This is a genomic window from Curtobacterium sp. NPDC092190, assembly GCF_044755625.1.
Lineage (GTDB): Bacteria > Actinomycetota > Actinomycetes > Actinomycetales > Microbacteriaceae > Curtobacterium.
This window is the reverse complement of the sequence record NZ_JBIVRJ010000005.1, coordinates 1-55,720: the sequence shown is the minus strand read 5'-3', so window position 1 is coordinate 55,720 and position 55,720 is coordinate 1. Positions and strand designations below refer to the sequence as shown.

Genomic DNA, 55,720 nt, shown 5'->3' with positions numbered 1-55,720 from the left:
ACGCCGGCGTCTCGCGCGAACCGCACCGACCGACGCGGGCTCGGGGTCAGAGGCGCGCGAACCGGGCGCGGAAGAAGCTGTAGACGCCGTACGCCAGGAACCCGATGCCGACCGCGACGAGCACCACCGATCCGGCGGGCAGGTCGCGCAGCGCGTCGAACGCCCCGTCGAGCCCCGTCGCCTGGTCCGGGTCGCTCCGGACGCCGGCGACGACGATCAGCACCCCGACGACCGCGACGGCGATCCCCTTGCCGACGTACCCGACGGTCCCGAGCACGGTCACGGCACGGTCGAGGGGCTGCCGCGGCCGGACGAGCTGCTCCCAGAAGGAGCGACGGCACCCCTGCACGACCAGGGCCGCACCGATCGCGATCGCCACGGCACCGACGGCGATCAGCAGGAACACCCCGCCGGGCGTCGCGAGGGTCTGTGCCGCCGCGCTCCGGGTCGACCCACTGGAGCTCGTGCCGGCCCCGAGCGCGAACGACCCGGCCGAGTACGAGACGACGCCGTAGACGACCGCCTTGCCGAGGTCCTTCGCCCGTGCCGCCCACCCGCGGGCGCTGTCGGACCGGCCGCCGACGACCGCCTCGAGCAGGAGCCGCAGGGCCAGCGCCGCGGTGCCGACGGCGACGATCCAGAGCAGGGCCACGCCTCCGGGAACCTCGGCGAGCTGCTGCAGCGCTCCGGACTGGTCCGTCTCGCTGCCCCCGGACGCGTTCCCGAACCCGAGGAGCACGACGAGGTACCCGATCAGCAGGTGGACCACACCGCTGCCGACGTACCCGGCCCGCGCCGTCAGCTCGAACCACCTGCTGTCGGCGACACGCTTCGCCTGTCGTCCGGTCTCGCGTGCTGCTCGTTCCGCCTGGTCGCTCATCCCTTCGAGCGTGCCCGACGCACGGACCGCTGTCCGCAGCGGAGCGCACCGCGTGTCGGGACGAACGCCGGACGGGAGGCGCGTGGCGGACGGCCACGCGCCTCCCGTCCGGTGTCAGTCGCCCTTGACGTTGACGACCTGCCGCAGCGTGTGCCGGACCGTCACCAGGTCGACGGCATCCGCCATGACCTGGTCGATGGGCTTGTAGGCCGCGGGGATCTCGTCGAGGAACGCGTCCGTGTCGCGGTACTCGATCCCCGCCATCGCCTCGCGCAGCTGCTCGTGGGTGAAGGTCCGCCGGGCAGCGGACCGCGAGAACAGCCGACCGGCGCCGTGCGGCGAGGACTCGAGCGACGGCTTGTCACCGAGCCCCTCGACGACGTAGGAAGCGGTCCCCATCGATCCCGGGATGAGACCGGGCTGCCCCGCCTTCGCCTGGATGGCACCCTTCCGGGACACCCACACGCTCTTGCCCCAGTGCGTCTCACGCTGGGTGAAGTTGTGGTGGCAGTTGATCCGCTCCTGCTCGTCCACCGGCTGACCGAGCACCTCGGACAGCTGCCGGACGACCCGGTCCATCATCTCCTCGCGGTTGAGGAGCGCGAAGTGCTGCGCCCACCGGAGCTCGGCGATGTAGCGGTCGAACTCCGGGGTGCCCTCGACGAGGTAGGCCAGGTCGGGGTCCGGCAGCTCGATCCACCAGCGCTGCATCATCCGCTTGGCGACGGTGATGTGCCGCTGGGCGATCTTGTTGCCGACGCCGCGCGACCCGGAGTGCAGGAAGAGCCAGACCCGGTCCTGCTCGTCGAGCGAGACCTCGATGAAGTGGTTGCCCGAGCCGAGCGTGCCGAGCTGGTTCCGCCAGCCGCCGTGTGCTCCGGCCGGGTCGAACCCGGCGGCCTCAGCCATCGCCTCGAGCTCGGCGATCCGCGGCTCGGCGGTGGCGACGACCTTCCGGTTCGACGCTCCGGCGGACAGCGGGACCGCGCGCTCGATCTGCTCGCGGAGGGGCTGCAGGTCGGCGGGCAGGTCCGCGGCAGCGAACTGCGTGCGCACCGCGATCATGCCGCAGCCGATGTCGACGCCGACGGCCGCCGGCATGACGGCGCCGAGGGTCGGGATCACGGAGCCGACGGTGGCGCCGAGACCGAGGTGCGCGTCGGGCATCAGCGCGAGGTGCGGGAACACGAACGGCATCCGGGCCGTCGTGCGGGCCTGCTGCTCGGTGTTCTCCTCGAGCATCGAGGCCCAGCTGAGCAATCGGTCGTTGATCTTCTCCACGGTGTTCGTCCTTCGTCGTGACGGTCATCGACGGCCGGGTGGCCGTCGTGGTGACGGCCGGGCGGCCGTCGTGGTGACGGCCGGGCGGCCGTCGTGGTGACGGTCCGGGGCGGACGGATCCTGCGCCTCCGGCTCGGTGCAGTGCACCTGTGGAGGAACGACGGGAGGGACGCCCCGGGCCGGGTGGGCACGGGACGTCGGGGGACGGCGCGTGCCTACGCGGGTTCGCGGAGGGACGGGTTCGCGTACTGCACCGCGGGCAGCACGACGAGCGCATCGAGCTGGCGCTCGAGGCGGCTGCTGTGCTGCTGGGCGTGCATCGCGGTCCCTCCGTGGGTGCCCGGGGCGGGCGGTCCTGCCCGACGGGCAGGAGGACCGACAGTAGTGCGACACGCCCGGGCCGCACAACTCACCCGGGCGTGTCGCGGTTCTCTCGGCCGTTGCTGCACGGTCGGGAGGCACACCACGACCGTCCACAGCGGGGTACGCCCGGCTGATGGTCGCCCCGCTGGGCCGGGCAGGCTGGTGGTATGACCGAACGGACCCGCGACACCCCCGACGCGAACGACAACGAGGAGCGCACCGACGGCTACGTGCCGCTCCGCTCCTACGGAGCCATCGGTGACGGCCGCACGGTCGCGCTCGTCGCACGCGACGGCCGGATCGACTGGCTGCCGATCCCCTCGATGGACTCCCCACCGGTCTTCGCGAGCATCCTCGACGCCGAGCACGGGGGACACATCGCACTCCGTCCCACCGGCGACGCCAGCGTCGAGCGCGAGTACCTGCCGGGCACGAACGTGCTCGTCACGACGTGGACGACCGACAGCGGGTCCTGCACGGTCACGGACGCGATGGTCACCGGCGTCGCCGGTCGGCTGCCGTGGGCCGAGATCGGCCGCTGCGTGCAGGGGGTCTCCGGCACCGTCGAGATGGAGTGGGCGGTCGTCCCCGGCACCCTGCTGAACACGGCGGAGCCGCGACGCATCGACACGGCCAACGGCACGGTGATCGGCATCGACGGCGTGACCATCGGCATCGTGCAGCACGGCTTCGAGCCCGTGCACGACGACGGGCCTCGGTTCTCCGGACGCTTCACCACGAACGAGGGGTCGAAGTCGATCCTGACGATCGTCGGCACCGAGGACGAGCCGATCTTCATGCCCGAGCCGGAGCGCACGCTCGACGCGGTCGACCGGACGATCGAGAACTGGTCGACCTGGTCGGAGACCTTCTCGTACGACGGCCCGTGGGCAGATGCCGTGCAGCGCAGTGCGCTCGCGCTGAAGCTGCTCATCTACTCGCCCACGGGTGCGATCGCGGCGGCGCCGACGACGAGCCTGCCCGAGGACCGCACGGGCGGCAAGAACTGGGACTACCGGTTCGCCTGGGTCCGCGACCTGTCGTACACCGTGCACGCCCTCACCCGCTTCGGGCTCCGCGAGGAGACGCACGCGGCGGTGTCCTGGGTGATGCGGACCATCGCCGAGCACGACGAGACCATGCCGATCTTCTACGACCTGAACGGCGAGAAGACCGACGGCGTCGAGGAGCGCGACGTCCCCGGGTGGAACGGCATCGGTCCGGTGACGATCGGCAACCGTGCGGGCGACCAGCTGCAGCTCGGTGTCTGGGGTGACGTGTTCGAGATCCTCCGTCAGTACGTCAAGGCGGGCAACGTGCTCGACCGCCAGACCGCGAGCGTGCTCGAGCGGCTCGCGGACGACGCCTGCCACCGGTGGCCCGAGCAGGACTCCGGTATGTGGGAGCTCCAGGAGGCGCAGCACTACGTGTCGAGCAAGGTGGGGTGCTGGCAGGCGCTCGACGCCGCGGTGGAGCTCCACGACGCCGGCATGATCGACGGACCGCGCGAGAAGTGGATCGAGAACCGCGAGCTCATCGAGCAGTGGGTCGCCGAACACGGGTGGGACGAGGAGCGCGGGTACTACGTGATGTACCCGGGGTCCGACGCGATCGACACCTCGATCCTGCTGCACGCGATGTCGTCGTTCGACCGCGGCCCGCGCATGGCGTCGACCATCCGTGCGATCGAGGAACAGCTGCAGCACGGCCCCCTGGTCTACCGGTACTCCGGCATGGACCAGGAGGAGTCGCCGTTCGTCGCGTGCTCGTTCTGGCTCGCGGCCGCCATGGCGTGCACCGGTCGGGTGGACGATGCCCGTTCCCTGATGGACGACATGGTGGCGCAGGCGAACGACGTCGGCCTGTTCAGCGAGATGCTCAGCGCCGAGGACGGGGCGTTCATGGGCAACATCCCGCAGGGGCTGTCCCACCTCGCGCTCATCCAGGCGGCGCTGACGATCGAGGAGGTCGCCGCCGAGTCGTGAACCGGGCGCGGACCCGGTCGGGCGGGTCGGTGGTGCCCGCCCGACCGCGACGGTCGTGCGCTGCTCAGCCGAGGGTGATCGCCACGAGGCCGGCGACCCCGACCAGGTAGAGCACGACCACGACGAACGAGTCGACGCCCATGCCGATGATCCGCCGCCCCGGCCGGAACACCAGGCCGACCGCGTAGACCAGCGTCAGCAGCGCGGCGAGGGCCGTCAGGTACACGTCACTCGCGTTCGCCTGCGGCAGCACCGCCTTGCCGGACAGCACCGTGGCGACCAGGAACAGCACCGGCAGGAACGCGTTGCCACCGAAGATGTCCGACATCGCGAGGTTGTCGTCGCCCTGCCGGACGGCCTGGATGCCGGTGGAGATCTCCGGCAGGCTCGTGGCGAGGGCCAGCACCGTGGCGCCGAAGAGCACCCCGGACAACCCGATCTGCTCCGACGCCGCATCACCCGCACGTTCGAGGACGACACCGGCGACCAGTGTCGCGAGGGCCGACACCGTGAAGACGACCGCCGCCTTCCGTGTGCTCATCCGAGGTAGGTCCTGCTTCCGTGTCCGGTGTCCCGACGCGTGCGGTGACGCGTCGGGCGCCCGGCCGTCCTGGTGCCACGGCAACCCCTTGCCGGCGCGCTGCACGAGCAGGAGCCCGACGACCCAGATGGCTGCGATGAGCACCACGTCAGGTGTGAGTCGTGCGACCACGAGGTCGGGCGGGAGCTGACTGCCGGCGACGACGACGGCGAGCACCGCGACGACGACGATCGCCTCGAGCACGAGGGTCAGCGACGCAGCACGGTAGGTGAGCGGCCGCACCCCCTTGCCCCGTCGGCCGAAGGCGTCGAGGATCGCGATCACGACGGTCTGCAGGGCGATGCCACCGAGGATGTTGCCGGCAGCGACCTCGATGTTGCCTGACAGGCCCGCGCTGACCGTGATCGCGATCTCGGGCAGGTTCGTCGCGACGGCCAGGACGATGAGCCCGCCGAGCGCGCTCCCGAGGTGCAGTCGGTCGTCGAGGACGTCGGTGGTCTTCGAGAGCTGGATGCCTGCGACCCAGATCACCGCGGCACCGGCCACGAAGATCACGACGAGCATCCAGAGCGGCAGGGATCCCATGCCCTCACCGTGGCCCCCGACGGCCGCGACCGCTCCGAGGTGTGCGCCGAACGGCTCGACGGCGACCAACCGGACGTGGACGGCCGCTGAGCACACCGTCGGCGGTGCGGCGCATGATGGACGGGCGATGAACGACGTCGATGCACGGATGGACCGGCTGCGGCGAGCCGCCCGGTACCGGTACCAGCAGCTCGTGGACAGCGAGATCGAACGCGGCTCCCTCGATCCGGACGAGGTCCGCGAGGAACGACGCCTGCTCCGGCTGCAGGACGTCGAACGGCACGCTCGTGCCCGCATCGAGGAGGCCGAGCGCCGCGGGGTCTTCGAGGGGAACCCGTACCACGGCAAGCCGCTGCCGGGGAACGACGGACGGCACGACCCCGACTGGTGGATCAAGGCGAAGATCGAGCGTGAGGACATCCGCGGCATCGCCCCGCCGGCGCTGGCGCTGCGGACCGAGGACGCCGAGCTCGACGACCACCTCGACGCGCTCACGACCGAGGACGACGTCCGCGCGGTCCTCGTCGACTTCAACGCCCGCGTGAAGGAGGCCCGACGGCAGCTGCTCGGCGGACCGCCGGTCGTCACGCCGATGCGCGACGTCGACGTCGAGGTGGAGCGGTGGCGCGAGCGGCGGGACGCCCGTCGCGCCGCGGACGAGCGGGCGGCCGCCGACCGTGCGGCTGCGGAGCAGGCGGCACGGCCGCGTCGGTGGTGGCGTCGGGCGTGACCTGGGCTGCACGAGGCGCGCACCGTGTCCTCGTCCGCCGTGCCGGACCGCGGCCGGTGTCGCGGCGCTGGGCCGTGCCTCCAGGCCGACCCACACGACCGCACCCGCCTGCGCTTCGGGCCCGGACGTGCGGAAGGCGCCGCTCCCCGTGGTGGGGAGCGGCGCCTTCTCGTGGTGGTGCGGGTGCGGTGGTGTGCCGCGGGGTGTTACTTGATCTGCGCGGTGATGGTCGCGGTGCCGACGAGCAGCCCGCCCTTGACAGCGTCGGTCTTGAAGGTGCTGTTGAGCAGCTTCGCGGCGTCGTCCGAGACGTGGACGGTGGTGCCGGTCAGGATGGCGTTGTCACCCTCGAGCTGCAGCGGCTTGAGCGTGCCACCGTGCAGCGAGAACAGGTAGGCGTTCGACGCGGCGACCTCGCCGTTGACGAGGACGTCACCGTAGAGCTTCGACGAGCCCGGGTTCACGACGAAGTTCTCGAGCGTGACCGTGGTGTCGCCGGCCTTGAGGGTCAGGCCCGAACCGTTGTGGTTCAGCAGGCCCTGCACGTAGGGGCGGTAGTCGCCGTCCGGGCTCCAGTAGGTGACCGAGCCGGCGGTGATCGGGAACGACACGGCGCCGTCCTCGAGCTTCGCGTCGCCCGAGACGCCCGGGGTCAGGCCGAGGGAGGTGAGGGCGTCGGTGAAGCCCTTGTCGAGTGCGACGGCGGTGTTGCCACCCTTGACCTCGGGGACCGATGCGACCGGGGCCGGGATCTTCGAGGCCTCGGACGAGGACGAGATCGTCTGCACGTTCGGGGTCGCAGCGTTCGCCGTGCTGATGCCGAAGGCGGCACCACCGAGGACGAGGGCGCCGGTGGTGGCGAGGGTGATCGAGGTCTTCATGGACTTGCGCATGAGTGGGTTCCTTCCGTTGTCGCGCTCGGCGCGATTCCCTGTGTGCGCGCCGAACACACCCCGAAGAGGGGTGGAGAACCAGCTACTTGCGGCTGGTGAGCGCTCCGGGTGTTTCCCGGCTGATGCAAGGGATTCGGGGCCCTCGCCCGATCGGATTGGACGAAGTTCCTGGGGAACTCCGGCCCCCTGCTCCGTAGCGTGGAGACATGGCCCCCGTACACATCCCGAGCACCGACCGGATCCGGGCGATCGACGCCTGGTGGCGCGCCGCGAACTACCTCACCGTCGGGCAGATCTACCTCCTCGACAACCCGCTGCTCACCCGTCCCATCGACCCGGACGACGTCAAGCCGCGCCTGCTCGGGCACTGGGGGACCTCCCCCGCACTGAACCTCGTCTACGCGCACTGCAACGCGCTCATCGCCGAGACCGACCGCGACCTCCTCTACGTGTGCGGGCCCGGGCACGGTGGCCCCGCGATGAATGCGAACGCCTGGCTCGAGGGGACCTGGGGCGAGCTGTACCCGGACATCACGCCGGACCCCGAGGGGCTCCGGAAGTTCTTCAAGCAGTTCTCGTTCCCGGGCGGCATCCCGTCCCACGCCGCCCCGGAGACGCCCGGATCCATCCACGAGGGCGGCGAGCTCGGCTACTCGCTCGCGCACGCGTACGGCGCGGCGCTCGACAACCCGGACCTCGTCGTGGCGTGCGTCGTCGGTGACGGTGAGGCCGAGACCGGTCCCCTGTCCGGCTCCTGGCAGGCGCACACCTTCCTCGACCCGGTGTCCGACGGAGCCGTGCTGCCGATCCTCAACCTCAACGGCTGGAAGATCGCGAACCCGACCGTCCTCGCGCGCATCCCCGACGAGGACCTCACCGCGTACTTCCGTGGCCTCGGGTACGAGCCGATCGTCGTCGACTCCGCACGCGTGGACCACGACCCGTTCGCGGTGCACGCGCTGTTCGACGGTGCCCTCCGCCGCGCGCTCGCGAGCATCGACGACATCCAGGCCGCCGCTCGGGCCCAGGCCGAACGGGCCGCAGCCGGACAGCCGGCAGGCGCAGCCGACCTGCGTCCACGCTGGCCGATGATCGTGCTCCGTACCCCGAAGGGCTGGACCGGCCCGCAGGAGGTCGACGGCGAGCGCGTCGAGGGCACCTTCCGCGCCCACCAGGTCCCGCTGCCGGCCGTGCGCGAGGACGCCGGACACCGCGAGCAGCTCGAGGAGTGGATGCGGAGCTACCGCCCGGACGAGCTGTTCGACGCCGACGGTCAGCCGACCGGGATCCTCACGACCATCCGGCCGCAGGGCGACCTCCGCATGAGCGCCACCCCGCACGCCAACGGGGGGCGCATCCGCACCGCGCTCGACCGTCCCCCGCTCGAGCCGTACGCGGTCCCCGTCGGCGAGGACGCCAGCTCGACCGCGACCCTCGGGCCGTGGCTCGCGGAGCTGACCTCGCGGAACGGGTCGTCCTTCCGCCTGTTCGGTCCCGACGAGACGGTGTCGAACAAGCTCGATGCCGTGTTCGACGTGACCTCCCGGGTGTGGCGTGCCCGTCGCGCGGCCGGTGACGAGCACCTCGGTGCCCGTGGCCGGGTCATCGAGGTCCTGTCGGAGCACCTGCTCGAGGGGATGCTCGAGGGCTACGTGCTCACCGGTCGCCACGGACTGCTCAACACCTACGAGGCGTTCGCGCACATCATCGACTCGATGGTCGGCCAGTACGCGAAGTGGCTCGAGTCGTCGACCGACATCGACTGGCGCGCGCCCGTGTCGAACCTGTCGATCCTGCTGTCGTCGCACGTGTGGCGCCAGGACCACAACGGCTTCTCCCACCAGGACCCGGGCTTCCTCGACGTCGTCGCCTCGAAGCAGCAGGACCTCGTGCGCATCAAGCTCCCGGCGGACGCGAACACCCTGCTCGCCGTGGCAGCGCACGCGTTCGAGACCACGGACCGCATCGAGGTGATCGTCGCCGGGAAGCACCCCGAGCCGGTCTTCCTGTCCCTCGAGGACGCCGTCGCGCACGCGGCAGCCGGACTCGGCGTCTGGGACTGGGCCGGCACCGAGCAGACGGTCGGACGCGCCGACGTGCTCCTCGCGAGCGCCGGTGACGTGCCGACGGTCGAGGCCGTCGCCGCCGCGGACATCATCCGGAAGCACGCGCCCGAGGTCGGAGTCCGCTTCGTGAACGTCGTGGACCTGCTGTCCCTCGGCGACCCGCGGAAGCACGAGCACCCGGTCAGCGACGAGCGCTACGACGCGGTCTTCCTGCCCGGCACGCCGACGGTGTTCGCCTTCCACGGCTACCCGTCGCTCGTGCACCAGCTGACGTACCGCCGGAACGGCCACGACGACCTGCACGTGCACGGCTTCCTCGAGCAGGGCACCACCACGTCGCCGTTCGACATGCTCATGCTGAACGAGATGGACCGCTTCTCGCTGGCGCACGACGCACTGTCGCGGGTCGACGCCGACGCGCACGCTGACCTGCTCGCGAAGCTCACCGAGGCGCGGGACGCCGCGCGGACCTTCGCCTACTCGAAGGGCGAGGACCACCCGTCGCTGTCGGGCTGGGAGTTCCGAGGGTGGCCGCAGGACGAGCCGACCGACGGCGGGACCGGGGGCGACCCGGGCGCCGGCGAGACGGAGGGCGCTGCCCCCGGCAACTGACGTCCCGCCTCCGTCGGCTCCTCCCGGCCGCTCTTCCTGCACGCGCTCGCTGCGCGCTCTTGCTGCGCGCTCTTCCTGCACAGCCTGGAGGCGCTGCGAACCGTCCACAGGACCGGTCACGCCCGTCGCGTGGCCGGTCCTGTGCCGTGAGGCTCGGGGCACGGACGTCGGATGGGTGAGCGCGGTGGTCGCGCTGGTCCGAGCAGAACGAGGCCGAGCTGATCGAGGACCTCCGCCAGGAGTGGCGGGAGCGCCAGGAACGGGCCCGCCACCGAGCGTCAGAGCACGAGACCGCCGACACCGCGGGTTGACGTGCCAGGCTGGGCACGTGCAGGACCTCGTCATCCCCGCTCCGGACCAGCCCACGCTGCCGACGACGTCCGGCGGTCGGTTCCCCGTCCGTCGGGTGTACTGCGTCGGCCGCAACTACGCAGCCCACGCCCGCGAGATGGGCCACGACCCTGACCGCGAGCCGCCGTTCTTCTTCACGAAGCCGGCCAGTGCCCTGGTCACCGACGGCGCCGACACCCCCTACCCGCCGGGTACCGACCGCCTCGAGCACGAGGTCGAACTCGTCGTCGCGCTCGGTCGTGGCGGGTCGGACGTCGCCGTGGCGGACGCCCTCGACCTGGTGTGGGGCTACGGCGTGGGGATCGACCTGACACGTCGCGACGTGCAGGCCGAGGCCAAGCGGCTCGGTCGGCCGTGGGACCTGGCGAAGGGCTTCGACGCCTCGGCCCCGGTCGGGACGCTCGTCCCGGCCGCCGGGGTCGACCCGACCACCGGCGCGATCGGCCTCCGCGTGGACGACGCACTGCGACAGTCGGGTGACCTGGCCGACCAGGTCTGGTCGGTCGCCGAGACGATCGCCGAGCTCTCGCGGTGGGTGGCCCTCGCCCCGGGTGACCTGCTGTTCACCGGGACCCCGGACGGCGTCGGGCCGCTGCAACGCGGCCAGGTCGTCACCGGCTTCGTCGCCGAGGTCGGAACGGTGACGACCCGCATCGTCTGACCTCCGGGCGCGGCCGGACGGTGCGCGACCACGCACCGCTGGGAACGTCCGCAGCCCCGGGGCGTACACCGGTCGGTGACGCCGGGGGACCATCGGCGCCAGACCACGGGACACCGCGAGCGTGCTCGACGCCGAGCGCGCCGGGGGCGGGTGCGTGTCCCGACCGAGGAGGTGCGCCGTGCAGGAACACGACCTGCTCGCGACGTCCTGGACCTGGGCGGGCGACGAGCCGATCGCCGACCGGGTCCGAGCCGTCGGGGATGCCGGGTTCTCCGGCCTGTCACTGTCACTCGACGACCTCCACGAGGTGCGGGCGACGACCGGGTTCGCGGCACTGCGACGTGTCCTCGACCGAGTCGGGATCGTCTGGGTGCAGCTCGGCCCACTCGACCGCTGGTGGAGCCACGGCGGACGCTCGACGGACGACGAGGCCGACCGTGGGGTCGTGCTCGAAGCGGCAGCGACCCTCGGCGCCTGGCAGGTCGTCGTCCGTGCCGACACCGGTGCCCACCCGGTCACGCCAGCGGCGATGACCGCGGACTTCGTCGACCTCGCCGCGCAGGCCGAGAAGGTCGGTGCCCGCCTGGTCCTCGAACCGGAGCCCTGGTCGAACCTGCCCACCGTCGAGCGGGCATCGCGCTTCGTCGCCGCGGCCGGCCACCCGAACGCCGGGCTGCTCCTCGACGCCATGCACACGCTCCGCGGCGGCTCCACACTCGCCTCGATCGCCCAGGGCGTCGCGCCGGAGGTGCTCGCCGCGGTGGAGCTCAGCGACGGCCTGCTGCACACCCCGTCCGGACTCACCCTCGCCGAGGAGTCCCGCAGTGCCCGGCACCTGCCGGGATCGGGCGCATGGGACCTGCCCGGGCTCGTCCGCGTGCTCCGGGGGCTCGGACACGAGGAGCCCTGGGGTGTCGAGGTCCGGACGGCCGCGCACCGGGCGATGCCCCTGGCCGACGCGCTCCGGACCGCAGTGGCCGCGACCCGGGCCGTGCTCGACGCCGCGGACGCCGCGGACGAGCCCGCTGCCCCGGCGATGCCGACCACGCCTGCCCCGACCTCCGCCGTCGACTTCGACGTCGCCGCACCTCCGCTCGATCGACCGGCACCCCGGACCGACGCGGGTACAGGCGCACCCGCGTAGCGTCGGGCGCATGACGGATCACGCAGCAGACGACGACCTCCTCCGGCGCTCGCAGGAGTCCATCGACGAGGCCAAGGCGGCAGCCGCCGAGGTCGACCTGCCCGAGCAGGAGGACCTGATCGACGAGGACCTGCCCGCCGCGGACACCGCGAAGCCCGCCGACGGTCCCGCGCCGGCGGCCTGAACGGGCCCGCCGAGGACCACGGAGACCGTCCGGGAGCCGAGCTCCCGGACGGTCTCCTCGTGTCCTCAGCGGCTCTGCAGGAAGAGATCCGACGAACGGCGTGACGAACCCCGGAGTCGACCCGTCACACCAGTGGACCCCGGAACCGTGGGGGTTCCGGACGCCCGGGCCCTGGGGGTCCCGGGCCGCGGACGCGCCGTGGTCGGCCACCCCTGATCGCCGACCGCGGTGCACCGGCGGCGGTCCGTGCGTCCCCTGATCCGGCGCACGGACCGCCTCTGCCCGGGATCGCCGAGGCCGACCAGGTCAGGACTCGCGGACGACGTCCTCGGGCCCCTTGTCCGGCCGCCACCCGCGCCACGACGGCTGTCGGAGCCGACCGTCAGCCGTCCACTCGGCGAACTCGACCTCACCGACCCGACGCGGTGTGACCCAGTGGGCGTCGCGAGCATCCGGGCGAGGGACGTCGACGAACGGCGAGGTCTTCCGCTCCGTCTTCCCGAGGGCCTCCCCGATCTCGTCCAGGTCGCGGTCGCTGAACCCCGTCCCGACCCTGCCGACGTACTCGAGTCCGTCCGGGCCGGGTACGCCCAACAGCAGCGATCCGACGCCACCGGCCCGGCGCCCCCTGCCGGGCCGCCACCCACCGACGACGACCTCCTGCGTGACGTGGTGCTTGATCTTCACCCAGGCCTCGGAGCGGCGGCCCTCGGCGTACCGCGACGACCGTTTCTTCGCGACGACGCCCTCGAGCCCCCGCTCACGCGACGCCGCCACGGCATGGTCCAGGTCACCGTCGACCGCCCGGGGCACGTCGATCACCCCACCCCGCTCGACGACGGTCAGGAGCGCCTCGCGCCGGGCGTCGTAGCCGAGCCGCGTCAGGTCGTGTCCGTCGGCCTCGAGCACGTCGAAGAGCAGCAGGCGCACGGGTGTCCGGCGCCGAGCAGCCTCGACGTCACGAGCCCCGGTCAGTCCCATGCGGTCCTGCAGCAGACCGAACGACGGACGCCCGCGCTCGTCCAGCGCCACGACCTCGCCGTCGAAGACCCCGTCGACCCCGGCCCGCTCACCCAGCTCCTGCAGCTCCGGGTACTGCGCGGTCAGGTCGTTGTCGTTGCGGCTGCGCAGGGTGACCCGTCCGTCGCGCACGGTCGCCAGGGCACGGACGCCGTCCCACTTCATCTCGAACGCCCAGGCCGCCGGGTCGAGACGAGGCTCCCCCTGCACGGGGCTCGCGAGCATGGCCCGACGCTCGGCGGGCGACGTCGTCGCGGGCGCGGCACGTCCGATCCGCTGCCGCTCCGCAGCGCTCGGCGACGGTGTCCGGGAGGCTCGACCCGCATCCGCCTCGCCACCCCCGTCGGCGAGACGGTCCGGTTGGTCCTTCGTGCGGTGGATGAGCCAGTTCTGCTCGTCGCCGTCCTTCCCGCGGCCCCGCCCTCGGGTGTGCAGGAGCGCCAGCCGACGGACGCCGTTCGTGCGGCCGTGCAGCGTGACGATCACCTCTTCGCCGTCGCGCCACTTCTCGAGCTCGTAGGTGCCGTCGTCCCAGATCGTGACGGTCCCCCCGCCGTACTCGGCCTGCGGGATCGTCCCCTCGAACGAGCCGTACTCGAGCGGGTGGTCCTCGGTCTGCACCGCCAGGTGGTTCTTCCCGGGGTCGGTCGGCTCGCCCTTCGGCAGCGCCCAGCTCACGAGCACACCCTCGTGCTCGAGCCGGAAGTCGTAGTGGTCCCTGGTCGCGTGGTGCTCCTGGATGACGAACGTCGGCGTGCCGTCCTTCCGCACGGTCGGTGCGCCCTCGGGCACCGGCTCCGGCGTCCGCGACGCATCGCGCTTCGCGCGGTAGGCCGCGAGGCGGTCGCGAGCCGGTTGCTCTGCCTCGTTCGCACGCTGGGTCCGGTCGCCGTCCCAGTGGCCGTGGTCGGTCCTGCCCACCGCCAGCGAGGCGGAGGCGACCGGGTGCAGGAGGTCGCCGTGGGCCTCCAGGCGGTCGAGGACCTCCTCGAACTCCAGCTGGGCGAACCCGCGCTCCTCGAGCTCCCGCCAGGTCCGCGGCGCGGCGACGGTCGGCCGGTCACGGCCGCGCAGGGAGTACGGCGCGATCGTCGTCTTGTTGCCGTTGTTCTGCGACCAGTCGACGAAGACCTTGCCCCGTCGCTCGGCGCGGCTCATCGAGGACAGCACCAGGTCGGGCAGGTCCTGCTCCAACGCCCGGGCGAGCTCGTGCGCGACGTCGGACACCTGTGCGGTCGTGGCGCGCCCGTCGAGCGCCGCGTACAGGTGGATGCCCTTCGAGCCGCTCGTCACCGGGTACGGGTCGAGCCCCATGCCGTGCAGGATCTCGCGTGCGGCGAGCGCCACCTCGACGCACTCCGGCAGCCCGACACCCTCGCCGGGGTCGAGGTCGAGCACGAGCCGGTCCGGACGTTGCTGCGCGCCGCGGGGACCGAACCGCCACTGCGGGACGTGCAGTTCGAGCGCCGCCTGCTGCGCCGTCCAGACGAGCGTCGGCAGGTCGTCGACGATCGGGTACTCGGTGTCGTGCTCCTTGTGCGCGATCGTGTGGTGACGGACCCAGTCGGGCGCCGAGTCGGGCAGGTTCTTCTCGAAGAAGACCCCGCCGTCCACGCCGTTCGCCCAGCGCTTCCGCGTCACGGGGCGGTCCTTGACGTGCGGGATCATCCACGGGGCCACCCGCTCGTAGTACGCGATGACCTGGCCCTTGGTCGTCCCGGTCGCCGGGTAGAGCACCTTGTCGGTGTTCGTCAGGGCGATCCGACGGTCGCCGACCGTGACGGTGGTCTTCCGGGCGACGGGGCTCACAGCGCGACCCCGGTCGCTCCCGCCACGGTCAGGGTGCTGCCGGACGTGTACGAGGACTCCGGGCCGGCGAGGTGGACGTAGGCGCTGCCGAGCTCGACGGGCTGCGCCGGACGGCCGAAGGGGGTGTCCTGACCGTAGGCGGCGATCTCGTCACCGGGGTAGCTGATCGGCTGCAGCGGCGTCCACACCGGCCCCGGCGCGACGCAGTTCGCCCGGATGCCCTTCGCCGCGAGCTGGCGGGCGAGACCGTTCGTGTAGGTGATGATGGCGGACTTCGTGGCGGCGTAGTCGATCATCCGGTCCTGCGGTTGGTACGCCGAGACCGAGCTCGTGGTGACGATCGCGCTGCCGGGCGCCATGTGCGGGACGGCCGCTCGCACCAACCAGAACATCGAGTAGAGGTTGACCTTCATGGTGCGGTCGAAGTCCTCGGTCGACTGCTCGGTCACGTCCTCGTGCACCTGCTGGTGTCCGGCGACGAGCACGAGCGCGTCGAGGCCGCCGAGCTCGCTGACGGCGTCGCGCACGAGGGTGTCGCAGAACGCCTCGTCGGTCAGGTCGCCCGGCAGCAGCACGGCCCTGCGCCCGAGGTCGCCGACGACGTCGCGCACCTGTTCCAGGTCCTCGCGTTCCTCGGGCAGGGCGTTCAGCGCGACGTCGGCTCCTTCCTTCGCCATCGCGATCGCGGCAGCGCGCCCGATGCCGGAGTCGGCCCCGGTCACGAGCACCCGGTACCCGGGCATCCGCCCCGTCCCGAGGTAGGTCGTCTCGCCGTGGTCGGGCGCCGGGTCCATCGCGCTCGCCAGCCCCGACCCCTGCTGGGTCTGCGGCGGGAACGGCGGCCGGGCGTACTGCGAACGCGGGTCCTGCTTGTCGAGCTGGCTCATGGGCCCATGGTGCTCGCCGTGGCGGCACGACGGTTCAGGACCGGGCTGTTCCGTGGACGGGTCGTCCTGACACCGGAGCTGTGCAGGGACCGTCGGCCGTCAGACCGTCGTCCGCACCGGGGCGGCGAGCAGCTGCTCCGCACCGACCCGGTCGCCGCGTCCCTGCACGAGGGTGCCGACCCCCAGTACGGCCCAGACGACCGCGACACCCCAGTCGCCTGCGGTCCCCGACGCCGCGAGGATCGCCCACAGCGCGGCCAGCCCGACGAACACGCACCCGCTGGTGCGTCGCTGCCGTGCGTCCGCCAGCCACCGTTGCACCCGCGGACGCCAGACCGCGTCCGGGACCTCGGCGGGGACGCGTCCCTCGTCCACCCACCGTCGCGTCGCGACGACGGCGGCACGACCGCCCCGTCGCGCCCAGGACCAGACCTGCAGCGCGGGGAGCACGACCGCCAGCGCGAGGCCGAGCACGACGACTGCGACCCAGGGGACCGGTCGCGGTTGCAGCGCGAAGAACACCGCCGGTGCGACCGCCCCGGTGACCGTCAGGGCGACGAGCTGCCACCACCCCGACGCGCCGATCCGGTCGTCGTCCGTCGTCGTCATCGCCGTCGCCGCGCTGGCCGTCGTCGTCTCGTGGTCCCCCGTCATGTGCAGCACGGTACGCCCTCCGGCGCCAGGCGCGGCTGGCGATCCGCCCGGAACTGAGGGCCCGTCGCCGCACTCACGGGCATCATGTGCCCATGAGGTCGATCTGGAAGGGCTCCATCGCGTTCGGGCTCGTCAACGTGCCCATCAAGGTGTACGCGGCGACCGAGACCCACGACGTCTCCCTGCACCAGGTGCACGACGAGGACAAGGGCCGCATCCGGTACAAGCGCGTGTGCGAGTTCGGCCACGAGGTCGAGTACGCCGACATCCAGCGCGCCTACGACGACGGCGACAAGACCGTCGTGCTGACGTCTGACGACTTCAAGCATCTCCCCGAGGAGCAGTCGCACGAGATCGAGGTGCTCGAGTTCGTGCCCGTCGACCAGGTCGACCCGATGATGTTCGAGAAGTCGTACTACCTCGAGCCGGACTCCCGCTCGCCGAAGGCCTACGTGCTGCTCCGCGAGACGCTGTCGAAGACCGACCGGCTCGCGATCGTGCAGTTCACCCTGCGGCAGAAGACCCGGCTCGGCGTGCTGCGGGTGAACGAGGACGTCATCCTGCTGCAGGGGCTGCTCTGGGGCGACGAGGTCCGGGCTGCTGACTTCGCGGCCCTCGACGCGTCGGTGAAGGTCAGCGCGAACGAGCTGAAGATGTCGTCCTCGCTCGTCGAGAGCATGTCCGCCGACTTCGACCCGGACCGCTACACGGACTCCTACCAGGAGGAACTGCAGCAGCTCATCGACGCGAAGCTCGAGGCCGGCGACGACGTCGACACCGCGGAGACGTTCGGTGAGCGCTCCGAGGACGAGGAGGACGGCGACGGCGGGGACGTCATCGACCTGATGGCGGCCCTGCGGGCCTCGGTGGACAAGAAGCGGTCGGGGTCGTCGCGGTCCTCGTCACGGTCATCGTCACGGTCCGGAGGCTCGGGGTCGCGCTCGTCGTCCGGCGCACGGTCGTCGTCCGGTTCCGCTGGTGCGGACGGGGACGCGGAGGCGGAGAAGGCCCCCACCGAGAGGGCACCGGCGAAGAAGACCCCCGCGAAGAAGACCCCCGCGAAGGAGACCCCGGCGAAGGAGCCCGCCGCGAAGAAGGCTCCGGCGAAGAAGGCCCCCGCGAGGAAGCAGGCCAGCTAGCCGTCGCGTCGGGTCCGGCGGAGCGCGAGCGGGATCGAGACCCAGAGCGCACCCGTGCCGAGGAACACGACCACCCCGCCGATGATCCCGCCGACGTCCCCGATCACGACGTCGAACACGAACAGCACGGTGCCCGAGAAGAGCAGCGCGCTCGCCGCGAGTGCCGCGATGAGCAGCGCGTTGCCGGCACGCACCAGATCGTGCTTCTGGCGCTGCCGGAACACCAGACGGTGCGCGGAGACAGCGGACAGCGCGACGACCGTGATCACCACGGCGAGCGCGACGAGCACGAGGTAGACGACCTCCTCGCTGGTGCTGAGCATCGTGAACCGCTGCTGGAACGGCAACGTCAGCAGGAACCCGGCCAGGATCTGCGTCCCGGTCTGCACGATCCGGAGCTCCTGCTGGATGTCCGACCAGTTCCGGTCCCACCGCTCGGTCGGGGTCTCGTGTCGCCCCCCTTCGGTGTCCTGTGCTGCACCGCTGACGTCGCTCATGCGCCGAACCTACTGCGCCGGACCCACGGTGCCGACACGAGCCGGAAACACGACTCCGCGAGACTGTCCGCATGACTCCACAAGAGCCAGGGAGCCTGCAGTCGTCATCCGTGACCGCAGGCCCGCCCGTCACCGTGTCCATCACCCGCCTGGTCGAGCCCGACCGCATCCCCGACGCCACCGCGTGGGTGCAGTCCGGCGTCAACCTCGCGAACCGCTACCCGGGCTTCCTCGGCTCCGGGTGGGTCCGGTCGCACGCCACCAGTCGGGAGTGGCACATGCTCTACCGGTTCGCCGACCACGAGCAGCTCGCCACGTGGGAGAACTCCGACGACCGGCTCCGCTGGCTCGACCAGGGGCGTGACCTCGTGGTGGAGTCCCGGGTGGAGAAGCGCACCGGCATCGAGGGCTGGTTCGACGCCCCGCAGGATGCCCCCGCGTCGAGCGCCCCGCCCCGCTGGAAGCAGGCCGTGAGCATCTGGCTCGGGTTCTTCCCGGTCAACCTCGCCTTCACCTACCTGGTCGGCTGGCTCGTCCCGGCGTTCGGGCACCTGGCCGTGCTGCCCCGCGTGCTCGTCACGACGCTCGTGCTCACGCCGATCATGACGTTCTGGGTGCTGCCCGTCGTCACGGGGCTGATCCGCCCGTGGCTGCTCGCTCCCCCGCGACCCGCCCGGCAGCGCTAGGCCCCGTCCGAGCCCGACCGCCCGGCCGGGTCGGGTCGGGTCGGGTCGGGTCTCAGCCGAGCACGGAGAGCTGGTCGAGCCGCTCGAGGATCACGCCCTCTCGCAGCGCCCACGGGCAGATCTCGAGCGCCGGCAGGTCGAAGATGTCCAGGCAGGCCTCGGCGACGAGCGCTCCCGGGACGACCTGGTGCGCCCGGCTCGGCGAGACGCCCGGCAGGTCGGCCAGCTGGTCGAGCGACATCGTCAGGAGTGACGGCAGCCGCTCGCGGAGCACCGTACCGTCGAGGGACCGCGGCACGAGCGGTCCCGCGGCCGAGGGCGCGGCGCCGCAGATCCGGGCGATCGACCGGAAGGTCTTCGAGGTCGCCACCGCCCGGTCGGGCCGCCCGGCACGCAGCAGCAGTCCGGCGTCGCGGGCGATCGCGACGCGGATCTCGTGGCGGATGCGGCGGACGTCGTCCTCCGAGGGCGTGCCCGCCGCGAAGTACCGGCGCGCGAGTCGGGCAGCGCCGATCGGCATCGACCACGCGACGTCGGGGGCCTCGTCGGCACCGCCGGCGATCTCGAGCGAGCCACCGCCGATGTCGAACACCGCGAGGCGTCCGGCGGACCACCCGAACCAGCGTCGGACGGCCAGGAAGGTCAGGCGCGCCTCGTCCTCGCCGGACAGCACCGCGAGCTCGACGCCGGTCTCCCGCTCGACGTGCGCGAGCACCTGGTCGGAGTTCACGGCGTCGCGGACGGCCGAGGTCGCGAAGCCGAGCATGTCCTCGCAGCCGCGCTCCTCGGCGACGCGGACGGCATCGGCGACGAAGGTCGTCAGCGCGTCGACCCCGACCGCGGTCACCGCACCCGACTCGTCGAGGTGCTCGGCGAGCCGGAGGGCCTGCTTGAACGACGACGCCGGCAGGGGCGCGGCTCCGCCGTGGGCGTCCACCACGAGCAGGTGGCCGGTGTTGGACCCGATGTCGAGGACTCCGACGCGCATGCACCAACGCTAGCGGCCGGTGTCTCCCGCGGGACGCAACGGGACGGGACGGGACGGGACGGGCGGGGGGAGGCCCGGGCTACGGCCGCAGGAACGACTCCAGGTCCGACGAGGTCGGGTAGGAGGCCTGCGCGCCCGGCTTGGTCGCGGCGTACGCGCCGACGCCGACGGCGAAGCGCGCGGCCTCGAGCAGGGGGTCCCCGGCGTCGAGTCGGAGCGCCACCGCCCCCATGAACGCGTCGCCGCAGCCCGTGGTGTCGACGGGCTCGACCCGCACGGCGTCGACGTCGACCGGCGCGGCATCCCCGTCGTGCACGGTGCAGCCAGCGCCGCCCCGGGTCACGATCGAGCGTGCGACGCCGTGGTCCCCGAGCTCGGCGGCCTCGTGCTCGTTCACGAGCAGCACGTCGGTCAGGTCGAGGAGCTCCTGCGGCACGGCGCCGAACGGGGACAGGTTCGTGAGCACCGTCGCTCCGGCGGCCCGACCGGCCCGCGCGGCGGCGAGCACGACGTCGATCGAGACCTCGAGGCAGAGACCGAGCACCCCGGCGCCGTCGAGGGCATCGGCGGGCACGTCGTCCGGGGTCAGCGTGGCGTTCGCGCCGCCCGAGATCACGATGGTGTTCTCCCCCGCGGCGTCGACCGTGATGATGGCCGTCCCGGTGGCGACGCCCTGCCGGACCGCCACGTGCGTGGTGTCCACGCCGGCCGATGCGACGGACTCGCGCAGCAGTGTGCCGTTCCCGTCGTCGCCGACCGCACCGATCATGCGGACGGTGCCCCCGAGCCTCCCGGCTGCCACCGCCTGGTTGGCGGACTTGCCACCGGGCAGGATCGCGAGGTCGGACCCCTGCAGGGTCTCCCCGGGCTTCGGGAAGCGCTCGGTGCGGACCACCAGGTCCGCGTTGAGGCTGCCCACGACGACGATGCCGCTCATGCGGTGGCTCCTGTCTCGGCCGAGGCCGGGCGCGGGATGAGGAAGGACGTGGCGAGTGCCGCGCAGGTGATCGCGGCACCGAGGAGCATGCCACCGGAGTAGCCGGCGGTGCCCGCTGACCCGCCGGTGCCGAGTGCGATCTGCAGCGCCGGGAGGACCGCGAAGCTGATGCCCGCACCGAGGTTGAACGCGCCCGCGTTGAGGCCCGGCAGGAAGCCGGGGTTCGAGTCCGGCGAGAGCACGATGCCGAGCCCGTTCAGCACGATGTTCGCGATGCCCGCGTAGGTGATGCCGATGAGCACGGTGGCGGCGACGAGCACGGGCAGCGAGTGGACGCCGACGAACGCCATGACGAGCGTCGCGACGATGCTGCCGACGAGGCCGACGCGGAGCACGGCGCGGTAGCCGAGCGTCGGTGCGAGGCGGCCGGAGAAGGGTCCGACGACCCAGCCCACCAGCGCGTACGGCACGAGGAACGCGAGCGATGCGACGTCCGCCTCCATGCCGAAGCCGACCTCGTCGTTCTGGGCCAGGCTCGTGACCAGCCCGTTCACGACGGCGAAGACCCCCGTCATGGTGAGCAGCGTCGTCACGAGGAGCGCCCAGGTCCCGCGACGCCGCAGGTACCGGGTCTCGACGAGCGGCTCGCGGACCCGCGACTCGACCGCCCAGAAGACCGTGAACGCGACCAGGGCGACGACGATCCCGCCGACGACGAGCGCCCAGTCGGCCTGGGCGAGCTTGCCGGCCTCGTTGAACGCCGTGAGCAGTGCGCCGACGCTGACGACGAGCGGGAGCACGCCCCACCAGTCCATCCGGGTGCCGGCGGACGGCTTCGACTCGACGCCCCACACCGCCACCATGAGCGCGGCGAGGACCGTGACGACCGCGATCACCCAGAAGATCCCGCGGAAGCCGAAGTGGGTGGCGATCCAGCCGCCGGCCAGCGCGTCGACACCGGCGATGCCACCGTTCACGGCGGTGAGCAGGCCGAGGGCTGCACCGTAGCGCTTGGGGTCGGCGATCTCGTTGCGCAGGATGAGCAGGCCGATCGGGACGACCGGCCCGGTGACGCCCTGGATCATGCGGCCGGCGAAGAGCATCGGCACGTTCACGGCGAGGGCGGCGACCACGCTGCCGACGAGCATCACGAGGAGCATGCCGAGCAGGACCCGCTTGCGGCCGACGATGTCCGACAGCCGGGGCAGGAACAGCGAGAACAGGGCGGCGATCGTGAAGAACAGCGTCTGCGAGAGCCCGATGGTCGCGTCGTCGGTGCGGAGTTCGTCCGCCATCGTCGCGAGCGCCGGGCTGAGCATGCTCGCGTTGAGCTGGAACGCGACGCACGCGGCGAGCAGGGCGGCGGTGAGGGCGCCGATCGACTTCGTCGTCGAGGTGGTGGTCACGGTGCTCAGGCCTCCGGGGTGACGGTCGTGTCGGCGGACTCGACGGCCCGGGCTGCGGCGCGCGGGGACCACCCGGTGTCGGGCGTCTCGCCGATCCGCTCGAGGGCGTCGACCACCAGGTCCCAGAAGCGCCCGTGGTCGAGCTCCATCGCCGCGGACGTGCGGCAGTCCTCGGGCGCGGGACCGCGGAGGTCCGCGACGGTCATGCCGAGCGTGTGGGTGCCCGTCGTCTCGATCGCGATCGGCATCCGTACCGCGCGGACGATCGTCGGGTCGATGACGTACGCGACGGCGCAGGGATCGTGCACGGGCGGGGCGTCGAACCCCTGGGCGTCCTCGTAGGCCTTGCCGAAGAACTCGAGCAGCTCGCCGACGAACGCTGCGGGCCCGGTGCCGACGGCGGCGATGCGCGCGGCCACCTCGGGGGTGGCGAGTGCCTGGTGGGTCAGGTCGAGCCCGACCATGACGACGTCCCACCCGGCGCGGAACACGATGTCCGCTGCCTCGGGGTCGATGACGATGTTGAACTCGGCGACCGGGCTCCAGTTGCCCACGTGCACGCCGCCGCCCATCAGGACGACCTGCTTGACGCGCTCGACGATGCGCGGTTCCTTGCGGACGGCGAGGGCGATGTTCGTCAGGCCGGCGGTCGGGACGATCGTCACGGTGCCGGGCTCGTGCGCCATCACGGTGTCGATGACGAGGTCGACCGCGTGCCGCTCGTCCAGGCCGAACGACGGCTCGGGGAGCATCGGCCCGTCCAGGCCGCTCTCGCCGTGGATCTCCGGGGCGACCTCGATCTCGCGCAGCAGCGGTCGGTCGGCGCCCGCGGCGAACGGCACGCCCGTGATGCCGGCGATGCGCGCCACGGCGAGGGCGTTGCGGGTGACCTTCGGCAGGGTCTGGTTGCCGACGACGGTGGTGACGGCGAGGAGCTCGATCGTCGGGTTGCCGTGTGCCAGCAGGATGGCGACGGCGTCGTCGTGGCCGGGGTCGCAGTCGAGGATGATCTTCTGCGTCGTTGCATCGGGCACCTGGGGCGCTCCACTTCGTCGGGGATCGGCGTCGGCGGGCTGCTCGCAGCCCGTCGTGTCCGGCAGCGCCGGACGGAGGTATGTGCTCGACGCGGTGGGGTCCGCACTGTGGAGGAACCAACTCCAGCGCGGCGCGTCAAGCGTTTGACATTCGAACACGTCAAGCGCTTGACGTCAACTCCGAGCGATCCTCGTCCGACCGCCTGCCCTCGTCGGTCGGTAGGCTCGTCGGGTGCCCTCCCCCGCCGCTCACGGCCGTCGCGTGACCGCGGCGATGGTGGCCGAACGCGCGGGCACGAGCATCGCGACGGTCTCCCTGGTCGTCAACGGCAAGGAGCGCGGGCGGGTGTCCCCGCCGATCGCGGAGCGGGTGCGCGACGCGGTGGAGGCCCTCGGGTACGTCGTCGACCACGCGGCGAGCACGCTCGCCCGCGGCACCGGCGACCTGGTCGTGCTCATCGCACCCGACCTGTCGAACCCGTTCTTCGCCGAGGTGATCCGCGGCGTGCGCGACACGCTCGGCGACCGGTACCAGCTCGTGCTCTCGGTCACCGAGCGCGGCGCACAGCCCACCGCCGCCGACCTCCGGCGCTTCGAGCGGCTGCGGCCGGCGGGGATCCTGGTCGACGCCCCGGCAGCCGGCGAGTCGATGGACGCGAGCGTGCCCGTCGTGCTGCTCGACGCCCCCGACGCCGCCGAGGGCACCACCGCCGTCGACTACGACCTCGCTCCGGGCATCGACGCGCTCGTCGCCCACCTGCGGGACCGCGGACACGACCACGTGGCGTACCTCGACGGCACCGCCCGGGTCGCCACGTTCGGCATCCGCCACCGGATGTTCGACGAGGCCTGCGCCGCCGCCGGGATCACGGTCTCGGAGACCGGTGCCCGCGCGGACCTGACGGTGGACGCCGCCGCACTGGCGACCGAGCACGTGGTCGAGGCGTGGCACGAGGACGGCGTCACCGCGGTCGTGGCGGCGGCGGACACCCTGGCGTACGGCGTGCTCCGGGTCGCGGGCGCGATGGGGCTCCGGGTCCCCGAGGACCTGGCGGTCGCGGGCTTCGACGACCTGCCCTCGTCGTCGGTCACGGCGCCGGCCCTGACGAGCGTCGCCCTGCCGGGAGCCGAGCTCGGCCGCACCGCCGCCCTGCGCCTGCTCGCGACGATCGACGGCACCGCGGTGGAGCCCGTCGACCTGCCGGCCCGCCTGGTCCCCCGCGCCAGCACCGGCGCCTGACGGCGCCTCCGCACGATCCACCGGACGGGAGGCGCGGGACCGGCCGGCACCGCGCCTCCCGTCCGACACAGCGCACGTCCGGCGACGCGGCCCCGTTCCGGCGACGCGGCCCCGTTCCGGCGACACGGCCCCGTTCCGGCGGCGAGACGCGGTGTCGGACCGCGAGACGCCGACGTCTGTCCGGGACGCACCGGAACACGCGAGACGCCCCCGGTTCCGGAGGCGTCTCGCACGCGCGGGGGCGTCTCAGACCGACGCCGGCGTCTCGGCGCGCGGAGCCCCCGTGACGGACGAGGCGTCTCGCACCGACGCCGGTGTCTCGGCGCACGGAGCCCCCGTGACGGACGGGGCGTCCCGCACCGACGCCGGCGTCTCAGCGCACGGAGCGCCCGCGTCAGGCGGAGGTGTCCCGCCCCGACACCGGCGTCTCGCCGCGCTCCGATGCCTGGCCGGGCGACGGAGCCGCGGCCGACCCGGCCGTCCCGGCCCGCTGCGCACGCTCGAGCTCGTCCGCCTCGGCGCCGCCGACCGCCTCGCCACGGGCGACCATGCCGGCCGTGTCCGACAGGCGGATCTGCGGCAGGAACAGTGCGAGCAGGAACGCGATCGCGATGAACGGCAGCAGGTACCAGAACACCGGCGCAAGGGAGTCGGCGTACGCGTTCACGATGCCGTCCTGCACCGCCTCGGGCAGCTTCGCGACGGTGGCCGGGTCGATGCTGCCCGCCGAGGACGCCGCGTCGGTGGCGGACCCGCCGGCCGAGGTGAAGACGTCGGTCAGCGCGCTCGTCAGCCGTGCCGTGAACAGCGCGCCGAAGACGGCGGTGCCCAGTGATGCGCCGACCTCGCGGAAGTAGTTGTTCGTCGACGTCGCGGTCCCCACCTGCTCCGCGGGCACGGCGTTCTGCGCGACGAGGACGACCACCTGCATGATGAGCCCGAGCCCCGCGCCGAACACGAACAGGTAGGCGCAGATGAGCCAGATCGGGGTGTCCGCGGCGAGCTGCGTCATGGCGAGCATGGCCAGCGCGACGAGCACCGTGCCGACGATCGGGAACGCCCGGTAACGGCCGGTCTTGGTGATGAGGTTGCCGGACGCGATCGACGTACCGATGAGGCCGACCATCATCGGCAGCATGAGCAGGCCGGACACCGCGGCCGAGGTGCCCGACGCCATCTGCAGGAACGTCGGGACGAACCCGATCGCGGCGAACATGCCGATGCCGAGCACGAGGCCGATGCCCGTCGCGAGCAGGAACGTGCGGTTGCGGAAGAAGGACATCGGCAGCACCGGGTCCTCGACGCGCGACTCGACGAGCACGAGCAGCGCGGCCGAGACGACGAGTCCGGCGAACCAGGCCCACGTCTCGGGGGCGTCCCAGCCGTGGTCCCTGCTGCCGCCGAACTCGGAGAAGAACACGAGGCAGGTGGTCGCGGCGGACATGAGCACGACGCCGAGCACGTCGATCCGCTTCTCGGCCTTCTTCGTCGGCAGGGTCAGCGCGAACCAGGCGACGAAGAACGCCGCGATGCCGACCGGGATGTTGATGTAGAACGCCCAGTTCCAGGTGAGGTGGTCGACGAAGAACCCGCCGAGCAGCGGGCCGCCGATCGCCGACAGGCCGAAGATCGCGCCGAGCGGGCCGAGGTACTTGCCGCGCTCCGAGGCGGGGACGATGTCGGCGATGATCGCCTGCGACAGGATCATCAGGCCACCGCCGCCCAGGCCCTGCATCGCGCGGAAGACGACGAGCTGCGTGAAGTCGCCGGCGAAGGCGCAGCCGGCGGACGCGATCGTGAACAGGGCGATCGCGACGAGGAACAGGTTGCGGCGCCCGAGGACGTCGCCGAACTTGCCGTAGATCGGCATCACGATGGTCGATGCGAGCAGGTACCCGGTCGTGAGCCAGGCCTGGTGCGCGACGCCGCCGAGTTCGCCCACGATGGTGGGCATCGCCGTCGACACGATCGTCTGGTCGAGGCTCGACAGGAGCATCCCGGCGATGAGGGCGGAGAAGATGATCCAGATGCGTCGCTGCGTCAGCAGCAGCGGTCCGTCGGATCCGGGTCGGGCACGCTTCGTGCCCTGCGCGGTGGCGCTCATGCGGTGTGGTCCTGTCCGGTGGTGGTGATGGCCGCCCTGAGCTGGCGGAGGTTGTCGGTGAGCAGCGCGTCGAACGACGGCCCGGTCGACTCGTCGAAGGCGTCGTCGAAGTAGGTGCCGGCGGTGACCTTGAGCAGGCCCGCGGCCGCCTCGGCGACCAGCTGGGCCCGTCGATCGTCCGGGTCGGTCCACCCGAAGCGCTCCCGCACGGCCTGTCCGACCGCGGCGAGCTGGACGTCCGCGGCCGCCAGGTACTTCGCGACCATCAGCGGCTCGGCGTCGAACACCCGACGGACCAGGGCCTCGTCGGCGCGGTCGAGCCCGACGACGTGCATCTGCTCGATCGCGAGCGCGACGATCGACCCGAGCGGGTCGAGGTCCGTCGGCACGAGCGAGCCGTCGGCGTACGCCGCGAGCAGTTCCGACATGGCGCCCTGCTCGATGCCGAGCACGGCGTCGTCCTTCGACGCGAAGTGGTTGAAGAACGTGCGCCGGGAGACGCCGACCGTCTCGCAGAGCTGCTCGATGGTGAAGCCGTGCAGACCGTGCTCGATCGTGGCCCGGCGTGCCTCGACGACCATGCGTCGGCGCAGCGTGCGGGTGCGTTCGGTGGGGCTCACCGAGCAAGAATTGCACTCTGATGCTGAGAGTGCAACAGGAGGACGGGTTACAGCGCCTTCGCGAAGCAGAACGACCAGGGCATGGTCGCGGCGTACGGCTCGTAGACGTCGATCTGCTGCCACCCAGTCTTGCGGTACAGCGCGACGGCCTCGGGCTGCTTGTCGCCGGTCTGCAGGATCACGCGGGACACGCCCTGCTCGCGTGCGACCTGCTCGCCCTCGGTGAGCAGCGCGGTGGCGGCGCCCTTGCCGCGGGCGGCGGCGAGGACGATCAGGCGCTTCAGCTCGACCTCGTCGCCGAGGTGCCGGACGGCGATGTGCCCGAGGGCAGAACCGTCCTCGTCGATCGCGAGCAACGAGGTGATCACGGTCGCCGGGTCGACGGCCAGCACACGGTTCCGCTCGGCGGTGACGGCCGGGTCCTCGTCCGCGTGCCCGTCACCGTAGCGCTCGTGCATCTCGTCGTCCATGGTGGCGCGGAGGGCAACTCCACGAGGGTCGTCCCAGGCAACGCGCTCGATCGTGATCACGATCGTCCATCCTCGCACGCACCGGGGCGGGACTCAGGCCAGCGCGGCGATCGGCCCCTCGCCCGCCCGGAACGCGGCGAGCACGGCGGCTGCGTCGTCGTACACGGCCGCGGCACCGGCCCCGCGGAGTTCGTCGCCGCCGATCCCGCCGGTCATCACACCGACGCAGGGCAGCCCGACCTTCCCCGACGACTCGACGTCCCACATGGCGTCACCGACCATCACCGCGCGATCCGCAGCGACGCCGACCTTGTCGAGCGCGACCTGGATGATCCCGGGGTCCGGCTTCGCCTGCTCCACGTCCTCCGAGCTCGTCTCGGCCGTCACCCACGCGGACGCGTCGAGCAGCTCGCGCAGCACCGACAGCTCCGACTCGGGCGCACTCGTCGCCAGCACGACCGCGTGGCCGGCGTCGGCGACCGCCTCGAGCAGTTCCCGCGCCCCGGGCAGCAGCCGCAGCTGCGGCATGTGCTCCGAGTAGTAGGCGGTGTGGAACTGCTTGGCGGTGTCGCGGACCTCGTCGGAGGCGTCGGGCAGCAGCTCCTCGAGCAGGCGCCCGGAGTCCATGCCGATCGCCCGGTGGATCCGCCACGCGTCGACGGACTCGCCGGCGGCGCGGAAGGCCCGCCACCACGCGTCGACGTGCGCGTAGTTCGAGTCGGCGAGGGTGCCGTCGATGTCGAAGAGGACGGCGGTCGAGGGAGCATCAGGCATCCGCCCAGCCTGCTCCCACGACCACCGGTGCGACCCAGGGTCGCGCGATCAGACGTCGATCGACGAACCGACGGGCAGGATCGACGCCGGGACGCCACCGAGGCCCTCGGTGCCGAACATCCGGACGTTCATCTCCTGACCGCCCTCGCTGAGGAGCAGCTCGTGGATCTGCACCACGCGCTCCGGTGCGACCGCGCGGACGTAGTCGACACCCTCGCCGGTCTTCGCCCACGGCCCGCTCGTCGGGACGAGCAGGGTCCGGACCGGGACGTCCGGCACGAGGTAGGCGTCGCCCGGGTGGAAGACGGCGTCGTTCACCAGGTAGCCCACGTTCGCGATGGTGGGGATGTCGCGGTGGATGACCGCGTGCTCCTCCCCGAAGACCCGGGCACGGAAGGGCCCGACCTCGACCGTGTCGCCCGCGGCGACCGTGCGGACGCGGCCGTCGTGGTCGCCGAGCTGCTCGACGACGGACGCCGGACCGTGGACGACGACGTCGGCGCTGCGCTCCAGACCCGCACGGATCGCGTCGACGGCGAAGTGGTCGGCGTGCTCGTGGGTGACGAGGACGACCGTGGCCCGGGCGACGAGGTCGGCGGACTCGGGCGTGAACGAGCCCGGGTCGATGACGAGCGAGGCGCCGTCCTGCTCGAGGACGACGGTGGCGTGGTTGTACTTCGTCAGCTGCATGTCGCCAACTGTACAACACTGTTGTACAAATGGGACCGGTTGCCGGAGGGGCCGTCAGTCAGCCCGGCGCGCCAGACGCTCCAGGATGTCGGGCAGCCGGGCGAGGAGGGCGCGCTCGTCGTCGTCGAGCTCCGCACGCACGGCCGTCGCGAGCCAGTCCGCGCGCCCGTCCATGTCCCGCTGCAGCGCGGCGCGGCCGGCATCGGTGATGCGGATCACCGACGCCCGTCGGTCCGTCTCGGACACGGTCCGCTCGACGTACTCCTGGCTCGTCAGCTCCGCAACGGTCCGGGACTGCCCCTGGTGCTTCACGCCGCGTCGCCGGGCGAGCTCCGCGATCGTCATCGGCCCCTCACGTCCGAGGAACCCCAGCGTCGTCGAGTGCGCCGGCGGCAGGCTGTCGCCCTCACGCCGGGCCGCGCGCACGACGCGGCCGATCGACTGGCGCAACTCGGCGGCGAGTTCGTCGATCGGGTCCATGGGCCCCGACGCTACCGCGGAACGGACGGGAGGCCCGTGGCGGCGTCGCCACGGGCCTCCCGTCCGTCACGGGGTGACGTCAGCTGCTGCGCACGTCGTCCGCAGCACCCTTCGCGTGCTCCTGGACGTCGGACGCGGCGCCCTGCGCCTCGTCCTTGACGGTCTGCGCGGCGTCCTGCGCGGTCCCCTTGAGGTCCTGCGCGTGCTCCTTCGCCACGTCGCCCAGCTGCGAACCGACGTCCTTCGCCTGGGACTTGACGTCCTCGACGAGGGGCGCCGCCTTGTCCTTGAGCTCACCGGCGAGCTGCTCCTCCTTGTCGGACGTCGGGATGAGCGAGGAGGCGAGCCACCCGGCGCCGAACGCGATGAGCCCGACCGCGAGCGGGTTGCCCTTCGCCTTCTGGACGCCCTCGTGCGCGACGTCCTTCGCCCGGTCGGTCGCACCCGAGGCAGACCCCGAGACGCTCGAGCCGGCGGAGTGCGCCGAGCCCATCACCGAGTCGCGGACGCCCTGGTAACGGTTCTTCACCCGGTCGGTCTGGCGGTGCGCGATCGAGGACGGGTTGACCTTGTCGGCCAGGGCGTCGACGTCGGACCCGAGGGCACCGCGGGTGCGCTCGATGTCGGCACGGATCTCTTCTGGGGTGCTCATGGCTTCCTCCCGGTGTTCGGCTTCAGTGCTTCGGGGACTTCCTTGACGGTCTCGACCGTCTGCGGGGCGCCCTGGATCTCCTTGATCTCCTTGCGCCCCCGGACGGCGAGGATCGCGGCGACGATCGCGTAGACCACGGCGATCAGGACGGCGGACCACGCGTTGCCGATGAGGTACCCGAGACCCCACCACGCGGCGATCGACAGGAACAGCAGGGCGAACAGGGCGGTGAGCCCGGCGCCGCCGAACATGCCGCCGGCCTTGCCCGCCTTCTTCGCGGACTCGGTGAGCTCCGCCTTGGCGAGGGCGACCTCCTGGCGGAACAGCGACGACAGGTCCTTCGACACGTCGGTCAGCAGTTCGCCCAGGGGCGTCGTGGCCGCGCGTTCCTCGGGCGTCGGCTCACCGAGCGGGGTCGCGCCCGGGACCGTGTGGCTCATACGCCGCTCCCCGTGCCGGTCGAGGTCTCGCCGGCCTCCTTCTCGTGCTTGACCTCGGTGGCGAGGGCCTTCGTCAGGCGTCCGGCGAGGATCCCGGCGCCCGCGGCGAGCGCGATGAACGTGCCGGGACGCTTCGCGGCGAAGGACTTCACCTCGTCGAGGAGCGAGCCGGGGTCGCGGTTCTCGAGGTACCCGGCTGCGGAGCCCGCGCGGTTCGAGAGGTCGCGGACGACCTTCGCGGCGATGCCCTGCTCGTCGTCCTTGTCGGCCATGCGGCCGAGCTGCTCGCCGAGGCTGCGGAGCCCTCCGGCGGCGCGCTCCTGCTGCCCGGCCGCCTGCTCCTTGAGCGTGTCGGAGGCCTGGGAGTAGAGCTGCTTGGCGTGGTCGGTCGCCTCGGAGGCGACGTTCGACGCCTGCTCCTTCGCGGTGCCGGCCACGTTCGCGGCCTTGTCCTTCGCGTCGCCGGCGACGTCCTGCGCGGCACCCTTGGCTGCGTCGGCCTTGCCGCCGTCGCTGCTGCCGCCGCCGGCACCGGCACCGGTGCTCGTGGCGGTGGCCCCGCCGACGGGCGGGACGGAGCCGGTGGAGGTGCCGGTGCCCGTGCTCGTCGTCGTGGAGTCGTGCAGCGGTGCCGACGCGCCGGCGGCGGACGGCGTCGCCGGGAGCTGCTCGTCGGCGGGCAGCGCGTCGAGCGGCTCGACGTCGTCGAAGCCGTCGGGCCGGAGGACGTCGTCGAAGTCGCGATCGGTGTCGCGCGGCGCGGGGGTGCCGAAGGAGGGCACCGTCACGCCCGGGTGCACCTCGTGTCCCTCGGCAGCCGCGGTGCGGTCGTGGATGGGCGTCCCGGAGTCGTTCCCGGGTGGGTTCGTGGTCATGGTCGGCCTTCCGGTTCGGTCGCGGCGGGTACGGCACCCGTCGCGCTGGACCTGACCGTGCGCGACCGGCGCTGCGTTGCAGCACAGGAACGTCGATCTGCGCGGTCGGTCCGTCCACGGAACGCGGAGGGGCGGCCGTGGTCGACCGCGGCAGCGGGGCCGACGGTCCGCCCAGCGCGCCTCCGGCAGGATCGGCAGGGTGCCGCAGGTCTCCGTCGTCGTCCCCGTGCTCGACGATGCCGAGCACCTCGCACGCTGCCTGGACGCACTTGCCGCGCAGACGCACCCCGTGCACGAGGTCCTCGTCGTCGACAACGGCAGCACCGACGACAGCGTCGAGGTCGCCCGGGCCGCGGGCGCGACCGTGTTGCACGAACCCGTGCGCGGCATCGCCTCGGCCTCGGCTCGTGGGTACGACCGCGCCTCGGGGGACGTCATCGCGCGGCTCGACGCCGACTCGGTGCCGCCGCCGGGATGGATCGCCGAGTCGGTGCGCCTGCTCGAACGGCCGGGCGTCGTGGCGGTCACCGGCCCCGGTCGACCGCGCGAGGGCGGCCGGGTCCTGCGCCGCCTGTGGGACGGGCTCTACATGGGTCCGTACTTCGTGCTGATGTGGTCGGCGCTCGGACGTCCTCCGCTGTTCGGCTCGGCGATGGCGATGCATCGTGCCACGTGGCTCGCGGCCCGTTGCCGGGCACACCGTGACGACCCGGAGGTGCACGACGACGTCGACCTCTCGATGCAGCTCGACCCCGCGTGGCACGTGGTGGCCGCCCGGTCGCTCACCGTCGAGGTGTCGGCGCGGCCGTTGTCCGGTGCGGCCTCCGTCGCGCGGCGGACCCGGCGCGCGTTCCACACCTTCCGGGTCAACGGCCGGCGGGCGAACCCGGTGCGGCGGTGGGCGCGACGGGGCCGCGTGGCGCTCCGGGCCCGGGTCACCGCTCGCTGGACCCTCCGGCGCTGACCGGCGCACCGAGCGGCGTCGACGACTACCGTCGGCAGCACGAGGTCGGGTGGACACCTGACGACGCACCCGGGGGCGGAACGATGCGGCACACACGCACCACGACGCTGCTCGCCACGATCGGACTCGGGGTGGGCCTCGCGCTCACCCTGTCGGGGTGCACCGGCGACGGCGGTGACGGCGCCACCCCGACCGCGAGCACGTCCTCGTCGTCGACGACGTCGGGTGCGCCGACCCCGACCGACGGCGCCACCCCGGCACGGACGCCCGGCACCGGGGCGACGCACACGTCGTCACCGCCGTCGAGCACCGCACCGGCCTCCGCGACGGGCACGGTGCCGGAGACGTGCGACGACCTCGTGACACCGGGCGCGTTCGAGTACACCGACGAGGCCGCCCTGAACGACCCCGCCGTCGTCGGTGACCTCGAGGTCCCCCGCACCGCACTGACCCCGGCACGGCAGTCGAGCGGGCAACGGTTGTACTGCGTCTGGCGTGACCCCGAGGCCGACCTCACGAACCTCACCATCCAGGTCGAGAACGTGGTCCCGTCGCGTGCCACGGAGGCGCTCCGCGGACTGTCCGGCTTCGACTGCGCGTCCGTCGACGACGGGCTCCGGTGCCAGAAGGTCACGCAGAACCCGCAGTACCCCGTGACCGACGGCGACACCTACTTCACCCGCGGCGACATCGGCATCCGCATCGCCCAGTCGAACGTGCCGACGGACGGGCTCCTCGAGGACGTCGTCGGGCACGTGTTCGGCTGAGCCTCAGCCCGCCGGCCGTGACCGCACGTGGGCCCGCTCCCCCTGCGGCCCGTACAGGCAGAGCACCTCGGTGACCTCGTCCGTGGTGTTGCCGACCCAGTGCGGGGTGTGCGTGTCGAACTCGACGACCTCGCCCGGCCCGAGGTCGAAGTCGCGGTCGCCGAGCAGCAGGCGCAGGCGTCCCGACAGCACGTAGAGCCACTCGTAGCCCTCGTGCGTCTTCAGGCTCCGGTCGCCGTTCGCCGGCATCGGCGGGATGAGCTGCTTGAACGACCGCACGCCCCCGGTGCGCTTCGTCAGCGGGATCACCACGCGACCGCCGTGCCGCTCGGGCTGCAGGTGGACGCGTGGGTCGCCGGTCTGCGGTGCGCCGACGAGGTCGTCGAGCGGCACCTGGTACGCCCGGGCGAGGGGCAGCAGCAGCTCGAGGGTCGGTCGACGCTGCCCCGACTCGAGCCGCGAGAGCGTCGACACCGAGATGCCGGTCTCCGCGGCGAGCGCCGCGAGCGTGACCTGTCGTCGCTCCCGCAGCGACCGCAGCCGCGGGCCGACCGCGTCGACGACCTGCGCCGTCGTCGGTGGGGTGATCCGTTCCTCCCGGCCGTGCACCATGCGGCCATGTTGCCACACCGGCAAGATTCGTTGCCGTTGTCGCCGACCACTGTCCATGATGCGGTCATGCGTGATCACTACGACGTCATCGTCATCGGCGGCTCGGCCGCCGGCCTGTCCGCCGCACTCATCACGGGGCGGTCGCGCCGTTCCGTCCTCGTCGTCGATGCGGGTGAGCCCCGGAACGCGCCCGCCGAGGGCGCCCACAACTACCTCGGGCGCGAGGGCGTCGCACCCGCGGAGCTGACCCGGATCGGCCGTGAGGAGGTCGCCGCGTACGGCGTCGAGGTCGCGGCCGGGAGGGTCGTGGCCACGTCCGCCACCGAGGGCACCGGTGTCGACCCCGTCGGCTTCTCGGTCACCCTCGACTCCGGAGCGGTCGTCACGTCGCGCCGGCTGGTCGTCGCCTCCGGCGCCGTCGACGTGCTGCCGGACGTCCCCGGACTCGCCGAGCAGTGGGGACGCGGCGTCGTGCACTGCCCGTTCTGCCACGGGTGGGAGGTCCGCGACGGCCGCATCGGTGTCCTCGTCACCACACCGAACGGTGCGCACCACGCCCAGATGTTCCGCGCGCTGAGCGACCGGGTCACGGCGTTCGTCACGGACCCCGCACTGGTCGACGACACCGCGCTCGCCGGTCTCCGGGCCCGCGGCGTCGAGGTGGTCGAGGCGTCGATCACGCGGGTCCGCTCCTCGGACGGCGTCCTGACCGGTGTCGAGCTCGACTCCGGGGAGGTCGTCGCGCTCGACGCGCTCGCGGCGTCGAGCACGGCGGAGCCACGCGTCGGGTTCCTCGAGGGGCTCGGGCTGCACGCGGAGGACGTCGTCGTGAACGGCTTCCGGTTCGGCGGTGGGCTCACCGTCGACGCGGTCGGCCAGACGGGCGTCCGCGGGGTGTACGCCGCGGGCAACGTCACGTCACCGATGGCCACCGTCATCGCGTCGGCGGCTGCGGGGACCCAGGCCGGTGCCGCGGTGCACGGCGACCTCGTCCAGGCCGACATCGCGGCGGCGCTGGCCGCCGACGCGGAGCCCGCCGGTCACTCCACGCGGTAGCCGGCCTGCGCTGCCAGGAGCGGCGCGAGGGCGAACAGCTGGTCGGTGCCGATCGTCGCCCCGCGGAGGCCCTCGAGCCGCTCCACCCGGTCGAGGTCGGCGTCACGCAGGTCCACGTGCTCGATGCGGGTGCCCGAGCCCTCCACGGAGCGGATCCGGGTGCCGGGGAAGGCCACGCGCAGCAGCCGGGCGTCGGCGACGTCGAGCTCGTCGACCACGCAGTCGCGGAACACGACGTCGGTGAGCGTCGAGCCGCGCAGGTTGACGAACCCGAGCTTCATGCCGACGAACTCGACCCCGTTCAGTGTCGCGTCGTAGAGCTCGGCGGAGCCGACCCGGCCACCGGCGACCCGGACCTCGCGCCAGGCGCTGCTCGAGGCGCGGAACACCGGCGCGTCGAGCGTCTCGACCACCGAGTCGCGGATGCGCAGTCCGCGCAGGTCGGTGCCGTCCGCCCGGAGTGTGTCGACCACGCACTCCTCGAGCTCGAGATCGGGCAGGCGCTCGCCCGCGAGGTCGAGCACGTCGATGCGCCTGCCGTCGATCCGGTCCCCGGTCAGGACGTCACCGGGCGCCGGTGCCCAGTCGTCGAGGTCCCGCGGGTCGATCGGGGTGATCCGTGGGGCGGCGGTACCGGTCGAGGAGCGTGCCATGCGCTCAGTCTGCCGTGGTGGACCGACGCTGCAGGACGCTGTCGAGCCGGTGGTCCTTCGCCGGACCGCGTGCCCGCCACCGGACGGTCCAGCACTCGGCGTCCCCGTCGAGCACGCCCGTGTAGTCGTCGGGCGCGCACGCGTGCTCGACCGTGGTGCCCCACACCCAGTCGTGGAAGACCCGGCCGTCGGCGAAGTGCACCGTCCACCGGCCGTCAGGGCCCCGGCGCACGACGAGGGTCCGGGAGACCGGCACCACGCGGCCGTCGAAGGTCATCGTGCCGGACTCGTCCCAGCGCACCTCGTCCGGGGTCGTCAGCGTCAGGGTCGTCGACCCGGTGACGGTGCCGGTCACACCCGCGAGGCGGTCGTCGACCGTCCGGCGGAGCGTCCAGTCGCCCAGCAGGTCCGTCGGCAGCAGCGGGCTCCTCGGCAGCACCCGGCCAGGTTACGCGCGGAGCGCCTCGGCCCGGGCGTCCCGGCGCTCGTCGTCGGTGATGAGGCCGCGGCGGTGCAGGTCGTCGAGCTCGGCGAGCCGGTGCTCTCGGGAGACCGCCGGAGCGAACGCTGCGCTCTGCATCGCCCGGTACGCCAGGTCCTCCTGCAGGGGCAGGGGGTCCTGTCCACGAGCGGCCATCCGTCGGGACCGGTGCACGACGAGGACGATCACCGCGACGACGCCGAGGAGCGTGACGAGGCCGCCGACGGCCACGAGGGTCCAGACCAGGTCGTACACGGGCGGGATCAGCGGGTTGTGGGTCTCCCCGCCCGGGACCCCGAAGTCGTCGATCGCCATGTCAGCCCCTCCCCTGCCGGGCACGGCCGCGCCCTGGGCTGGAGCGTAGCGCGCCCGGTGCTTCCCAGAACAGGTGCCACGGCAGGGGCTTCCGGGCGTACCTGGTGGAACCGTCCCACCAGGGACGCCCGGTCCCACCAGGGACGCCCGGTCCCACCAGGGACGCCCGCGACCCTCAGCCGCGCAGCGGTCCCGACGCCTCGACGTTCGCCCCGTCCGCGAACCCGCCGACGAGCTCGCGCAGCGCGTCCTCCGCCGTGTGCTGCGGCACCCACCCGAGCTCGCGCCGAGCCCGGTCGGTCCGCATGATCGGCACCCCGGCGGCGATGTCGAGCCATCCGGCGTCCGTCGGTTGGAGCCGGAGCCGCCAGGTCAGCGTGACGATCCCGCGCAGCAGTCGGAGCGGTACCCGCACCGCCCCGAGCATCCCCGCTGCCCGGGCCATGCGTGGCGGGGTGAGCACCGGCGTCGCCGCGATGTTGAACGCCCCGGCCGCACGTCGGTCGATCGTCCGCCAGAACGCGTCCGCAAGGTCGTCGGCGTGCACGGCCTGGAACACGAACGGCAGCGGCAGCGGCAGCACCGCGAACCGAGCTGCCCGGACGATCGACATCGGCACGAGGTGCCCGAGGAACAGCCCCCGGAGCTCGGCCGCGACCCCGCGCTGGAACACCAGTCCGGGTCGGAGCCGCGTGACGACGACCCCGGGATGCTGCGACGCGAACACGTCGAGTGCGGCTTCGTTCTCGGCCTTGTGGATCGAGTAGGTGGCGGTCTGGATGCCGGTGGCGGGGAACGACTCGTCCACCGGGGTCCGCTTGCCCTCGACGTCGACACCGCGGTAGGCGCCGACCGACGACGCGACGACGACCTGCCCGACGCCGGCCCGGGCGACCGCCGCGAGCACGTTCGCCGTCCCGGTGACGTTCGTCCGGTGCTGCGCCGGGATGTCGTGCGTCGGCTGGAGTGCCCACGCCAGGTGCACCACGGCGTCGGCGCCCTGGAACACCGCCGTCAGCTCGTCCACGGCGCGCGGACCACCGACGTCGACCGCGTGCCACACGGCGACGTCGTACGGCGCGACCCGGGCGTCCGGCACCCGGCGGGCGACGCCGACGACCTGCAGGCCGTCCTCGTCGCCCGCGCGGCCGTCACCGGTGAGCCGCGCAGCCGCGAGCCGTCGGAGCACCGCGGTCCCGACGTTGCCGGTCGCCCCGACCACGACGACGCGCATCAGCGCACCCGCAGCGGACGGGCGGTCATCAGGCCGCGGCCATCGACGGGTCGAGCACGACCTTGATGCAGCCGTCCTCCTTCTTCTGGAAGACCGAGTACATCTCCGGGGCGTCCTCGAGCGAGACCCGGTGCGTGGTGAGGTCGAGGGTGCCGAGCGGGTCCGAGGGGTCGGACACGAGCGGCATGAGGTCGTCGACCCAGCGGCGGACGTTGCACTGTCCCTCGCGGATCGTGATCTGCTTGTCGAAGAGGGTCATCATCGGCATCGGGTCGGCCATGCCGCCGTAGACACCGGACAGCGAGACCGTGCCGCCGCGGCGGACGAGGTCGATCGCCGCGTGCACGGCTGCGAGCCGGTCGACGCCGGCGGTCTCGATCGCCTTCTGCGCGAGCTTGTCGGGCAGCAGCCCGGCCGCGCGCTGTGCGAACCCGGCGACGGGGTTGCCGTGCGCCTCCATGCCGACCGCGTCGACGACACCGTCCGGGCCGCGCCCGTCGGTCAGGTCGATCAGCTTCGACACCATGTCGTCGTCGAGGTCGAACACCTCGATGCCGTGCTTCGCCCCGAGGTCGCGGCGGACCTGCTCCGGGTCGACGGCGAGGACCCGGTACCCGAGGTGCTTGCCGATGCGTGCGGCGAACTGGCCGACCGGACCGAGACCGAGCACCGCGAGCGTGCCGCCCTCGGGGACCTCGGCGTACTGCACGGCCTGCCACGCGGTCGGGATGATGTCGCTCATGAAGAGCCACTGGTCGTCGGCGCCGGTGTCCGGCACCTTGATGGGCCCGTAGTCGGCGTGCGGCACGCGGAGGTACTCGGCCTGGCCGCCGGGGACCTGGCCGTACATCTTCGTGTACCCGAAGAGCGAGGCGCCGGTGCCGTACTCCTTGACCTGGGTGGTCTCGCACTGCGACTGGAAGCCGTGCTGGCACATCCAGCAGTGCCCGCAGGAGATGTTGAACGGCACGACGACGCGGTCGCCGACCTTGAGGTTCGTGACGGCGGAGCCGACCTCCTCGACGATGCCCATGGGCTCGTGGCCGAGGACGTCGCCCTTGTCGATGTACGGGCCGAGGACCCGGTACAGGTGCAGGTCGGAGCCGCAGATCGCCGTCGAGGTGATCCGCACGATCGCGTCGGTCGGCTCCTGGATCGTCGGGTCGGGGACGGTCTCGACGGACACCTTCTCGGTGCCCTGCCAGGTGAGTGCGCGCACGTCGCGTTCCTCTCGTCGTTGCTTCGGGCCGGCCGGGAGGCACGGCTCACGTGACCTCCTCGGTACGCGCCCGCCCCGTGGTGGCCTCCCAGCCCCGTCCTCCACGCGCGCTGCGGGCGGCGGTGGGGCGGGCCTCCCGTCCGCACCGGTGGCCGGTCGGCCACCGCGACTCCTCCCGCGTGCGGATGCGCCGGCGCCCGGCCGGTCGGCAGGCTGGGGCCGATGGACCACAGCACCACCCGCCGGACGATCCTCGCCGGGGCGACCGGCACCCTGGCGGCCGCGGTCCTTGCTGCCTGCTCCGGTGGTGACCGGCCCGCGGCGCCGACGCCCTCCGCCCCCACGCACACGACGGCAACGCCGACACCGACGCCGACCCCGACCCCGACCCCGACCCCGACGAGGCCGGCACTGACGCGGGTCCCCCTGCCCGGCGGCACGATCACGGGCCTGCCGGAGGGCACGCCGGGGATCGCGTGGACCGTGGACGACGGGGCATCACCCGAGGTCGTCGAGGCCTACGCCCGCTTCGCCGCCGAGACCGGGACGCGCCTGACGTTCTTCGTGAACGGGGACCGACCGTCGTGGACCGAGCACGCCGACCTGCTGCGGCCGCTCGTCGACTCCGGGCAGGTGCAGCTCGGCAACCACACGTGGAGCCACCCCGCGCTGACGAAGCTCGGCGACCAGGCGATCCAGGACGAACTGATGCGGAACCACGCGTTCCTCGAGCGGACGTTCGGGGTCGACGCCCGCCCGTACTTCCGACCGCCCTTCGGGTACCACGACGCGCGGGTGGACCGTGCCGCGGCGGCCGTCGGCTACTCGACCCCGCTGCTCTGGTACGGGACGCTCGCCGACTCGGGCGACATCACGGCGGAGCAGATCGTCGGCTTCGCGGAGCAGTGGTTCCAGCCGGCACACATCGTCATCGGACACGCGAACTTCCCCGGCACGATCGGGGCGCTCCCGAGGCTGCACGAGTTGCTCGAGGAGCGCGGTCTGGCGACCTGGACGCTGGACGACGTCTTCTCGCACTGACGCCCTGCGGCCCGGCCGGCCGTCCGTCCTGCCGGGTCCCGCCGGTTCGGCAACACGCAACGTCGGCTGCTGCTCGCAGCGGTACAGCGCTGCGAGCAGTCGCCGTCGTTGCGTCTCGCGAGGGTGAGTCGTCAGCCGCGCAGGCGGTCCCGCTCGGCCGGCGGCAGGTGCTCGGTCGCGGTCGCCCGGGCCGCCGTCGACAGCAAGCGGCCGTTCCGCTCGAGGAACGCCACGAGCGCCGACTCCGAGGCGCGCTTCCCGGTCTCGCGGAGGACCCACCCGAGCGCGGACTGCACGGTGTCGCTGCGCTCCCGGACCAGCCGACCGGCGATCGCGAGCGGCACCTCGGCGTCCCCCTGCTTGACGAACGCGAGCGTCGCGACGACGGCGATCCGGCGGACCATCGCCACGTCGGACTTCGCGAGCGCGAACAGCGGGCCGGTCGAGGCGCCGACGAGCGGGACGCCGACGAGCTCCTCGGCCGCGACGTCCACCAGGACCGTGTCCTCGAACCGCTCGGCCTTCGCCGCGGCGAGGTACTCGTCGGTCAGCTCGGGGTCGGGGTGCGCGCGCATCGCCTGCACCAGCAGCAGCACGGCGACCAGCCGCGCTCCCGCGTCCTCGCTCCAGAGCAGCGCCGTGCGCTCCCCGGCGTCGACGTCGGCGAACCGTCGGGCGACGCGCCGGGCACCCGCGACGTCGCCCGGGGTCCTGGCGAGGGCGGCGAGGACCGAGTCGGCGTCGTGGCGCTGCACCCGATCAGCCTAGGCCGCGACCGCCGCGGAGGTCAGCGGAAGGACAGCAGCGACAACGGGTCCTTCAGCGTGCCGTTCACGCGGGTCTCGACGTGCACGTGCGGACCGGTGGACTGCCCGGTGTTGCCCGACTTGCCGAGCTGCTTGCCGATGCCGACCACCTGGCCCTTGGTCACACCGATCTCGCTCAGGTGCGCGGTCAGGACGGTGGTCAGGCCGTAGGAGACGACGACGTAGTTGCCGTAGCTCGGGTTGTCGCGGACCACCGTCGTCACCGTGCCCCGACCTGACGAGTACACCGGGGTGCCGACCCGCACGGGGGCATCCGTGCCCTGGTGGTACCGGGGGACGTGCCCCGCCCCGCGGTCGTCACCGTACCGGCCGGAGATGGTCGTCCCGTTCACCGGCCAGAGCAGACCGGTCACGGGCTTCGTCGACCAGGTCCGCGTGTCGGAGCCGCCGTACAGGACGACGTTCGAGTCGACCTGGACGAGCAACTGCCCGGCACCGCGCCCGTACGTGCGGGACGACCAGAGCGCTCGCCGCCCGCCCGCTGCGTAGACGACGAGGTTGCCGTCCGCCTGCACGGCGGCCCTCGCCCCGGGGTTGCCGAACGTCTGCGACGACCAGACCGGCTTGCCGCTGACGTACTGCACCAGGTTGCCGTCCGTCTGCATCGTGAACGTCCGCGCGGCGCCCGGGTTCGATCGGAGCACGGTGCCGGGCAGGATCTCGTTGCCGGACCGGACGCTGCTCTGCGCGACCGTGATGCGCCAGAGCATGCCGTTGTCGGTCTTGCGCATCCGCAGCTCGCCGTCCGCGCGGACACCGAAGTCCTTCGACGCCCCGGCGGACCCCCACTGCGCCACGAGTCGACCGCTCCGGACGAGCGACAGGCGGCCGTCCTTCTGCACGACGGCTGCTGCGCCGAACTGCTCCGGGGTGTTCGACGCCCAGAGCACGACGTTGCCGATGCCGTACTCGACGAGGTTGCCGTCGCCCTGCATCACGAGTCGGAACTGCCCGTTGGTCGAGGTGATGGTGTCACCCGGCTGCAAGGTCGTGCCGGCCTTCACCGAGCCCTTGTAGGTGGTCGCGGCCTGCGCCGGCGACGCGGTGGCGACGAGTCCCGCGGCCGCGATGACGACGGCGGTGACGGCCGCGGCGAACTTCGCCCGTGCCCTGATCATGTGGTGGAACCCCTGCTCGTGGTGCCGCGGGCGTCGGACGCCGGCGCTGTGCGTGTCTCGGAACGGCGGGCCCCTGAAACCCACCGAGGGTCGATGTTCGCAGGAGGCCTCCGGTCGGGACAGCCCCCGGACCGGGGGCATGACACGCGGCGGGAATCGTGCAGACGAGCGCCGACGATCGGCGGAACTGTTACACACCGGAAACACACTGTGTACAAACGAGCGCTGTCAGTCGTGATTGTATGCAATCACCGCACTCCTGAGCGTGACTCCACAAGAGTCACCACGCACACCAGCAGCTCCAGGAACACGATGTCCCAGACCCCCGCTCGACGCCGCCGGACACTCCTCGCCGTGCCCGCCGTCGCCCTGGCCGCCTCGCTCGCGCTCACTGCGTGCGTGCCGGTCCAACGCTCGAAGGCCGGTGGTGCCACCGCCGGCACCGTCACCACCGTCGCGATCGGCGACCAGCAGGTCCGCGAGGGCGGTGACCTCGTCATGGCGCTCTCCGCCGAACCGGACCGGCTCGACCCGACCACCTCGTCGTCGCTGTACACCCGGTACGTCATGGAGACGATGTGCCAGAAGCTCTTCGACATCGACGCCGACGGTGCGATCGTCCCGATGCTCGCGACCGAGCTGCCGACGGTGTCGGACGGCGGGAAGACCGTCACGTTCCCGGTGCACACCGGCTACCGCTTCGCCGACGGCACCCCGTTCGACGCGGACGCCGTCGTGACGACGCTCGAGCGGAACCTGACGAAGGACGACTCGAGCCGGAAGAGCGAGATGGGTCCGGTCTCCAGCATCGACGCGGTGGACGACCACACCGTCCGCATCCGCTACTCGACCCCGTTCGCCCCGATCACCGCGGCACTCGCCGACCGTGCGGGCATGGTCATGTCGCCGACGGCGCTGGAGCAGGAGGGCGACGGGTTCGGGGACGCCCCGGTCTGCATCGGCCCCTACAAGTTCGTCGAGCGCGTGCCGCAGACCTCGATCACCGTCGAGCGTGACCCGATGTACCACGACCCGGCGAGCGCCCACTTCGACCGGATCACCTACCGCATCATCACCGACGCCAGCATCCGCGCGCAGAACCTGAAGTCCGGGGACGTCCAGGTCGCCGACACGATCTCCACGCAGGACGTCGACGACCTGATGGAGCGGAAGGACCTGGAGGTCCTCCGCACCGGCTCCCTCGGCTACCAGGGCATCACGATCAACCTCGCCAACCAGGACGGCGTCGGCACCGACCCGGAGCCACTCGACACCCCGCTCGCCACCGAGCGGAAGGTCCGGCAGGCCCTGTCCATGTCGATCAACCGCGGCGAGCTCGTGCAGAGCGTGTTCCGCGGGTGGGCGGACGTCGCGTGCTCCCCGATCCCGGACACGAGCGCCTTCGCGACCGACGCGAGCAAGGCGTGCCCGGAGTACGACCCCGACCGCGCGGAGGAGCTCCTCGAGGAAGCGGGGGTCGAGCAGCCGTTCCCGATCGAGATGGAGGTGACGAACACCCCCGACACCGTCCGGTTCGCCCAGGCGCTCCAGGCCCAGGCCCGCGCCGGCGGCTTCGCGATCACGATCACCCCGGTCGAGTACACGACGCTGCTCGACGACCAGACCCGCGGCGACTTCCAGGCGCTGCAGCTCGGCTGGTCGGGCCGTGTCGACCCGCACGGCAACATCGGCTCGTTCCTCGGTACCGGCGGCGGCAACAACTACCCGGGCTACAGCGACCCCGAGGTCGACGACCTCATCGCCCGGGCGGCGCAGGCCACCGACCAGCAGGAACGCGCCGACCTGTACGGCCAGCTGGTCACGAAGGTCCAGCAGGACGACCCGATCATCTACCTCTACCGGACCCGCAGCATCACCGGCGTCAGCTCCGACGTCGCCGGGGTGTCCACCTACGCCGACGGCGTGGTCCGGCTCAGCCAGGCGGCGTTCGTGGAAGGCAGCGACAAGTGACCCGGTACGTCCTGACACGGCTCTGGCAGGCGGCGCTCACGCTCGTCCTCGCCTCGATCGTGGTCTTCTTCGGGGTCCGGCAGCTGCCGGGCGACCCGGCCCTGGCCCTGGCCGGCGAGGAGGCGAGCCCCGAGCGGCTCGCCGCCGTCCGCGCCGACCTCGGCCTCGACGACTCACTGCTCGTGCAGTACTGGCGCTTCGTCGTCAACGCACTGCAGGGCGACCTCGGACAGTCCACCCGCACCGGCACCCCGGTCACGGACCTGCTCGGCTCGACGCTCCCCGTCACGCTCTGGCTCGCGCTCTACGCGATCGTGGTCGCGGTCGTCGTGGGCGTCGCCCTCGGCACCCTCGCCGAGCGCTACCGCGGCCGGTGGCCCGAGTGGATGGCGAACGCCGCCGCGCTCGTCGGCCTGAGCGTGCCGAACTTCTGGCTCGGCATCCTCGCGATCGTCTGGCTCGCCGCGGGCCTCGGCTGGTTCCCCGCCTCGGGCTACGTCCCGGTGACGCGGGATCCGCTCGGCGCGCTGCACCACCTGACGCTCCCGGCACTCATCCTCGGCACGTCGCTCGCGGCCGTCATCATGCGCCAGACCCGCGCGTCGATGATCGAGACGATGAAGACCGACTTCGTCCGGACCGCCCGGGCGAAGGGCCTCAGCCGCCCGCGGGTGCTCTTCCGCTACGGCCTGCGCAACTCGATGATCGTCGTCGTCACGATCGTCGGCCTGCAGCTCGGTGGCCTCATCTCGGGCGCGGTCGTCACGGAGCGCATCTTCGCCCTGCCCGGGTTCGGCAAGCTCACGCTCGACGCCGTGTTCACCCGCGACTACCCGGTCATCCAGGCCGTCGTGCTCGTGATCACCCTGGGCTACGTCCTCATCAACTTCGCCGTGGACGTCCTGTACTCCGTCATCAACCCGAAGATCCGCGTCGGAGGCACCGCATGACCACCATCACCGCTCCCTTCGACCTGGGCTCGAGCCGCGGTCGCATCTGGAAGCAGGTCCGGACGAACCGGCTCGGCATGACGGGGGGCATCATGCTCGCCGTCGTCGTGCTCGCCGGGATCACCGCACCGATCGTCGCACCGCACGACCCGACCGCGACGCACTTCGACCTGCCGTTCCAGGTGCCCTTCACCGTCGGCTTCGGGTTCGGTACCGACGACCTCGGCCGCGACATCCTGTCCCGCACGCTGTACGGGATCCAGGTCTCGCTCGTCGTCGGCGTGCTGTCGGTGCTGCTCGCCGTCGTGGTCGGCACCCCGCTCGGCCTGCTCGCCGGGTACTGGCGCTGGCTCGACGCGATCATCTCCCGCCTGACCGACGTCGCGCTCGCGTTCCCGTTCCTCATCATCGCGGTCGGGCTCGCGGCGATCAGCGGGCCGAGCCTGTCGAACGCCGTGATCGCGATCGGCATCTCGCACGTGCCGGCGATGATCCGGATCGTGCGTGGTGAGACCCTGCGGATCACGAGCGCCGACTTCGTGACGAGCGCGAGGACGCTGGACGCCGGCGGCGCGCGCATCATCGCGCAGCACGTCCTGCCGAACTGCGTCTCGGCGATCATCGTGCAGGCCACCGTGATCATGCCGGTCGCGGTGATCGGCGAGGCGCTGCTGTCCTTCCTCGGGCTCGGCATCCAGCCGCCCACGCCGAGCCTCGGCATCATGCTCTCGGACGCGCAGCAGTACCTCGGCCAGGCGCCGTGGGCCGCCGTCGTGCCGGGGGTCGCGATCGCCGTCATCTGCCTCGGCTTCAACCTGTTCGGGGACGCCCTGCGCGACGCCCTCGACCCCACCGCCTCGGACCGGAAGTAGCACCAGCACCATGAGCACCAACCCCGCCTTCACCACCCCGCCGACGGAGACCACCCGTCCGGACCTGCAGGGCACCTTCGGGATGGCCGCGTCGACGCACTGGATCGCGACCGCGACGGCGCAGTCGGTCCTCGAGCGCGGCGGCAACGCCTTCGACGCCGCCGTCGCCGGCGCCTTCGTCCTGCACGTCGTCGAACCGCACCTGAACGGACCCGGTGGCGACGTGACCGCGATCTTCGCGACGGCGTCCGACAGGGCACCGACCGTCCTCGTGGGCCAGGGACCGGCCCCGGCCGGCGCGACGCCGGAGCACTTCCGGTCCGAGGGCCTGGACCTGGTCCCGGGGGCGGGCGCACTGGCGGCCGCCGTCCCCGGTGCCGTCGACGCGTGGCTGCTCCTCCTCGCCGAGCACGGCACGTGGGAGCTCGCCGACGTGCTCGCCCCCGCGATCGGCTACGCCCGCGACGGTCACCCGGTCGCGCCCCGCGTGGTCGCCACCATCGGGACCGTGCAGGACCTGTTCCGCGACCACTGGCCGTCCTCCGCCGAGCGGTGGCTGCCGGGAGGCTCGGTGCCGGTCGCCGGGTCGATGGTGCGCAACGAGACCTGGGCCTCGGTCCTGGAACGGCTCGTGCAGGCAGGGTCCGGCACCGTGGACGGCGAGGGCGCGCGCGTCGCGCGCATCGAGGCCGCCCGCACCGAGTGGGCCGAGGGCTTCGTCGCGCAGGCAGTCGACGCCTTCGTCCGCGCCCCGCACCGCCACGCGTCCGGCACCGACCACGCCGGGGTGGTCCGCGCGAGCGACCTCGCGGCGTTCCGGGCGTCGACCGAGCCCGCGACGACCGCGGAGTTCCGTGGCCACACGATCGCGAAGACCGGGCCGTGGGGCCAGGGACCGGCGCTCCTGCAGACCCTCCGCCTGCTCGACCCGCTGGACGACGAACGGCTCGACCCGTCGACCGTCCTCGGCGCGCACACGATCGCCGAGGCGCAGAAGCTCGCCCTCGCCGACCGCGAGGCGTACTACGGCGACGGCGACGTCCCGATGGCCGAGCTGCTCTCCGATGCGTACTCCGACGCGCGTCGCGCCCTGATCGGTGACCGTGCGTCGCACGAGCTGCGACCGGGGTCGGTCTCGGTGCCCGCGGGTGCGATGCCCCCGCTGCGTGAGACGTACACACCGCGCGGCGAGTCGATCGCCGGTGTCGGCGAGCCCACCGTCCCCGGCGCCCGCGGCGACGCGGTGGCCGCACCGGCCGAGGACGACCCCGTGCACGAGGACCGCGGTGAGCCGATCGTGATGGAGACGGGCGAGACCCGCGGCGACACGTGCCACATCGACGTCGTCGACCGCTGGGGCAACATCGTCAGCGCGACGCCCTCCGGCGGGTGGCTGCAGTCGTCGCCGACGATCCCGGAGCTCGGGTTCTGCCTCGGCACCCGCATGCAGATGACGTGGCTCGAGGAGGGCACCGCGTCGACGCTCACCCCGGGCGCCCGACCCCGCACGACGCTCACCCCGACGCTCGTGCTCCGGGACGGCGAGCCGGTGGTCGCGATGGGCAGCCCGGGCGGCGACCAGCAGGACCAGTGGCAGCTGCTCTTCCTGCTCCGCACGATCGTCGGCGGGTGGTCCCCGCAGCAGGCGATCGACGCACCCGCACTGCACACGACGTCCTTCCCGGGGTCGTTCTGGCCCCGCACCTGGACCCCGGGCGGCCTCGTCGTCGAGGACCGCCTCGGTGACGACGTCATCGCCGGGCTCGAGGAGCTCGGACACGTCGTCACCCGCGCCGGCGACTGGTCGCTCGGCCGCCTGTCGTGCGTGACGCGCGACCCCGACACCGGCGTCATGGGCGCCGCCGCCAACCCGCGAGGAGCACAGGGCTATGCCGCAGGACGCTGAGGACCGGACCATGCACGACGGCGACACGACCACCGGGGCCGCACCGCGCCTCCAGACCGACCAGACCGACCGGACCGACACCCTGCTGTCCGTCCGCGACCTGCGGGTCGCCTTCGGTGACCGCGAGGTCCTGCACGGCGTCGACCTCGACGTCCGCCGCGGCGAGCGCGTCGCGATCGTCGGCCAGTCCGGCTCGGGCAAGTCGACGCTCATCGCGGCCCTGCTCCGGCTCCTGCCGGGGGCCGGGCACATCACCGGTGGTGGGATCCGCCTCGGCGACGACGACATCGCCCACGCCGACGAGGCGCTCATGCGACGCGTCCGGGGTGGACGGATCGGGCTCGTGCCGCAGGACCCGTCGACGAACCTCAACCCGTCGATGCGGGTCGGCGCGCAGATCGCCGACGCACTGCGGGCCGGTGGGCTGCGGGGACGCGCGGCGATCCGGCAGCGGGTGGTGGCGCTGATGACCGAGGCCGGCATCCCCGAGGCCTCCCGGCGGGCGGACCAGTTCCCGCACGAGTTCTCCGGCGGGATGCGGCAGCGCATCCTCATCGCCGTCGCACTGGCCCGCCAGCCCGAGCTGCTCATCGCCGACGAGCCGACCAGCGCGCTCGACGTGACCGTGCAGCGGCAGATCCTCGACCACCTGCAGACCCTCGTCGACCAGCACGGCACGACGCTGCTGTTCGTGACGCACGACCTCGGGGTCGCGGCCGACCGGACCGACCGCGTCGTCGTGATGCTCGACGGCGAGATCGTCGAGCAGGGTGCGCCCGAGGCGATCCTCCGTGACCCGCAGCACGAGTACACGAAGCGGCTCATCGCGGCGGCCCCCGCGCTGTCCGGGGTCGCGCCGGAGCCCGTGGCCGCGGGCGAGCCGTTCCTCGTCGTGTCCGACCTGGTGAAGGAGTACCGGCTCCGCGGTCGTGGGGCCGGAACGCTCAAGGCTGCCGACGGGGTGTCGTTCGCGGTGCGCCGCGGCACGACCACCGCGGTCGTCGGTGAATCCGGCTCGGGCAAGACGACGGTCGCGCGGATCGTGCTCGGACTCGAGACGCCGACGTCGGGCACCGCCCTGGTCGACGGGAAGTCCATCGGGACCGCCCGTGGCGCCGAGCGGCGGGAGATCCGACGCCGGGTGCAGCCGGTGTTCCAGGACCCGTACGGGTCGCTCGACCCGACCTCGACGATCGAGCGGATCATCGACGAGCCCCTGCGCGTCTTCGGCATCGGTGACCGGGCGTCGCGCACCGCGCGGGTGGCGACGCTCCTCGACCAGGTGGCGCTCCCCCGCGAGGTCGCACAGCTCCGGCCGAACGAACTGTCCGGCGGGCAGCGGCAGCGCGTGGCGATCGCCCGGGCGCTGGCACTCGAACCCGAGCTGATCATCCTCGACGAGGCGGTCTCGGCGCTCGACGTCCTGGTGCAGGAGCAGATCCTGGCGCTGCTCGAGGAGCTCCAGGACCGGCTCGGGCTGAGCTACCTCTTCATCACGCACGACCTCGGGGTGGTCCGGCGGATCGCCGACGACGTCGTGGTGATGCGCCGGGGTGAGGTCGTCGAGCGGGGATCGGTCGCCGCGGTGTTCGACGACCCGCAGGAGCAGTACTCGAAGGACCTGCTCGACGCCATCCCGGGCAAGGCCCTCGCCGAGGCGGCTGCGTGACGGCGTCCCGGGTGGGCGACCGGCGCGGTGTGGCACGATCGGCACCGTGCTGAACGGGACGAGCGTCATCGACGCCATCCGCCACGACATCGTGACCGGCGCCCTGCAACCGGGCACCCGGGTGACCGAGGCGTTCCTCGCGGAGCGGCACGGGGTCTCCCGGGTGCCGGTCCGCGAGGCACTCCGCGGGCTCGAGGGCGAGGGCTTCGTGGTGTCGCGCCCGAACGTGGGCTCGCGCATCGCCGACATCCCGTTCGACGAGGCCGACGACCTGTTCGCGGTCCGCGAGTCGCTCGAGACCGCCACCGCCCGCCGCGCCGCGACCCGGGCGCGCACGCTCTTCGACGCGGAGGCCCCGCCGGAGGACTGGTGGCGCGTGCGCCGCGAACTCGGGGCCGTCCTCGACGAGGGTGACGCGGCCGTCGAGCGGGACGAGCTCGACCTGCTCGTCGACCTGAACGAGCGCTTCCACCTGCTGGTCGCCGAGCTCTCCGGCAGCACGACGCTCGCGACCCTGCTCCGGCAGCTCTCGCGGAAGATCGAGTGGCTCTACGCGCTCGACACCTCGTCACGCGGCAAGCGCCTGTGGCCCGATCACCGGCGCATCCTGGCCGCGATCGACGCGGGGGACGTGGAGCAGGCCGCCGAGCGGATGGCCTGGCACGTCCGCGAGAGCCGCATCGGGTACGCGGCGCGCTCCTCCCCGGAGCAGGCCGACGCCCTGCGGACCGCGGGCCCCGCGGTCTGACCGGCCGGCCCGGCCCGGCCGGTCCGGCCGGCGCGGCCCGCACGGGCCGCGCCGGCCGCGCGGCCGAGGCTCGCGCATGCGGACACGTTCGCGGCCCAGCGGCCGCGAAACCGTCCGCCCAGCCGAGCCTCGGGCAGCCGCGGCGGCCGCGGCCGCGGCCGCGCCCGCTACAGCGTCGGGACGACCACCGCGCGGCCGGACAGCTCGCCGGCCTCGAGCTTGCGGTAGGCCTCGAGCGCGTCGGACAACGCGAACCGCTCGACGTCGGGCTCGATCTGCCCCGCTCGGTACATCGCGACGACCTCGTGCAGGTCCTCGATCGTGCCCCAGTAGGTGTTCGTGATCGTCGACTCGTACGGCGTCGTGAAGAAGTTCCACTCGACGGTCCCGCCGGCGATCCCGACGACGGTCAGCCGTCCGCCGATCGCCATCGAGGCCTTCGCGGTCGCGATCGTCGGCGTCGCACCGACGAAGTCGAACGCCGCATCGACGCCCTTGCCGCCGGTGAGCTCGCGGATCGCGGTGGCCTGGTCCGGCCCGGCGGGAACGGTGACCGCACCGCGGGCCGCGGCACGGTCCATCGCGTCCTGCTTCGTGTCGGTCGCGATGACCGTGGCGCCGGTGAGTGCCGTGAGGATCTGCACGGCGATCTGCCCGAGACCGCCGAGCCCCACCACGAGCGCGTACCTGCCGCCGCCCGCCAGGTTCGGCATCGCTGCCTTGATCGCGTGGTACGGCGTGAGCGCGGCGTCGCTGAGCGGTGCCGCCGTGATCGGGTCGGCGTCACCGAGCGAGACGAGGTTGCGCGCCGGGACGGTCACGTACTCCGCCATGCCGCCGTCCCGACCGAGACCGATGGCCGCGTACGGGTTCGTGGCAGCGTTCTCGCAGTAGGTGTCCTGGCCCTTCGAACAGGACGAGCAGTGCCCGCAGCCGACCGGCCCGTAGACGAGGTAGGCGTCGCCCTCGGTGAAGCCGCTCACCCCGTCACCGACGGCCTCGACCCACCCGGAGGTCTCGTGCCCGAGGACGAACCCGGGGGCCTGCGCGCCCGGCTGCCCCTCCTGGAACTCGCGGTAGACGGCGACGTCGGAGTGGCACGCCCCGGCACCGGCGACCTTGAGGAGCACCTCCCCGGGTCCCGGGACGGGCTTCTCGACCTCGGTCAGGACGGGGAACGTCCGGAACTGTTCGAACACGACGGCGTGCATGGGTTCTCCTTCGATCTCCGTCAAAACTACACCTGTCGCGCATCTCGGTCGCCGGACATCCTGCGTCTTCCCCGAGAGCCGGTTGCGAGAACGGTCGTTCTCCGATTGACTGGCGTCGGCCCTGAACGGGGCCTCCCCCAACGAAAGGAGCGGCTATGCCCACGCGCACCGCACGCACCGCCTGGCAGGGCGGCCTCAACGACGGTTCCGGCCAGGTCGAGCTGTCGAGCTCGAAGGTCGGCACCTACGACGTCTCCTTCCCGAAGCGCGCCGCGGACGAGGCCGGTGGCACCACCAGCCCCGAGGAGCTCATCGCCGCGGCCCACTCGGCCTGCTACGCGATGCAGTTCTCCGCGATCCTCGGCGAGGCCGGCGGCACCGTCGAGGCCCTCGACGTCAAGGCCGACGTCTCGCTCGGCCCGGACAGCGCCGGCGGCTTCAAGCTCACCGGCATCACCCTCACCGTCAACGGTGAGGTCTCCGGCATCGACGAGGCCGCCTTCCTGAAGGCGGCCGACGAGGCCAAGGCGACCTGCCCGGTCTCCAAGGCGCTCACGGGCGTCGAGATCGAGCTCAAGGCGACCTTCGAGCAGTAGTCGTCACCGACGGACGGACGGGAGGCGCGGTGCCAGCTGGCACCGCGCCTCCCGTCCGTCCATCGGTACGGTAGGGCGCATGCGCCGCCTCTTCCGCACCCGCACGCACGTCGTCACGTGGGTGGGCGCACTCGTCGCCCTCGTCGGCGTGGTGTTCCTGGCGGTGCGGCGACTCGACTCGTCCGGCTGGATCGCGGGTGCATCGGGCGGTGACTTCGCGTTCGTCAGCGGGGACCGACCCGGACAGCTCGTCGTGGGGGCGGTCCTCGCCCTGCTCGGTGGGATCGTCGCGGCCGTGTGCGCCGCTCGCCTCGCCCGCACCTGGACGCTCCGGGGGCTGCTGGTCGGGATCATCCTGCTCGTCGCCGGCGTGGTCCTCCTCCTCGCAGCACCGAACCCGTCGTTCGGGTGGTTCGCCTACGCGCCCCTCGCCGGCGAGACGATGCTGCCGATCCGGACCACCCGACTGCAGCTGACCGGGCAGGTCGTCGTGCTGGTCGGCGCGGCCATGACCGCCTTCGCAGCCGGACGACTCAGCACGCAGGCCCGTCACTGACCCGTCATCGGCAACGTCCAGCGGACGTCCGGACTCGGGCACGAGCGGCTGGCACCATGGTCTGATGGCCGAGCAGTTCCTCCCCGGCGTCCCGCGGCCCGGGCGCCCACCCCGGCCGCGCGTCCGCAACCTCGCACAGCACGACATCCGCGACGCCCGTGCCCGCCTGCGCGGCACGATCTACGAGGACGTCACCCCGGACACCCGCCCGCGCGAGCAGTACTCGCCGGTGCAGATCGTCGACTTCTGCCTCGACCTGGCCGAGGTCATGCTCGCCTCCGGTGCGGACACCCGCAGTGTCGAGACCGCCGTCGTCGCGGTGTCCACGAAGTGGAACCTCGCGCCCCTCGACCTCGACTTCTCCGGCAGCTCGGTCACGCTCCAGTACGCTCCGGCCGACCACCCGCCGCTCGTCAAGGTCCGCACGGTGCAGTCCGACGGCTCCGACCTCGACCGGCTCGCGCGCGCGAACCAGATCGTCGACGACCTGGTGCACGGCGAGCGCGACATGACGAGCGCGGTGAGCGCCCTGGTCGCCGTCCTGCGGCTGCCGACCCGGTGGCCGACCTGGCTCGCCGACGTGGGCCTCTCGGTGCTCGGTACCTCGATCGCGATGCAGGCCGGTGGTGGCTGGCGCGCCGGTGTCGGCGCGTTCGTGCTCATGTTCGGGATCATCCTGTCCGGCCGCTGGCTGACCGGGAGGGGCTTCCCGCAGTTCTTCGTCTCCGGTGCGCAGGCAGCCGTCGCCTCGGCCATCGGCACCCTGGCGATCTGGGCCGACGTCCTGACCGCGACCGGTGCGGCCACGATGGTCGCCGCACTCGTCGTCCTGCTGCTGCCCCACGTGTCGCTCGTCACCTGGGCCCAGGACGCGATCTCCGGCTTCCGGGCCATGGCCGTCGCCCGGGCGTTCTACATCGTGCTCGTGATCGCCGCGATCGTCGTGGGGGTCCCGGCCGGCATCGCGGTCCTGCAGTGGCTCAGCATCGAGGTCGACCCGTCCGGCATCGTGCTGCAACCGCTGCCGCTCTGGGCCTCGTTGTCGCTGACGGTCGTGTCCGCGGCGGCGAACTGCTTCGTGCAGCAGGCCAGTGCCCGGGTCATCCCCGTCGCGGTGGTGTTCTCGGTCACCGCCGGCGCGTTCCTCTGGGAGCTCCGGCACCTCGGCATGCCGCTGCTGGGAGCGACGTTCATCGCGTCGGTGCTGCTCGGCGTGCTGTCGACCATCGCAGCAGCCCGGATGCGCACGGCCGTGGCGGCGATCGCGGTGCCGGCGTTCTGCGGTGCACTGCTGCCCGGTGTCGCGGTGTCCGATGCCCTGCTGCACTTCATGTCGGGGGCGTCCGGCGCCGCGCTCGACTTCGTGGCGGCCGTCTCGGTGGCACTCGGCATCGGCGCGGGGCTCGTGCTCGGCGGTCTCGTGGCGACCCCCGGCGCGCGACGGGCCCTGCGGCGGGCGCGTCGGGTGACGGTGCACTCGGTCCACAACGACACGACGGCGATCCCCGTCCTGCGGGACACCGGGTACGACCCGGGCAACGGCTCCGTGCCGCGGGGCCACCGCCCGCGCTGAGGGACCACCCGACACGAGACCCGGGCTGGGCGACCGCTCTCGTGCCCGGGAGCACGAGGAACGTCGCCCAGCCCGGGTCTCGGGTGGTGCGAGCGCCTCAGCCCTTGTCGGAGACGGCCTTCGTCACCGCGGTGGGGGCGTCGTAGTCGCCGTCCGGGATCCCCTTCAGGGCGTCCAGGACGTCACCGGGGGCGTCCTCCTTCTCGGCGGTCGCGACGATGTCCTCCTTCGAGGCGGGGTAGTCGATGCCGCTGAGGTACTTCTGGACCTGGATCGGGTTCGGTGCTGCCATGTCGGTTCCTTCCGTCGGAGCCTCCACGACTACGCCCGTGCGGCTCCGGGTCGACCCGGGTGACGCGCCTCGCGGCCAGGGGTCAGATCTCCCAGCTCCCGCTGTCGCTCCACGTCGAGAAGCGCTGCGCGGCCTGCGGCTCGTACCGCTCCATCCATCCGCGCTCGAGTCGGGCGACCGCACGGTCGAACGCCGGCACCAGGTCGAGCTCCGCGCGGAGCATCGCCTGCAGCTGGAGCCCTTCGTACAGCGCGATGAGCTGCTCGGCACCGCGACGGGGGTCCATCGTGTGGGGCGCGCGGCCGACGGCGATGTCGTGCTCCAGTCCGCGCCTGACCTGCGAGAAGAAGAGCTGGTAGCGCGACCGCAGGTACGTGGCCATGGGGTGCGCAGGGTTGCCGGCGACGGAGAGCAGTGCGACGAGCAGCCGCATGAGCGCGGGGTCCTCGGCGTTCGAGGCGACGATCGCACGCAGCAGGTCGACCGTGGGGCCGTCCCCGACCTCGTGCGCCACCGCCTCCAGTCGTGCGCCGTTCCAGCGGTCGACGGCGGCGAGCACGAGGCCGTCCCAGGACGGGAAGTGCTGGCGGAGCTCCTCCGTCGTGATGCCCATCCGCTCGGCGACCATGCCGACGTGGGCCTCGTGGAAGGGCACGTCGCGGAGGACGTCGACCGTGGCGCCGACGATCGTGATGCGCAGGTGCAGGGTGGCGGCCGCGGCGGCTGCCGCCTGCGTGTCGGCGCTGGTGTGTTCGAGCATCGTGCCCTCCGTCGTGCGGCGGACGTCCTGTCCGCACCTCCATCCAAGCGCAGTGGCGGGGGACACAGCATCCCCGGTACGGGTGTCAGCATGTCGGGGGACAGGCGACGACCCCGGAGCACGCACGCGGGCTGCCGTGCGACCATGCCGGGATGACCCCCGAAGACCCCGTCGCACAGGGCCTGGCCACCATGGCCTCCGCAGGCTACGAGTTCGGCGGCGACGACGAGCAGGTCGCGCACGACGTGCGGACCATGTGGGAGCAGCTCGGCTCCCCGGAGGGCGCGTTCGACGCTGCAGCACGCGCGATCGCCCGGCTGCCGCAACGCCCCGAGGTCCCGATCGCCGACCAGGCCCGCCGCCGCGCGTTCGAGCGCGCGATCGGGATCAACCCGGTCGAGGTCGAGCTCACGGCGGCGATGTCCGCGCGGGAGCTGCTGGAGCGGATGGCGCGGTCCGTCGCCTGCTGACGGCGTGCGGTGGACGTGACCGCAGACGGACTGGAGGCGGGGGGGGCGCGGGGCCCCCCCCCCCCCCCCCCCCCCCCGGGGCGCCCCCCGGGGGGGGCGGCCCCCCGCCCCCCCACCCCAGAACCGCGTGAAGAAAGGGTGGGCCCCCCCACAAAAAAAGAACAACAACCGGGAACACAAA

55 protein-coding genes are annotated in these 55,720 nt (G+C 72.6%); 23 read left to right on the top strand and 32 right to left on the bottom strand.

The genetic code is table 11. The annotated features are described in order from the left end of the window. Positions 1-46: 46 nt before the first annotated feature. Both ACIQFY_RS13165 and ACIQFY_RS13160 read right to left on the bottom strand, forming a co-directional pair. Positions 47-880 carry a DUF1206 domain-containing protein gene (locus tag ACIQFY_RS13165; protein ID WP_400340441.1) on the bottom strand — a complete coding sequence of 278 codons (834 nt, stop codon included), beginning with the start codon at positions 878-880 and terminating at the stop codon, positions 47-49. Positions 881-994: 114 nt separating this feature from the next. Then, positions 995-2,161, bottom strand: a complete 1,167-nt coding sequence (locus ACIQFY_RS13160; protein WP_400340439.1) for an RtcB family protein — start codon at positions 2,159-2,161, stop codon at positions 995-997. Positions 2,162-2,691: 530 nt separating this feature from the next. On the opposite strand from ACIQFY_RS13160, the gene ACIQFY_RS13155 reads away from it, so the two are divergent. Next, complete coding sequence (locus tag ACIQFY_RS13155; protein WP_400340437.1) at positions 2,692-4,509, top strand: glycoside hydrolase family 15 protein; 1,818 nt, start codon at positions 2,692-2,694, stop codon at positions 4,507-4,509. Between the two features lie 64 nt (positions 4,510-4,573). Here ACIQFY_RS13155 and ACIQFY_RS13150 read toward each other — a convergent pair whose 3' ends face one another. Beyond that, positions 4,574-5,635 (bottom strand): sodium:calcium antiporter, encoded by a 1,062-nt coding sequence (locus tag ACIQFY_RS13150; protein ID WP_400340436.1) that lies wholly within the window; start codon positions 5,633-5,635, stop codon positions 4,574-4,576. A gap of 127 nt (positions 5,636-5,762) precedes the next feature. On the opposite strand from ACIQFY_RS13150, the gene ACIQFY_RS13145 reads away from it, so the two are divergent. Further along, positions 5,763-6,365: a DUF1992 domain-containing protein gene (locus ACIQFY_RS13145; RefSeq protein ID WP_209684288.1), complete on the top strand. Its 603-nt coding sequence runs from the start codon at positions 5,763-5,765 to the stop codon at positions 6,363-6,365. 206 nt (positions 6,366-6,571) lie between these two features. Here ACIQFY_RS13145 and ACIQFY_RS13140 read toward each other — a convergent pair whose 3' ends face one another. Beyond that, positions 6,572-7,258, bottom strand: a complete 687-nt coding sequence (locus tag ACIQFY_RS13140; RefSeq protein ID WP_400340434.1) for a hypothetical protein — start codon at positions 7,256-7,258, stop codon at positions 6,572-6,574. A 206-nt stretch (positions 7,259-7,464) separates the two neighbouring features. On the opposite strand from ACIQFY_RS13140, the gene ACIQFY_RS13135 reads away from it, so the two are divergent. From ACIQFY_RS13135 to ACIQFY_RS13120, 4 genes are all read left to right on the top strand, one after another. Then, complete coding sequence (locus ACIQFY_RS13135) at positions 7,465-9,936, top strand: phosphoketolase (protein WP_400340432.1); 2,472 nt, start codon at positions 7,465-7,467, stop codon at positions 9,934-9,936. 328 nt (positions 9,937-10,264) lie between these two features. Then, on the top strand, positions 10,265-10,948 hold the full coding sequence (locus ACIQFY_RS13130) for a fumarylacetoacetate hydrolase family protein (RefSeq protein WP_326497033.1): 684 nt from the start codon (positions 10,265-10,267) through the stop codon (positions 10,946-10,948). A gap of 178 nt (positions 10,949-11,126) precedes the next feature. After that, positions 11,127-12,092, top strand: a complete 966-nt coding sequence (locus ACIQFY_RS13125) for a TIM barrel protein (RefSeq protein WP_326497034.1) — start codon at positions 11,127-11,129, stop codon at positions 12,090-12,092. A gap of 10 nt (positions 12,093-12,102) precedes the next feature. After that, a complete protein-coding gene (locus tag ACIQFY_RS13120) occupies positions 12,103-12,276 on the top strand; it encodes a hypothetical protein (protein WP_158407720.1) in 174 nt (57 codons plus the stop codon). A 306-nt stretch (positions 12,277-12,582) separates the two neighbouring features. Here ACIQFY_RS13120 and ACIQFY_RS13115 read toward each other — a convergent pair whose 3' ends face one another. From ACIQFY_RS13115 to ACIQFY_RS13105, 3 genes are all read right to left on the bottom strand, one after another. Beyond that, a complete protein-coding gene (locus ACIQFY_RS13115; protein WP_400340430.1) occupies positions 12,583-15,105 on the bottom strand; it encodes an ATP-dependent DNA ligase in 2,523 nt (840 codons plus the stop codon). Continuing rightward, on the bottom strand, positions 15,102-15,992 hold the full coding sequence (locus ACIQFY_RS13110) for an SDR family oxidoreductase (protein WP_400340429.1): 891 nt from the start codon (positions 15,990-15,992) through the stop codon (positions 15,102-15,104). Before ACIQFY_RS13110 ends, ACIQFY_RS13115 begins: the two co-directional genes overlap by 4 nt. Before the next feature lie 99 nt (positions 15,993-16,091). Further along, complete coding sequence (locus tag ACIQFY_RS13105; protein WP_326497036.1) at positions 16,092-16,646, bottom strand: hypothetical protein; 555 nt, start codon at positions 16,644-16,646, stop codon at positions 16,092-16,094. A 92-nt stretch (positions 16,647-16,738) separates the two neighbouring features. Between ACIQFY_RS13105 and ACIQFY_RS13100 the strand changes: the two genes are divergently transcribed. Beyond that, the gene (locus ACIQFY_RS13100; protein WP_400340427.1) at positions 16,739-17,785 is read left to right on the top strand and encodes a Ku protein; all 1,047 of its coding nucleotides are present in this window, start codon (positions 16,739-16,741) and stop codon (positions 17,783-17,785) included. Here ACIQFY_RS13100 and ACIQFY_RS13095 read toward each other — a convergent pair. Continuing rightward, positions 17,782-18,282 carry a DUF6328 family protein gene (locus tag ACIQFY_RS13095; protein ID WP_400340425.1) on the bottom strand — a complete coding sequence of 167 codons (501 nt, stop codon included), beginning with the start codon at positions 18,280-18,282 and terminating at the stop codon, positions 17,782-17,784. The two genes, ACIQFY_RS13100 and ACIQFY_RS13095, sit on opposite strands and share 4 nt — an antisense overlap. A 71-nt stretch (positions 18,283-18,353) precedes the next feature. Between ACIQFY_RS13095 and ACIQFY_RS13090 the strand changes: the two genes are divergently transcribed. Continuing rightward, positions 18,354-18,968 carry an antibiotic biosynthesis monooxygenase gene (locus ACIQFY_RS13090; protein WP_066651677.1) on the top strand — a complete coding sequence of 205 codons (615 nt, stop codon included), beginning with the start codon at positions 18,354-18,356 and terminating at the stop codon, positions 18,966-18,968. 52 nt (positions 18,969-19,020) lie between these two features. Here ACIQFY_RS13090 and ACIQFY_RS13085 read toward each other — a convergent pair whose 3' ends face one another. From ACIQFY_RS13085 to ACIQFY_RS13070, 4 genes are all read right to left on the bottom strand, one after another. Continuing rightward, positions 19,021-19,956, bottom strand: coding sequence for a Ppx/GppA family phosphatase (locus ACIQFY_RS13085; RefSeq protein ID WP_400340423.1), 936 nt, complete (start codon positions 19,954-19,956; stop codon positions 19,021-19,023). Positions 19,957-20,035: 79 nt separating this feature from the next. Next, the gene (locus ACIQFY_RS13080; protein ID WP_400340421.1) at positions 20,036-20,893 is read right to left on the bottom strand and encodes a ribokinase; all 858 of its coding nucleotides are present in this window, start codon (positions 20,891-20,893) and stop codon (positions 20,036-20,038) included. After that, a complete protein-coding gene (locus tag ACIQFY_RS13075) occupies positions 20,890-22,308 on the bottom strand; it encodes an MFS transporter (protein WP_400340610.1) in 1,419 nt (472 codons plus the stop codon). Before ACIQFY_RS13075 ends, ACIQFY_RS13080 begins: the two co-directional genes overlap by 4 nt. After that, complete coding sequence (locus ACIQFY_RS13070) at positions 22,305-23,333, bottom strand: nucleoside hydrolase (RefSeq protein WP_400340419.1); 1,029 nt, start codon at positions 23,331-23,333, stop codon at positions 22,305-22,307. The genes ACIQFY_RS13075 and ACIQFY_RS13070 overlap by 4 nt, the downstream gene beginning before the upstream one ends. A 232-nt stretch (positions 23,334-23,565) precedes the next feature. Here ACIQFY_RS13070 and ACIQFY_RS13065 point away from each other — a divergent pair, with 232 nt between their 5' ends. Then, complete coding sequence (locus ACIQFY_RS13065; RefSeq protein ID WP_251154218.1) at positions 23,566-24,573, top strand: LacI family DNA-binding transcriptional regulator; 1,008 nt, start codon at positions 23,566-23,568, stop codon at positions 24,571-24,573. Between the two features lie 394 nt (positions 24,574-24,967). Here the strand turns inward: ACIQFY_RS13065 and ACIQFY_RS13060 are convergent, their stop codons facing one another. The 9 genes from ACIQFY_RS13060 to ACIQFY_RS13020 form a co-directional block, all read right to left on the bottom strand. Then, positions 24,968-26,677, bottom strand: a complete 1,710-nt coding sequence (locus tag ACIQFY_RS13060; RefSeq protein ID WP_400340418.1) for an MDR family MFS transporter — start codon at positions 26,675-26,677, stop codon at positions 24,968-24,970. Then, a complete protein-coding gene (locus ACIQFY_RS13055; protein WP_400340417.1) occupies positions 26,674-27,297 on the bottom strand; it encodes a TetR/AcrR family transcriptional regulator in 624 nt (207 codons plus the stop codon). The genes ACIQFY_RS13060 and ACIQFY_RS13055 overlap by 4 nt, the downstream gene beginning before the upstream one ends. A gap of 47 nt (positions 27,298-27,344) precedes the next feature. After that, a complete protein-coding gene (locus ACIQFY_RS13050; protein ID WP_235426426.1) occupies positions 27,345-27,827 on the bottom strand; it encodes a GNAT family N-acetyltransferase in 483 nt (160 codons plus the stop codon). A 33-nt stretch (positions 27,828-27,860) separates the two neighbouring features. Beyond that, the gene (locus ACIQFY_RS13045; RefSeq protein ID WP_066651668.1) at positions 27,861-28,541 is read right to left on the bottom strand and encodes an HAD family hydrolase; all 681 of its coding nucleotides are present in this window, start codon (positions 28,539-28,541) and stop codon (positions 27,861-27,863) included. 48 nt (positions 28,542-28,589) lie between these two features. Further along, complete coding sequence (locus ACIQFY_RS13040; protein ID WP_400340416.1) at positions 28,590-29,231, bottom strand: MBL fold metallo-hydrolase; 642 nt, start codon at positions 29,229-29,231, stop codon at positions 28,590-28,592. 54 nt (positions 29,232-29,285) lie between these two features. Further along, entirely contained in the window at positions 29,286-29,711 is a 426-nt protein-coding gene (locus ACIQFY_RS13035) for a MarR family winged helix-turn-helix transcriptional regulator (protein WP_209684316.1), read from the bottom strand. Between the two features lie 79 nt (positions 29,712-29,790). After that, complete coding sequence (locus ACIQFY_RS13030; RefSeq protein WP_400340415.1) at positions 29,791-30,363, bottom strand: DUF3618 domain-containing protein; 573 nt, start codon at positions 30,361-30,363, stop codon at positions 29,791-29,793. After that, positions 30,360-30,803 carry a phage holin family protein gene (locus ACIQFY_RS13025; protein ID WP_400340413.1) on the bottom strand — a complete coding sequence of 148 codons (444 nt, stop codon included), beginning with the start codon at positions 30,801-30,803 and terminating at the stop codon, positions 30,360-30,362. The genes ACIQFY_RS13030 and ACIQFY_RS13025 overlap by 4 nt, the downstream gene beginning before the upstream one ends. After that, entirely contained in the window at positions 30,800-31,678 is an 879-nt protein-coding gene (locus ACIQFY_RS13020; protein ID WP_400340412.1) for a hypothetical protein, read from the bottom strand. The genes ACIQFY_RS13025 and ACIQFY_RS13020 overlap by 4 nt, the downstream gene beginning before the upstream one ends. A 199-nt stretch (positions 31,679-31,877) precedes the next feature. On the opposite strand from ACIQFY_RS13020, the gene ACIQFY_RS13015 reads away from it, so the two are divergent. Both ACIQFY_RS13015 and ACIQFY_RS13010 read left to right on the top strand, forming a co-directional pair. Further along, positions 31,878-32,642 carry a glycosyltransferase family 2 protein gene (locus ACIQFY_RS13015; RefSeq protein ID WP_209684322.1) on the top strand — a complete coding sequence of 255 codons (765 nt, stop codon included), beginning with the start codon at positions 31,878-31,880 and terminating at the stop codon, positions 32,640-32,642. Between the two features lie 83 nt (positions 32,643-32,725). Beyond that, positions 32,726-33,409 (top strand): hypothetical protein, encoded by a 684-nt coding sequence (locus tag ACIQFY_RS13010; RefSeq protein WP_251154225.1) that lies wholly within the window; start codon positions 32,726-32,728, stop codon positions 33,407-33,409. A gap of 3 nt (positions 33,410-33,412) precedes the next feature. Here the strand turns inward: ACIQFY_RS13010 and ACIQFY_RS13005 are convergent, their stop codons facing one another. After that, entirely contained in the window at positions 33,413-34,021 is a 609-nt protein-coding gene (locus ACIQFY_RS13005) for a helix-turn-helix domain-containing protein (RefSeq protein WP_066651653.1), read from the bottom strand. A 66-nt stretch (positions 34,022-34,087) separates the two neighbouring features. On the opposite strand from ACIQFY_RS13005, the gene ACIQFY_RS13000 reads away from it, so the two are divergent. Next, positions 34,088-35,077 (top strand): NAD(P)/FAD-dependent oxidoreductase, encoded by a 990-nt coding sequence (locus tag ACIQFY_RS13000; RefSeq protein ID WP_400340411.1) that lies wholly within the window; start codon positions 34,088-34,090, stop codon positions 35,075-35,077. On the opposite strand, the gene ACIQFY_RS12995 is transcribed toward ACIQFY_RS13000, so the two are convergent. The 5 genes from ACIQFY_RS12995 to ACIQFY_RS12975 form a co-directional block, all read right to left on the bottom strand. After that, positions 35,062-35,730, bottom strand: coding sequence for a pentapeptide repeat-containing protein (locus tag ACIQFY_RS12995; RefSeq protein ID WP_066651649.1), 669 nt, complete (start codon positions 35,728-35,730; stop codon positions 35,062-35,064). The two genes, ACIQFY_RS13000 and ACIQFY_RS12995, sit on opposite strands and share 16 nt — an antisense overlap. 4 nt (positions 35,731-35,734) lie before the next feature. Next, positions 35,735-36,169, bottom strand: coding sequence for a DUF6314 family protein (locus ACIQFY_RS12990; RefSeq protein WP_400340409.1), 435 nt, complete (start codon positions 36,167-36,169; stop codon positions 35,735-35,737). 9 nt (positions 36,170-36,178) lie between these two features. Beyond that, a complete protein-coding gene (locus ACIQFY_RS12985; protein ID WP_400340407.1) occupies positions 36,179-36,526 on the bottom strand; it encodes a hypothetical protein in 348 nt (115 codons plus the stop codon). Between the two features lie 175 nt (positions 36,527-36,701). Continuing rightward, complete coding sequence (locus ACIQFY_RS12980) at positions 36,702-37,760, bottom strand: NAD-dependent epimerase/dehydratase family protein (protein WP_271827014.1); 1,059 nt, start codon at positions 37,758-37,760, stop codon at positions 36,702-36,704. A gap of 28 nt (positions 37,761-37,788) precedes the next feature. Further along, positions 37,789-38,979: a zinc-dependent alcohol dehydrogenase gene (locus ACIQFY_RS12975; protein WP_066651641.1), complete on the bottom strand. Its 1,191-nt coding sequence runs from the start codon at positions 38,977-38,979 to the stop codon at positions 37,789-37,791. A 222-nt stretch (positions 38,980-39,201) separates the two neighbouring features. On the opposite strand from ACIQFY_RS12975, the gene ACIQFY_RS12970 reads away from it, so the two are divergent. Beyond that, the gene (locus ACIQFY_RS12970) at positions 39,202-40,020 is read left to right on the top strand and encodes a polysaccharide deacetylase family protein (RefSeq protein WP_400340405.1); all 819 of its coding nucleotides are present in this window, start codon (positions 39,202-39,204) and stop codon (positions 40,018-40,020) included. 131 nt (positions 40,021-40,151) lie between these two features. Here ACIQFY_RS12970 and ACIQFY_RS12965 read toward each other — a convergent pair whose 3' ends face one another. Next, positions 40,152-40,775 carry a DNA alkylation repair protein gene (locus tag ACIQFY_RS12965; RefSeq protein ID WP_400340403.1) on the bottom strand — a complete coding sequence of 208 codons (624 nt, stop codon included), beginning with the start codon at positions 40,773-40,775 and terminating at the stop codon, positions 40,152-40,154. A gap of 32 nt (positions 40,776-40,807) precedes the next feature. Then, a complete protein-coding gene (locus tag ACIQFY_RS12960) occupies positions 40,808-41,965 on the bottom strand; it encodes a peptidoglycan DD-metalloendopeptidase family protein (protein ID WP_326497057.1) in 1,158 nt (385 codons plus the stop codon). Between the two features lie 312 nt (positions 41,966-42,277). Between ACIQFY_RS12960 and ACIQFY_RS12955 the strand changes: the two genes are divergently transcribed. Genes ACIQFY_RS12955 through ACIQFY_RS12930 form a run of 6 tightly spaced genes read left to right on the top strand, consistent with a single transcriptional unit; the run spans position 42,278 to position 50,081 of the window. Beyond that, positions 42,278-43,936, top strand: a complete 1,659-nt coding sequence (locus ACIQFY_RS12955; protein WP_400340401.1) for an ABC transporter substrate-binding protein — start codon at positions 42,278-42,280, stop codon at positions 43,934-43,936. Continuing rightward, the gene (locus tag ACIQFY_RS12950; protein WP_066651635.1) at positions 43,933-44,886 is read left to right on the top strand and encodes an ABC transporter permease; all 954 of its coding nucleotides are present in this window, start codon (positions 43,933-43,935) and stop codon (positions 44,884-44,886) included. Before ACIQFY_RS12955 ends, ACIQFY_RS12950 begins: the two co-directional genes overlap by 4 nt. Further along, entirely contained in the window at positions 44,883-45,758 is an 876-nt protein-coding gene (locus ACIQFY_RS12945) for an ABC transporter permease (RefSeq protein ID WP_326497060.1), read from the top strand. The genes ACIQFY_RS12950 and ACIQFY_RS12945 overlap by 4 nt, the downstream gene beginning before the upstream one ends. 10 nt (positions 45,759-45,768) lie before the next feature. Then, complete coding sequence (locus ACIQFY_RS12940; RefSeq protein ID WP_326497061.1) at positions 45,769-47,664, top strand: gamma-glutamyltransferase; 1,896 nt, start codon at positions 45,769-45,771, stop codon at positions 47,662-47,664. Continuing rightward, the gene (locus ACIQFY_RS12935; protein ID WP_400340400.1) at positions 47,648-49,333 is read left to right on the top strand and encodes a dipeptide ABC transporter ATP-binding protein; all 1,686 of its coding nucleotides are present in this window, start codon (positions 47,648-47,650) and stop codon (positions 49,331-49,333) included. The genes ACIQFY_RS12940 and ACIQFY_RS12935 overlap by 17 nt, the downstream gene beginning before the upstream one ends. Before the next feature lie 46 nt (positions 49,334-49,379). Beyond that, complete coding sequence (locus ACIQFY_RS12930; RefSeq protein WP_235426420.1) at positions 49,380-50,081, top strand: GntR family transcriptional regulator; 702 nt, start codon at positions 49,380-49,382, stop codon at positions 50,079-50,081. Positions 50,082-50,248: 167 nt separating this feature from the next. Here the strand turns inward: ACIQFY_RS12930 and ACIQFY_RS12925 are convergent, their stop codons facing one another. Then, positions 50,249-51,292 carry an NAD(P)-dependent alcohol dehydrogenase gene (locus tag ACIQFY_RS12925; protein ID WP_400340398.1) on the bottom strand — a complete coding sequence of 348 codons (1,044 nt, stop codon included), beginning with the start codon at positions 51,290-51,292 and terminating at the stop codon, positions 50,249-50,251. 155 nt (positions 51,293-51,447) lie between these two features. Between ACIQFY_RS12925 and ACIQFY_RS12920 the strand changes: the two genes are divergently transcribed. From ACIQFY_RS12920 to ACIQFY_RS12910, 3 genes are all read left to right on the top strand, one after another. After that, the gene (locus ACIQFY_RS12920) at positions 51,448-51,888 is read left to right on the top strand and encodes an OsmC family peroxiredoxin (protein WP_209684341.1); all 441 of its coding nucleotides are present in this window, start codon (positions 51,448-51,450) and stop codon (positions 51,886-51,888) included. Positions 51,889-51,967: 79 nt separating this feature from the next. After that, the gene (locus ACIQFY_RS12915) at positions 51,968-52,444 is read left to right on the top strand and encodes a hypothetical protein (RefSeq protein WP_400340397.1); all 477 of its coding nucleotides are present in this window, start codon (positions 51,968-51,970) and stop codon (positions 52,442-52,444) included. A gap of 64 nt (positions 52,445-52,508) precedes the next feature. Next, the gene (locus ACIQFY_RS12910) at positions 52,509-54,017 is read left to right on the top strand and encodes a threonine/serine exporter ThrE family protein (protein ID WP_066651626.1); all 1,509 of its coding nucleotides are present in this window, start codon (positions 52,509-52,511) and stop codon (positions 54,015-54,017) included. A 97-nt stretch (positions 54,018-54,114) separates the two neighbouring features. On the opposite strand, the gene ACIQFY_RS12905 is transcribed toward ACIQFY_RS12910, so the two are convergent. Then, complete coding sequence (locus tag ACIQFY_RS12905; protein ID WP_066651621.1) at positions 54,115-54,309, bottom strand: DUF2795 domain-containing protein; 195 nt, start codon at positions 54,307-54,309, stop codon at positions 54,115-54,117. Positions 54,310-54,391: 82 nt separating this feature from the next. Further along, positions 54,392-55,069, bottom strand: a complete 678-nt coding sequence (locus ACIQFY_RS12900) for a TetR/AcrR family transcriptional regulator (RefSeq protein ID WP_066651619.1) — start codon at positions 55,067-55,069, stop codon at positions 54,392-54,394. Positions 55,070-55,221: 152 nt separating this feature from the next. Here ACIQFY_RS12900 and ACIQFY_RS12895 point away from each other — a divergent pair, with 152 nt between their 5' ends. Then, entirely contained in the window at positions 55,222-55,539 is a 318-nt protein-coding gene (locus ACIQFY_RS12895; protein ID WP_400340395.1) for a hypothetical protein, read from the top strand. Positions 55,540-55,720 lie beyond the last annotated feature (181 nt).

Coding starts and splice junctions, on each gene's coding strand:
- ACIQFY_RS13025 (WP_400340413.1), bottom strand. CDS start 30,803: ATGAGCCACACGGTCCCGGGCGCGACCCCGCTCGGTGAGCCGACGCCC.
- ACIQFY_RS13135 (WP_400340432.1), top strand. CDS start 7,465: ATGGCCCCCGTACACATCCCGAGCACCGACCGGATCCGGGCGATCGAC.
- ACIQFY_RS13085 (WP_400340423.1), bottom strand. CDS start 19,956: ATGCGCGTCGGAGTCCTCGACATCGGGTCCAACACCGGCCACCTGCTC.
- ACIQFY_RS13105 (WP_326497036.1), bottom strand. CDS start 16,646: ATGACGGGGGACCACGAGACGACGACGGCCAGCGCGGCGACGGCGATG.
- ACIQFY_RS13020 (WP_400340412.1), bottom strand. CDS start 31,678: ATGACCACGAACCCACCCGGGAACGACTCCGGGACGCCCATCCACGAC.
- ACIQFY_RS13035 (WP_209684316.1), bottom strand. CDS start 29,711: ATGGACCCGATCGACGAACTCGCCGCCGAGTTGCGCCAGTCGATCGGC.
- ACIQFY_RS12920 (WP_209684341.1), top strand. CDS start 51,448: ATGCCCACGCGCACCGCACGCACCGCCTGGCAGGGCGGCCTCAACGAC.
- ACIQFY_RS13140 (WP_400340434.1), bottom strand. CDS start 7,258: ATGCGCAAGTCCATGAAGACCTCGATCACCCTCGCCACCACCGGCGCC.
- ACIQFY_RS12915 (WP_400340397.1), top strand. CDS start 51,968: ATGCGCCGCCTCTTCCGCACCCGCACGCACGTCGTCACGTGGGTGGGC.
- ACIQFY_RS12985 (WP_400340407.1), bottom strand. CDS start 36,526: ATGGCGATCGACGACTTCGGGGTCCCGGGCGGGGAGACCCACAACCCG.
- ACIQFY_RS13090 (WP_066651677.1), top strand. CDS start 18,354: ATGACTCCACAAGAGCCAGGGAGCCTGCAGTCGTCATCCGTGACCGCA.
- ACIQFY_RS12945 (WP_326497060.1), top strand. CDS start 44,883: ATGACCACCATCACCGCTCCCTTCGACCTGGGCTCGAGCCGCGGTCGC.
- ACIQFY_RS13150 (WP_400340436.1), bottom strand. CDS start 5,635: ATGGGATCCCTGCCGCTCTGGATGCTCGTCGTGATCTTCGTGGCCGGT.
- ACIQFY_RS13040 (WP_400340416.1), bottom strand. CDS start 29,231: ATGCAGCTGACGAAGTACAACCACGCCACCGTCGTCCTCGAGCAGGAC.
- ACIQFY_RS13045 (WP_066651668.1), bottom strand. CDS start 28,541: ATGCCTGATGCTCCCTCGACCGCCGTCCTCTTCGACATCGACGGCACC.
- ACIQFY_RS13165 (WP_400340441.1), bottom strand. CDS start 880: ATGAGCGACCAGGCGGAACGAGCAGCACGCGAGACCGGACGACAGGCG.
- ACIQFY_RS13155 (WP_400340437.1), top strand. CDS start 2,692: ATGACCGAACGGACCCGCGACACCCCCGACGCGAACGACAACGAGGAG.
- ACIQFY_RS13060 (WP_400340418.1), bottom strand. CDS start 26,677: ATGAGCGCCACCGCGCAGGGCACGAAGCGTGCCCGACCCGGATCCGAC.
- ACIQFY_RS12970 (WP_400340405.1), top strand. CDS start 39,202: ATGGACCACAGCACCACCCGCCGGACGATCCTCGCCGGGGCGACCGGC.
- ACIQFY_RS13000 (WP_400340411.1), top strand. CDS start 34,088: ATGCGTGATCACTACGACGTCATCGTCATCGGCGGCTCGGCCGCCGGC.
- ACIQFY_RS12935 (WP_400340400.1), top strand. CDS start 47,648: ATGCCGCAGGACGCTGAGGACCGGACCATGCACGACGGCGACACGACC.
- ACIQFY_RS12910 (WP_066651626.1), top strand. CDS start 52,509: ATGGCCGAGCAGTTCCTCCCCGGCGTCCCGCGGCCCGGGCGCCCACCC.
- ACIQFY_RS13030 (WP_400340415.1), bottom strand. CDS start 30,363: ATGAGCACCCCAGAAGAGATCCGTGCCGACATCGAGCGCACCCGCGGT.
- ACIQFY_RS12905 (WP_066651621.1), bottom strand. CDS start 54,309: ATGGCAGCACCGAACCCGATCCAGGTCCAGAAGTACCTCAGCGGCATC.
- ACIQFY_RS12955 (WP_400340401.1), top strand. CDS start 42,278: ATGTCCCAGACCCCCGCTCGACGCCGCCGGACACTCCTCGCCGTGCCC.
- ACIQFY_RS13080 (WP_400340421.1), bottom strand. CDS start 20,893: ATGAGCGGCATCGTCGTCGTGGGCAGCCTCAACGCGGACCTGGTGGTC.
- ACIQFY_RS12900 (WP_066651619.1), bottom strand. CDS start 55,069: ATGCTCGAACACACCAGCGCCGACACGCAGGCGGCAGCCGCCGCGGCC.
- ACIQFY_RS12925 (WP_400340398.1), bottom strand. CDS start 51,292: ATGCACGCCGTCGTGTTCGAACAGTTCCGGACGTTCCCCGTCCTGACC.
- ACIQFY_RS12960 (WP_326497057.1), bottom strand. CDS start 41,965: ATGATCAGGGCACGGGCGAAGTTCGCCGCGGCCGTCACCGCCGTCGTC.
- ACIQFY_RS13100 (WP_400340427.1), top strand. CDS start 16,739: ATGAGGTCGATCTGGAAGGGCTCCATCGCGTTCGGGCTCGTCAACGTG.
- ACIQFY_RS12940 (WP_326497061.1), top strand. CDS start 45,769: ATGAGCACCAACCCCGCCTTCACCACCCCGCCGACGGAGACCACCCGT.
- ACIQFY_RS12895 (WP_400340395.1), top strand. CDS start 55,222: ATGACCCCCGAAGACCCCGTCGCACAGGGCCTGGCCACCATGGCCTCC.
- ACIQFY_RS13145 (WP_209684288.1), top strand. CDS start 5,763: ATGAACGACGTCGATGCACGGATGGACCGGCTGCGGCGAGCCGCCCGG.
- ACIQFY_RS13010 (WP_251154225.1), top strand. CDS start 32,726: ATGCGGCACACACGCACCACGACGCTGCTCGCCACGATCGGACTCGGG.
- ACIQFY_RS13110 (WP_400340429.1), bottom strand. CDS start 15,992: ATGAGCCAGCTCGACAAGCAGGACCCGCGTTCGCAGTACGCCCGGCCG.
- ACIQFY_RS13005 (WP_066651653.1), bottom strand. CDS start 34,021: ATGGTGCACGGCCGGGAGGAACGGATCACCCCACCGACGACGGCGCAG.
- ACIQFY_RS12995 (WP_066651649.1), bottom strand. CDS start 35,730: ATGGCACGCTCCTCGACCGGTACCGCCGCCCCACGGATCACCCCGATC.
- ACIQFY_RS13120 (WP_158407720.1), top strand. CDS start 12,103: ATGACGGATCACGCAGCAGACGACGACCTCCTCCGGCGCTCGCAGGAG.
- ACIQFY_RS13095 (WP_400340425.1), bottom strand. CDS start 18,282: ATGAGCGACGTCAGCGGTGCAGCACAGGACACCGAAGGGGGGCGACAC.
- ACIQFY_RS12980 (WP_271827014.1), bottom strand. CDS start 37,760: ATGCGCGTCGTCGTGGTCGGGGCGACCGGCAACGTCGGGACCGCGGTG.